At 69.3% G+C, this 46,940-nt stretch carries 43 protein-coding genes (1 of these 43 only partly in view); 10 read left to right on the plus strand and 33 right to left on the minus strand.

The window, feature by feature from the left end; genetic code table 11:
- Together ABT009_RS36240 and ABT009_RS36245 are read right to left on the minus strand one after the other, a co-directional pair.
- Window positions 1-1,666: the 5' portion of a SpoIIE family protein phosphatase gene (locus ABT009_RS36240; RefSeq protein ID WP_351305029.1), read on the minus strand. 1,139 nt of this gene lie to the left of the window's left edge; 1,666 of the gene's 2,805 nt are visible here — the first part of the coding sequence; it begins with the start codon at window positions 1,664-1,666; the stop codon falls past the left edge of the window.
- A gap of 523 nt (window positions 1,667-2,189) precedes the next feature.
- The gene (locus ABT009_RS36245; protein ID WP_351305031.1) at window positions 2,190-2,774 is read right to left on the minus strand and encodes a helix-turn-helix domain-containing protein; all 585 of its coding nucleotides are present in this window, start codon (window positions 2,772-2,774) and stop codon (window positions 2,190-2,192) included.
- A 118-nt stretch (window positions 2,775-2,892) separates the two neighbouring features.
- Here ABT009_RS36245 and ABT009_RS36250 point away from each other — a divergent pair, with 118 nt between their 5' ends.
- Genes ABT009_RS36250 through ABT009_RS36260 form a run of 3 tightly spaced genes read left to right on the plus strand, consistent with a single transcriptional unit; the run spans window position 2,893 to window position 5,173 of the window.
- Window positions 2,893-3,729, plus strand: a complete 837-nt coding sequence (locus ABT009_RS36250; protein WP_351305033.1) for an EamA family transporter — start codon at window positions 2,893-2,895, stop codon at window positions 3,727-3,729.
- Window positions 3,730-3,776: 47 nt separating this feature from the next.
- Window positions 3,777-4,424 (plus strand): FMN-binding negative transcriptional regulator, encoded by a 648-nt coding sequence (locus ABT009_RS36255; RefSeq protein ID WP_351305035.1) that lies wholly within the window; start codon window positions 3,777-3,779, stop codon window positions 4,422-4,424.
- Between the two features lie 41 nt (window positions 4,425-4,465).
- Window positions 4,466-5,173, plus strand: a complete 708-nt coding sequence (locus tag ABT009_RS36260; RefSeq protein WP_351305037.1) for a B3/B4 domain-containing protein — start codon at window positions 4,466-4,468, stop codon at window positions 5,171-5,173.
- An 81-nt stretch (window positions 5,174-5,254) separates the two neighbouring features.
- Here the strand turns inward: ABT009_RS36260 and ABT009_RS36265 are convergent, their stop codons facing one another.
- The 22 genes from ABT009_RS36265 to ABT009_RS36370 form a co-directional block, all read right to left on the minus strand.
- Window positions 5,255-5,887: an MBL fold metallo-hydrolase gene (locus ABT009_RS36265; RefSeq protein WP_351305039.1), complete on the minus strand. Its 633-nt coding sequence runs from the start codon at window positions 5,885-5,887 to the stop codon at window positions 5,255-5,257.
- A complete protein-coding gene (locus ABT009_RS36270; RefSeq protein ID WP_351305117.1) occupies window positions 5,884-6,969 on the minus strand; it encodes an S-(hydroxymethyl)mycothiol dehydrogenase in 1,086 nt (361 codons plus the stop codon). Before ABT009_RS36270 ends, ABT009_RS36265 begins: the two co-directional genes overlap by 4 nt.
- An 81-nt stretch (window positions 6,970-7,050) precedes the next feature.
- Window positions 7,051-8,265, minus strand: a complete 1,215-nt coding sequence (locus tag ABT009_RS36275) for a cytochrome P450 (protein WP_351305041.1) — start codon at window positions 8,263-8,265, stop codon at window positions 7,051-7,053.
- Window positions 8,266-8,366: 101 nt separating this feature from the next.
- Window positions 8,367-9,374 (minus strand): PDR/VanB family oxidoreductase, encoded by a 1,008-nt coding sequence (locus ABT009_RS36280; RefSeq protein WP_351305043.1) that lies wholly within the window; start codon window positions 9,372-9,374, stop codon window positions 8,367-8,369.
- Window positions 9,375-9,474: 100 nt separating this feature from the next.
- Window positions 9,475-10,281, minus strand: a complete 807-nt coding sequence (locus ABT009_RS36285; protein ID WP_351305045.1) for an IclR family transcriptional regulator — start codon at window positions 10,279-10,281, stop codon at window positions 9,475-9,477.
- 130 nt (window positions 10,282-10,411) lie between these two features.
- Complete coding sequence (locus tag ABT009_RS36290) at window positions 10,412-11,080, minus strand: hypothetical protein (protein WP_351305047.1); 669 nt, start codon at window positions 11,078-11,080, stop codon at window positions 10,412-10,414.
- Between the two features lie 159 nt (window positions 11,081-11,239).
- Complete coding sequence (locus ABT009_RS36295; RefSeq protein WP_351305049.1) at window positions 11,240-12,259, minus strand: AraC family transcriptional regulator; 1,020 nt, start codon at window positions 12,257-12,259, stop codon at window positions 11,240-11,242.
- Window positions 12,260-12,608: 349 nt separating this feature from the next.
- Window positions 12,609-13,541, minus strand: a complete 933-nt coding sequence (locus ABT009_RS36300; protein ID WP_351305051.1) for an NADP-dependent oxidoreductase — start codon at window positions 13,539-13,541, stop codon at window positions 12,609-12,611.
- Between the two features lie 365 nt (window positions 13,542-13,906).
- Window positions 13,907-17,605 carry a family 78 glycoside hydrolase catalytic domain gene (locus ABT009_RS36305; protein WP_351305053.1) on the minus strand — a complete coding sequence of 1,233 codons (3,699 nt, stop codon included), beginning with the start codon at window positions 17,603-17,605 and terminating at the stop codon, window positions 13,907-13,909.
- Between the two features lie 154 nt (window positions 17,606-17,759).
- Window positions 17,760-18,527, minus strand: coding sequence for a carboxymuconolactone decarboxylase family protein (locus ABT009_RS36310; protein WP_351305055.1), 768 nt, complete (start codon window positions 18,525-18,527; stop codon window positions 17,760-17,762).
- Between the two features lie 33 nt (window positions 18,528-18,560).
- Window positions 18,561-20,042 (minus strand): aldehyde dehydrogenase family protein, encoded by a 1,482-nt coding sequence (locus ABT009_RS36315; RefSeq protein ID WP_351305057.1) that lies wholly within the window; start codon window positions 20,040-20,042, stop codon window positions 18,561-18,563.
- A 198-nt stretch (window positions 20,043-20,240) separates the two neighbouring features.
- Entirely contained in the window at window positions 20,241-20,666 is a 426-nt protein-coding gene (locus tag ABT009_RS36320) for an NAD-binding protein (RefSeq protein WP_351305059.1), read from the minus strand.
- Window positions 20,666-21,112, minus strand: a complete 447-nt coding sequence (locus ABT009_RS36325; RefSeq protein WP_351305061.1) for an NAD(P)-dependent oxidoreductase — start codon at window positions 21,110-21,112, stop codon at window positions 20,666-20,668. Before ABT009_RS36325 ends, ABT009_RS36320 begins: the two co-directional genes overlap by 1 nt.
- A gap of 76 nt (window positions 21,113-21,188) precedes the next feature.
- Window positions 21,189-21,965 (minus strand): SDR family oxidoreductase, encoded by a 777-nt coding sequence (locus tag ABT009_RS36330; RefSeq protein ID WP_351305063.1) that lies wholly within the window; start codon window positions 21,963-21,965, stop codon window positions 21,189-21,191.
- On the minus strand, window positions 21,962-22,759 hold the full coding sequence (locus tag ABT009_RS36335; protein ID WP_351305065.1) for an SDR family oxidoreductase: 798 nt from the start codon (window positions 22,757-22,759) through the stop codon (window positions 21,962-21,964). Before ABT009_RS36335 ends, ABT009_RS36330 begins: the two co-directional genes overlap by 4 nt.
- 118 nt (window positions 22,760-22,877) lie before the next feature.
- Window positions 22,878-23,111 (minus strand): ferredoxin, encoded by a 234-nt coding sequence (locus ABT009_RS36340; protein ID WP_351305067.1) that lies wholly within the window; start codon window positions 23,109-23,111, stop codon window positions 22,878-22,880.
- Window positions 23,112-23,113: 2 nt separating this feature from the next.
- Complete coding sequence (locus ABT009_RS36345; RefSeq protein WP_351305069.1) at window positions 23,114-24,304, minus strand: cytochrome P450; 1,191 nt, start codon at window positions 24,302-24,304, stop codon at window positions 23,114-23,116.
- Between the two features lie 25 nt (window positions 24,305-24,329).
- Window positions 24,330-25,166, minus strand: a complete 837-nt coding sequence (locus tag ABT009_RS36350) for a mycofactocin-coupled SDR family oxidoreductase (protein ID WP_351305071.1) — start codon at window positions 25,164-25,166, stop codon at window positions 24,330-24,332.
- Between the two features lie 52 nt (window positions 25,167-25,218).
- Window positions 25,219-25,926: an SRPBCC family protein gene (locus tag ABT009_RS36355; protein WP_351305073.1), complete on the minus strand. Its 708-nt coding sequence runs from the start codon at window positions 25,924-25,926 to the stop codon at window positions 25,219-25,221.
- Between the two features lie 30 nt (window positions 25,927-25,956).
- On the minus strand, window positions 25,957-26,451 hold the full coding sequence (locus ABT009_RS36360; protein ID WP_351305075.1) for a (2Fe-2S)-binding protein: 495 nt from the start codon (window positions 26,449-26,451) through the stop codon (window positions 25,957-25,959).
- Window positions 26,444-27,319: an FAD binding domain-containing protein gene (locus ABT009_RS36365; protein WP_351305077.1), complete on the minus strand. Its 876-nt coding sequence runs from the start codon at window positions 27,317-27,319 to the stop codon at window positions 26,444-26,446. The genes ABT009_RS36360 and ABT009_RS36365 overlap by 8 nt, the downstream gene beginning before the upstream one ends.
- The gene (locus ABT009_RS36370) at window positions 27,316-29,757 is read right to left on the minus strand and encodes a xanthine dehydrogenase family protein molybdopterin-binding subunit (protein WP_351305079.1); all 2,442 of its coding nucleotides are present in this window, start codon (window positions 29,755-29,757) and stop codon (window positions 27,316-27,318) included. Before ABT009_RS36370 ends, ABT009_RS36365 begins: the two co-directional genes overlap by 4 nt.
- A gap of 171 nt (window positions 29,758-29,928) precedes the next feature.
- On the opposite strand from ABT009_RS36370, the gene ABT009_RS36375 reads away from it, so the two are divergent.
- Complete coding sequence (locus ABT009_RS36375) at window positions 29,929-30,540, plus strand: TetR/AcrR family transcriptional regulator (RefSeq protein ID WP_351305081.1); 612 nt, start codon at window positions 29,929-29,931, stop codon at window positions 30,538-30,540.
- Window positions 30,541-30,574: 34 nt separating this feature from the next.
- Here ABT009_RS36375 and uidA read toward each other — a convergent pair whose 3' ends face one another.
- From uidA to ABT009_RS36405, 6 genes are read right to left on the minus strand one after another with little or no spacing between them, the layout of a single operon-like run.
- Window positions 30,575-32,368: a beta-glucuronidase gene (gene uidA / locus ABT009_RS36380; protein WP_351305083.1), complete on the minus strand. Its 1,794-nt coding sequence runs from the start codon at window positions 32,366-32,368 to the stop codon at window positions 30,575-30,577.
- Window positions 32,369-32,397: 29 nt separating this feature from the next.
- A complete protein-coding gene (locus ABT009_RS36385; protein ID WP_351305085.1) occupies window positions 32,398-33,603 on the minus strand; it encodes a glycoside hydrolase family 1 protein in 1,206 nt (401 codons plus the stop codon).
- Between the two features lie 2 nt (window positions 33,604-33,605).
- Window positions 33,606-34,481, minus strand: coding sequence for an ATP-binding cassette domain-containing protein (locus tag ABT009_RS36390; protein ID WP_351305087.1), 876 nt, complete (start codon window positions 34,479-34,481; stop codon window positions 33,606-33,608).
- Window positions 34,478-36,325: an ATP-binding cassette domain-containing protein gene (locus ABT009_RS36395; protein ID WP_351305089.1), complete on the minus strand. Its 1,848-nt coding sequence runs from the start codon at window positions 36,323-36,325 to the stop codon at window positions 34,478-34,480. The genes ABT009_RS36390 and ABT009_RS36395 overlap by 4 nt, the downstream gene beginning before the upstream one ends.
- Window positions 36,322-37,266, minus strand: coding sequence for an ABC transporter permease (locus ABT009_RS36400; protein WP_351305091.1), 945 nt, complete (start codon window positions 37,264-37,266; stop codon window positions 36,322-36,324). Before ABT009_RS36400 ends, ABT009_RS36395 begins: the two co-directional genes overlap by 4 nt.
- Window positions 37,267-37,287: 21 nt before the next feature.
- A complete protein-coding gene (locus ABT009_RS36405) occupies window positions 37,288-38,838 on the minus strand; it encodes an ABC transporter substrate-binding protein (protein ID WP_351305093.1) in 1,551 nt (516 codons plus the stop codon).
- 400 nt (window positions 38,839-39,238) lie between these two features.
- Here ABT009_RS36405 and ABT009_RS36410 point away from each other — a divergent pair, with 400 nt between their 5' ends.
- Window positions 39,239-39,847 carry a TetR/AcrR family transcriptional regulator gene (locus tag ABT009_RS36410; protein ID WP_351305095.1) on the plus strand — a complete coding sequence of 203 codons (609 nt, stop codon included), beginning with the start codon at window positions 39,239-39,241 and terminating at the stop codon, window positions 39,845-39,847.
- 247 nt (window positions 39,848-40,094) lie between these two features.
- The gene (locus tag ABT009_RS36415) at window positions 40,095-40,646 is read left to right on the plus strand and encodes a hypothetical protein (protein ID WP_351305097.1); all 552 of its coding nucleotides are present in this window, start codon (window positions 40,095-40,097) and stop codon (window positions 40,644-40,646) included.
- On the opposite strand, the gene ABT009_RS36420 is transcribed toward ABT009_RS36415, so the two are convergent.
- The 3 genes from ABT009_RS36420 to ABT009_RS36430 form a co-directional block, all read right to left on the minus strand.
- A complete protein-coding gene (locus ABT009_RS36420; RefSeq protein WP_351305099.1) occupies window positions 40,594-41,442 on the minus strand; it encodes an IS5 family transposase in 849 nt (282 codons plus the stop codon). The genes ABT009_RS36415 and ABT009_RS36420 overlap by 53 nt on opposite strands.
- Before the next feature lie 405 nt (window positions 41,443-41,847).
- The gene (locus tag ABT009_RS36425) at window positions 41,848-42,222 is read right to left on the minus strand and encodes an FCD domain-containing protein (protein ID WP_351305101.1); all 375 of its coding nucleotides are present in this window, start codon (window positions 42,220-42,222) and stop codon (window positions 41,848-41,850) included.
- 11 nt (window positions 42,223-42,233) lie between these two features.
- Window positions 42,234-42,857 carry a dihydrofolate reductase family protein gene (locus tag ABT009_RS36430; protein ID WP_351305103.1) on the minus strand — a complete coding sequence of 208 codons (624 nt, stop codon included), beginning with the start codon at window positions 42,855-42,857 and terminating at the stop codon, window positions 42,234-42,236.
- Window positions 42,858-43,191: 334 nt separating this feature from the next.
- Here ABT009_RS36430 and ABT009_RS36435 point away from each other — a divergent pair, with 334 nt between their 5' ends.
- From ABT009_RS36435 to ABT009_RS36455, 4 genes are all read left to right on the plus strand, one after another.
- The gene (locus ABT009_RS36435) at window positions 43,192-43,482 is read left to right on the plus strand and encodes a zinc-ribbon domain-containing protein (RefSeq protein ID WP_351305105.1); all 291 of its coding nucleotides are present in this window, start codon (window positions 43,192-43,194) and stop codon (window positions 43,480-43,482) included.
- Between the two features lie 1,283 nt (window positions 43,483-44,765).
- On the plus strand, window positions 44,766-45,248 hold the full coding sequence (locus tag ABT009_RS47540) for an ATP-binding protein (RefSeq protein WP_502990031.1): 483 nt from the start codon (window positions 44,766-44,768) through the stop codon (window positions 45,246-45,248).
- Window positions 45,249-45,646: 398 nt separating this feature from the next.
- Window positions 45,647-46,141, plus strand: a complete 495-nt coding sequence (locus tag ABT009_RS36450) for a P-loop nucleotide/nucleoside kinase family protein (protein WP_351305107.1) — start codon at window positions 45,647-45,649, stop codon at window positions 46,139-46,141.
- Between the two features lie 300 nt (window positions 46,142-46,441).
- Window positions 46,442-46,813 (plus strand): VOC family protein, encoded by a 372-nt coding sequence (locus tag ABT009_RS36455; protein WP_351305109.1) that lies wholly within the window; start codon window positions 46,442-46,444, stop codon window positions 46,811-46,813.
- Window positions 46,814-46,940 lie beyond the last annotated feature (127 nt).

Raw genomic sequence — 46,940 nt, forward strand, 5'->3', positions numbered from 1 at the left:
CCGCGTCGTACAGCCGGGCCCGCTCCAGCGCCTGTGCGATCAGCCCGCTCAGCGCTATTAGCAGAGTGCGCTCCTGCTCGCTGAACGAGCGCGGCCGAGAGAAGGAGACGATGCAGCAACCGATCGCGTGCCCGGAGGCGATGAGAGGAAGGAACGCCCATGCGTTCTTGGCCGAGGCGGCCACAAAGCTCTCAAACCGCGGATAGAGCCGGAGGTACTCGGCGGTGGATTCGAGGAATCTGGGAGTGCGAGTGCGGAGCGTGTCGGTGACCGCCATGTGGGTCGTGCGCGAGACCCCGTCGATCTGGCGCAGGAACTCCTCTGTGTATCCGACGGATCCGACCACACGCAGCCAGCCACCCTCAAGCGCGTGGACCAACAGCCCGTCGGCGCCGAAGGGCGGCAGGACATGCTGTGCGACGGCCTTGGCCACGTCGCTCGATGTGACGGCTTCGGCCAGCGCCGCGGTCAGTTCGCTCATCCGGGCGGTCCGCTCGGCCGCGATCCGATCGACGGCCAATCGCTCGGCTGCCCCTGGCCGCTCGTCGGTGACGTCGGCGAAGTAGATCGTCAGCCCGCCGCCCGGCAAGGGGACCAGCCGGACATGGTGGACGCGCTGATCGGTCGGCCGGTGTACGTCGAAACTGATCGGCTTCCTCTCGGCGGACGCGCGTCGGCACTGGGCTTCGAGACCGGGGGCGCCTCCTGCGGGAACGTCCCAGAGAGTGCTGCCCAGCAGCGTCCGGCCGGAGCCCAGGAGACGCTCGGCCTCCTTGTTGACGAAGGTGATCCGCCAGTCGTCGGCGACCGTCAGGAATCCATCGCCCATATCACGGAGGGTGGCGACGACCGGACCGCTCGCGACTTGTGTGTGCGTCGGGCCCCACAGCGTACCGACCATACGTGCGGAGGTGCCGTCCTCACCTGGCACGATGTGGCCGAGCGCCCGCACCCACCCGAATGTGCCGTCACTGTGGTGCACTCGGTATTCGGTGTCGTACGCCGTCCCACTGTCGAACGCCTCGCGGATGTCGGCCGTGAATGCCGGCAGATCCTCGATGCCCGAGAGATACCAGCTGAGGTCCGCGCTCTCATCGAACACTTGAGGCGTCTCACCGGACATGTCGATGAGCGGTTGGGTGAGCGTTACGGAACCGGCCACGGCGTCGTATTCCCAATGCCTGATCACAAGCACGCGGGGCACCTGCCCGCCGGGCACATCGCTCGTGGGTGGCTCGCTGGGCGGCGACCCGACGTCCGACGGCGTGCTGGGACATCGTTCCAGGTGCCCGACCGCCCACGCCGCCACCGAGCCGAAAGAGGACCGCTGGGCGGGATCGGGCTCGTCGGGGCCTGCCGTGAGCACGGACAGCACACCGATTCGCCCGCGGGTACCGAGCAGGGGCACCGCCGCGGTGCCGGCGGCCCCGATCCCCATGCTGTCCTCGGCCACCCAGACGAAGGCACCGGTGCGCATGGCGCGTGCCGGGGCCACGTCCTCGTCCTCGTGGAGATTCGCCCATGCTTCGGCGATCTCCGGGGCGAGCCCGCTGGCTGCTACCAGACGCAACCGTCCAGAATCGGGGTCATGCCAGTGCACGAAGCCCCCGAGGCCGCCAAGGTCATCGGTCGCCTGCTGAAGTGCCACGTTCAGTGTCTCGGCCATCGACAGCCCCTGGTTGGCTGCAAACAATCGGGGCCGCGTCTCCTCCAGCCGCCCGATGCGGCTCCCGGGCCTCGCGTTCCCAGCCGCCACCTCGTCTCCTGAAAGGTCGCGTTCAAGCCCCGGTCGTGCAATGACCCATCATCGGATACCCGCACGGCACTGCCGTCGTACGCATGGGAGATTCTCGTTTCGGCAGTACTGACACTGTATCCCTGACATGCCCGGGCGCGATCAGAAGGGACGAGCGGACGATTCACGGAGTCTGCGTCGGACTGACGACCGGCCTGTCCCGGAGCGATGCGGGAGGCACGGCACCCGGCTTTGGCGCGCCCGGTGTGAGCATCGCCGTGATCAGTCGGCTGTTCGTCGCTCCGTCGGCCCGTTGCCATGGGCGTGCGCACGGCAGAGGGCGCCGCCAAGCGCTACCTCAGCCGCAGCAGGCCGACTTGGTCCGGGGTACCGACTCGCTGGCCGACCTGTTCATTCAGCTCGTACTGAAGATCAACATAGGCGGAGGCACAGGTCAGGTTGTGGAGCCGGGGCCTGGCGGCAGGTGGACTGTCATGATCAGGTGGCAGGTTTCCGTGCCGGAGCCGCGGTAGGTGTGGGGCGCGTCGCCGTCGAAGGTGGCGGTCTGTCCTGCTTCGACGGCGTGCTCGGTGCCGTCGACAAGCAGGGTCATCCGGCCGGAGGTGACGCTGACGGTTTCGACGACTCCCGCCTGGTGGGGGTGGCTGGGATATTCCTCGCCCGGTTCCAGTTTCCAGCGCCAGACCTCGACCGGGGCCGGGCCCGAGGTCGTCAGCATGAGGCGGGCCTCGCTGCCCTGCGTTCCGGTCCACAGTGGCGCGAGGGTGTCGGCGGTCACGACGCGGACGCGACCTTCGGCCGGGCCCTCCATCAGGGCGGACACCGAGATGCCCAGGGTGTCGGCCAGCCGGACCAGGGTGGCGAAATTCGGGTTGCCCTGGGCCTTCTCCAGTCCCACCAAGGCGCCCTTGCTGACCTGGGCGCGCCGGCTGAGTTCATCGAGGGACAGGCCCGCGCGGTTGCGGGCCGTCCTGACGTTGTGCGCGAGCGTCCGCAGGGCTGCCTCTGTCTCGGCCATCCGATCACCGTCCTCGCGAGTGGACCACTGGAATGCACCGTCCGGTCGTTTGATTGACATAGGACGGTCGATCCGTTGTACGGTTTAGTCGTTCCATTGCAATACTAAGGGATGTGCCGTGATCGCTCTGCTGCTGGCCCTGGGCAGCTCACTCGCCTACGGGTGCGCCGATTTCCTCGGAGGGCTTGGCGCCCGTAAGGCTCATGTGCTGCGTACCGTGATGATCGCGGCGCCGGCCAGTCTCGCGGTCGAGCTGCTGCTGTGGCCGGTGCTCGGCGCCTCGTTCAGTGCCGGCGCTCTCGGCTGGGGGGCCGCATCCGGGCTGGCCTCGGCCGCAGCGTTCGCCCTGCTCTACCGCACCCTGGCGATCGGCCCGATGAACGTGCTGTCGCCCGTCACCGCGCTGGTGTCCGCCGCGCTACCCGTCGGCGTGGGCCTGCTGCAGGGCGAGCACCTGTCCGCCGCCGGACTGGTGGGCTTGCCGCTCGCGCTGGTGGCGGTGGTGCTGGTCAGCGCCGGACACGACGCCGGGACGGCACGCCCCTCACGCACAGCGCTGCTGCTGGCCTTCGGTGCGGGCGCCGCCATCGCCCTTCAGCTGATCTTCTTGCACCAGGCGCCGTCCGACAGCGGCGTGGCCCCGCTGATCGTGGGCCGGGCGGTCTCCTCGGCCGTCACCCTGGCCGCCGCGGGGGTGATGTACCGCAGGCTGGGCTCCGAGCGGCCCGCATACGCGATGTCGGCAGCCGCGGGTGTGCTGGACTCCGTGGCCAACTTGCTGTTCCTGCTCGCCGCCCGCAGCGGGGACCTCGCCGTCGTCGCCGTGATCACCGCCCTCTACCCGGCCGGCACCGTCCTGCTCGCCCGCAGCGTGCTCGCCGAACGCATCCACCGCGGCCAGCTCGTCGGCCTGGGCACCGCCGCCGTCGCCGTCAGCCTCCTCGCCCTGACCTGAGCAAGCCCCGGCACCCACCACACCACCGCCTACGCAAGGAGACCAGCATGTTCATCCAGCCCTGGGACGCCAGCCTGGACGAAGCGGAATGGCAGACCTGGATCGCCGAAGGCCACGACTTCGGACAGCTCAGCGTCAACGGCCTGCCCGGCCACCCGCCCGTCGCCGTTCCCACACACTTCACCAGCGACGGCAACCACCTCCTGGTCCACCTCGCCCGGCCCAACCCGGTCTGGAAGGCGATCGAGAACGACCCGAACGTCCTCTTCACCGTCTTCGGCGACTACGCCTTCATCCCCGGCCCCTGGCGCGCCAAGGCCGGCACCCTGCCCACCGACGGCGTCCCGACCAGCTACTACACGGCCGTCCAGTTCACCTGCCGCGCCCACATCGTCGACGATCCCGAGGCCAAGGCCGAGCTGCTGCGCCGTCAGCTCGCCCACTTCCAGCCCGACGGCGACCACGCCCCCGTCGCCGTCGACCAGCCGCCCTACGGCCGGATGCTGCCCGGCATCCGCGGCCTGCGCCTGGAGGTCACCGAGGTACGGGCCAAGTTCAAGTACGACGACCACAAGTCCTTCGAGCACCGCACCGCTGTCGCCGACCACCTCACCACACGCGGCCAGGGCCTCGACGTCCCCACCGCACTCCAGCAGCGCCGCCGCCTGGACCGCGTCGGCCCCTGGAAGCCCTGACCACCACCCCAGCCCCGACGCAGGAAACGGAAACACCTCCCATGCCCGCCTTCCGCCTCACCCCCGCCATCACGGACGCCTTCCCCGACACCCTCATCGCCCTGGTCACCGCCACCGGCCTGCGCGGCCGTGAATCCTGGCCCCACACCGCCGTCGCCGTGGAGGAACTGGAGCAACAACTCGCCGACGGCACCTGGCACCCCGCCGACGAGACCGACCCCCGCATCGAGGCGTGGCACACCGCCTACCGCTCCTTCGGCACCAACCCCCGCCGCATCCGCCCCAGCGTCGACGCACTCGGCCGCCGCCTCGCCAAGAAGGGAGCCCTGCCGCGCATCAACCCGGCCGTCGACTCCTACAACGCCGTCTCCGTCCGTCACGGCCTGCCCGCCGGCGCCTTCGATCTGGACAACGTCACCGGCGACGTCGTCATCCGCCACGCGGACGGCACCGAGTCCTTCACTCCGCTCGGCGAACCCGACACCATCGAGAACCCCAAGCCCGGCGAGATCATCTACGCGGACACCACCGGCGTCCTGACCCGCCACTGGAACCACCGCGACGCCCACCGCACCCGCGTCACCGAGGACTCCACACACGTCGCCTTCGTCCTCGAAACCCTCCACGCCACCCGCGACGGCCACCTCCTCAAGACCGCCGCGAACGAGCTGCAGGACCTGCTCAGTTTGCACACCGAGCAGACCACCGTGCACTACCTCAGCCCGGCACAGCCCCAGGCCACCGCCTGAAACTTCGCGGCGGCAACCTGATCGAGCTGACTGTGGTTCGGCGCTGCGGCGTACCCGTCGCAGCGCACTTTCGCAAGCGGCCTAAGAGCCCCGGTCGATCCACTCCTGGAGATGCGGGGCCTCGGTGCCGATGGTGGTCGATTCGCCGTGGCCGGTGCGGACCGCCGTTTCCGGCGGCAGTACCAGCAGGCGGTCGCGGATGGACCGGACGATCGTCGGGAAGTCCGAGTACGACCGGCCCGTGGCCCCCGGTCCGCCGGCGAACAGGGTGTCGCCGGTGAACACCGTGCCCAGTTCCGGGGCGTGCAGCGAGATCGCTCCCGGTGTGTGGCCAGGGGTGTGAAGCACCGTCAGTTCGGTGTCGGCCACGGTGATCCGGTGCATGTCGGAGAGGTAGCCGTCCGGGTTCCGGTCCGGGTGGGTGTGCTTCCACAGCAACCGGTCGTCGAGATGGATCAGGATCGGCGCACCGGTCGTGTCGGCGAGGGCAGGCGCGGCGTCTATGTGGTCGTCGTGGCCGTGGGTGCACACGATGGCCTTGAGCTGCCGGTCGCCGACGGCGGCCGCGATGGCGTCGGCGTCGTGGGCGGCGTCGATGACGATCACCTCTTCGTCGTCGCCCACGATCCAGACGTTGTTGTCGACGTCCCAGGTGCCGCCGTCCAGGCTGAAGGTGCCGGACGTGACCAGCTGCTCGATGCGGGCGGCCGTCACAGCACGACCACGGAGCGCAGAACGTCGCCCTTGTGCATCCGGGCGAAGGCGTCCTCGACCCCGTCCAGAGTGATCGTCTCGCTGACGAACGCGTCGAGGTCCAGGCGGCCCTGGAGGTACAGGTCGATCAGCAGGGGGAAGTCGCGGGAGGGCAGGCAGTCGCCGTACCAACTCGACTTCAGCGCCCCGCCTCGGCCGAAGACGTCCAGCAGCGGCAGCTCCAGCTTCATCTGCGGGGTCGGCACGCCGACGAGGACGACCGTGCCGGCCAGGTCGCGGGCGTAGAAGGCCTGTTGGTACGTCTCCGGGCGGCCTACGGCTTCGATGACCACGTCCGCACCGAACCCGCCGGTCAGCTCGCGGATCGCCGCCACCGGATCCGTTTCCCGCGAGTTGACCGTGTGCGTGGCGCCCAGGCCGCGGGCGGTCTCCAGCTTGCGGTCGTCGATGTCCACGGCGATGATCTTCGCCGCTCCGGCCAGGTGGGAGCCGACCACCGCCGCGTCGCCGACGCCGCCGCAGCCGATGACGGCCACGGAGTCACCGCGGGTGACCGCACCGGTGTTGATCGCCGCGCCGATGCCCGCCATCACGCCACAGCCCAGCAGACCGGCAGCGGCCGGTGACGCAGCCGGGTCGACCTTGGTGCACTGACCCGCGGCGACCAGGGTCTTCTCGGCGAAGGCTCCGATGCCCAGGGCCGGGGACAGCTCGGTGCCGTCGAGCAGGGTCATCTTCTGCTTCGCGTTGTGGGTGTTGAAGCAGTACCAGGGCCGGCCGCGCAGACAGGCGCGGCACTGGCCGCACACGGCACGCCAGTTGAGGATCACGAAATCGCCGGGCGAGACATCGGTCACGCCCTCACCGACCGACTCCACGACACCGGCCGCCTCGTGGCCGAGCAGGAAGGGGAAGTCGTCGTTGATGCCGCCCTCGCGGTAGTGGAGGTCGGTGTGGCACACCCCGCACGTCTGGATCCGCACCACCGCCTCCCCCGGTCCCGGGTCGGGGATCACGATCGTCTCGATGCCGACCGGCTCGCCCTTCGCCCGCGCGACGACGCCTCGTACCTGCTGGGACATTGCTGGTTCACTCACTTTCCGCGGAGATGAATAGACAGTGATGAGTCGACAGTGAGTCGACCGTGATGAATCGACGGCTGATCAAGCCACCGGCTGGACGCTCAGGGGCAGGGACGCCCACGAGCGCAGCGTGTTGTTGGGGTGGCGGTGCGGTGTTCCGGCGAGTTCGATCCGCTCGACGCGGCGGGCCAGGGCGGTCAGCAGCGCTTCGGCCTCCAGGCGGGCCACGTGCTGGCCGACGCACTGGTGCAGGCCCATGCCGAAGCCAACGTGGCCGGAGGGGTCGCGAGTGAGGTCGAAGCGATCGGGGTCGTGCCAGCGGGCCGGGTCTCGGTTGGCCGCGCCGAGGAACATGAGGATCTTCGTGTCCGCGGGAACGAGCGTGCCTGCGATGGTGACGTCGGTGGTCGCGGTGCGGAAGAAGGTCTGCACCGGTGACTGCCAGCGGACCGCCTCGTCGAACGCGGCCCGGGCCAACTCGGGTCGCTCCCGAAGCCGTTGCCATTCGTCGGGGTGGGTGGCGAAGGCGTACAGGCAGGCCGCCAGGCCGTGCACGGTGGTGTCGACTCCGGCGGTGAGCAGGGAACGCACCACCAACGGCGCCTGTTCGTATGTCAGATCGCCGCGGTCGGCGGCGGCCCAGATCTGCGCGCCGAAGCCGTCCTCGCTCAGCGCCTCGCGGGTGCACTGGGCGTTCACCCATGCCGACAGCTCGGCCACCCGGTGGGCGTCGGCCGCGACGAGGTCGTTGCGCGGGCCGAAGGCGTTGAAGGCCATGTTGCCGTACGGCAGGAGGTTCTCCCGGCCGTCCGGGCCGAGGCCCACGGCGTCCGGGAAGGCCCGCAGCGGAAATGCCTCCGCCAGCGCCACGAAGGCGTCGAACTCGGTTCCTTCGGCTAGGACTTGGTCGACGAGTTCCTCGGCCACCGCGGCCCACGATGCGCGCAGGCGGCGCAGGGCGGGCGGGGCCAGGATCTCGCGCAGGATCCGGCGCGGGGCGTCGTGCCGGGGCGGGTCGGCCTCCAGCAACAGGCTCGGCGGACGCCACGGCTTCTCGTGCCGGAAGTTGGCCAGACCCACGCCCGCCCCCGACTCGAAGTGCTGCCAGTCCACCAGAGCCGCGTGCACGTGCTCGTAGCGGGCCAGCGCGTGGACGTCGTAGCGCGAGAGGTACACGACCGGACCGGCCTCGCGCAGGGCCTGGTGCAGCGGTTCAGGGTTCAGCAGGACCTCGTGGGCGAACGGGTCGGCGTCACTGACGGGCGGCACGACGGCACGCTCGAGTGCCTCGGTCATCAAGGCTCCTTGGGGAAGTGAAGGATCTCAGAGGTCGGCCTCAGAGAGCGGTCAGAGAGCGGTCTCAGAGAGCGAAGGAAGTCTCAGAGAGCGGAGGGATCTCAGAGATCGAGAACGAGACGGTCGCCGCAGGAACGCGACACGCACAGGAACATGCAGTCGTTCGCCGCCCGTTCGTGGTCGGCCAGCACCGAGTCCCGGTGGTCGGGCTGCCCCTCCAGCACCGGTGTCAGGCATGTTCCGCAGGTGCCCTGCTCGCAGGAGGACAGCACGTCCGCGCCGACGCGGCGCACCGCCTCCAGCACCGAGACCTCCGGGGTGATGGTGACGGTGCGTCCGGTGCGGCGCAGCTCGACCTCGAAGGGCGCCTCCCGCACCGGCACGGTCTGCGCGGCTGCCGTGAAGCGCTCGACCCGAAGGGCGTACGGCGGCCAGGCGGCGCAGGCCGCTTCGACGGCGGCGAGCAGCGGGGCGGGGCCGCAGCAGTAGACCTTGGTGTCGGGGCGCGGGGTGCCCAGCCAGGCCGCGAGGTCCAGCAGCCCGAGCTCGTCCTGCGGGACGACGTGCACCCGCTCGCCGTAGGCCTCCGTCAGTTTCTCACGGAAAGCCATCGACGCCCGGGTCCGGCCGCCGTACAGCAACTGCCAGTCAGCGCCGAGCAGTTCGGCCTGGCGCACCATGGGCAGCAGCGGGGTGATGCCGATGCCGCCCGCGATGAAGAGGTACTTCTCCGACGGCACGAGGGGGAAGTGGTTGCGCGGGCCGCCGACCCCGACGCGGTCGCCCGGCCGCAGCCGGTCGTGCACATACGCGGATCCTCCCCGGCCCGCGGGCTCCCTCAGTACGGCGATCCGGTAGGTGCGCGGGTCCCATCGGTCGCCGCACAGGGAGTACTGCCGGGTCGTCCCGTCCGGCAACACCAGATCGATATGGGAACCCGGCGTCCAGTCCGGCAACCGGGCACCGTCCGGGTGCACGAGGGCGAGTGACACGACCCCCTCGGCGACGTCCTCCTTCACGGAGACCGTCAGGGTCGCCGCGTTCCTCGACGCCGACTGTCCTGCGCCGACGCCGGACTCGGCGTCCGCAACCACGCTGCTTCCGACCACGTTGTCGCCTCCCGTCGTTGGGTTGCAGGCAGGATGCGCGGCGGCGACGGACGGTCGCGACGGCATTCTCAACCATTGAGAGACGAACTTCCGTCGGCTGTCATACGGCCGTTGCACTGCCGTCACGTGGGTCGCCGGACTCCCGACGCCGCCCCGGGGCGTCCGGGGCACCCAACGCACGGGAGACACCACGTGCAGCGGTCCGCACCACCGGCACGACGGACGTGGCCCCCGCCTCGTTTGGGACGATCACCGCCAACGCGGCTACCACCTCACCGCGCGCGTCACGCACCGGCGCCGCGATGCCCAGGGCGTCCGGGTGCACGTACCCCGGGCAGTACGCGTATCCCTGCCGGCGAACCTCGGCCAGCACGGCCCGCAGCCCCGCGGCAGTGGCGGGAGTGTTCGGGGCGTAGCGGTGCAGAGGCTCGTCGAGCACCCGACGGCGCAGGTCCGCGGGGCCGTGGGCGAGGAGGACCAGGCCACTGGAGGAGGCGTGCAGCGGAAGGCGGCCCGCGATGCGGGTGTAGTTGATGACGGCGCCCGGTGCCGTCAGCCGCTCCAGGAACAGCACCTCGTCGCCGTCCAGCACGCCGAGCTGGACGTGGTGGCCGACGACGTCGTGGACGCCCTCCATGAAGGGCATGGCCGCGTTGCGCAGCGACAGGGTGGGCGAGGCGCGTGTGGCCAGCTCCCACATGCGCATGCCGATCCGGACCCGGCGGTCGGCGTCCCGGGTCAGGAACCCGTACGAGACCAGCTCGGCCACCAGCCGCGACGCCGTCGCCACGTGCAGCCCCGTACGGCGGGAGATCTCAGAGACGGTCAAGGCCGACTCCTCCGGCGTGAACGCCTCGAAGATCCGTACGACCCGCGCCAATACCGACTCGCCGTTCTGTGTCCTCACCTCGCCATCATCGGATTCCTTTCCAGCACGTCAAGCCCACGCAAGCGCCGTACGGCCGGCGCCGGAGCACGCCTTGGCTGCACCGGCGTCTGCCGGCGCAGCCGAGGGTCACTCCGTTCCGAGCGCCGCCCTAGACCGCGGCGAACCGGAGCTGTTCGACGACCTTGCCGCCCTCGCGCCGGGTGAAGGTGGCCGACCGCTTGCCCACCTGGCTGCCGCGGATGACGCAGCTCCAGCCGGGACGAACGTCGGCGGCGACCTGAAGCAGGTGGCTGTCGGGGCTGGTGATGGTGACGAAGGGTTCCTCGTGGGCGTACGGGTCGGGCTCCCCTTCGGCCAGCTCACGCCCGAAGATGTACTCCTCCACCATTTGCCCCCTGTGGTGGCGGGCGACGGTGCAGAGGCGGAAACCGCCGGGAACGTAGTGGCCGACGGTCGCCGTCCACTCCCCCTGCACGACCTGCGGGTAGTGCTGAAGGATCCGGGCGTCGGGGTTGTCCTTGAGGATGTCCTTCATGGCGGCGATGTGATCCTCCACCGTGGTGGTCGCCTTCCCGTACATCTCCACATAGACATCGGACGCGTGGTAGTACGCCTGCATGTCCCACTTGCGGTTGTTCCAGGCGACGAAGTCCGCGATGTGGAAGTGGATGCAGTTGTCCTTCTCCAGCTGGTATCTGCCGCCGTACTGCGGCGGGCGAGGCGACGCCGACGCGGGCACTGCCAGTGCGGGGGCCACAGCCAGCGGCACACCGACCGCCGCGGCGCCGAGCAGAGTCCGCCGGTTCAACGATTCCATTGCCTTCTCCGGTTTCGAAAAGCCAGGTCGAGGCGGGAAGACGTCGCCCGGGACTTCGTCCGGAGCGGCAGATCTCCCGCACAACCAGCCTCGCCAGCCGGAGTGGATCAGGCCATGAAGGAATCCGCTGGATCCATGCACCTTTCGGGATGCCGCCGTTCAGGGCGAGGAGTGGGCACCCGACGACGCGGCGCCGTCGCGTACACGCGTGCGGTAGGCCTGCGGTGACTCCTCGTACCGCTGCTTGAAGGCGCGCGAGAAGTAGAACTGGTTGCGCAGGCCGACCCGGGATGCGATCTCACCGATCTGCAGGTCGGTGAACCGCAGCAGTCGGGATGCTTCGAGCATGACCCGGTCCGTGATCAGCGCCTTCGTCGCGCGGCCGGTGCTCTTGGACAACGCGCGGGCCAGCAGCGGCGCCGGCACTCCCAAGGCGTCGGCATAGTGGTCCACGTCGTGGTGGTGGGTGAAGTCCCGCTCCAGCAGTGCCACGAACCGGCGGTGCAGCCGTGCGTCGACGTCGTCGCTCATCGACCCGCCGGCGCGGGCGTCGTCGTAGTAGCGCTGGGCCCACAACAGCAGCGTGAGCAGCAGGTGCCGGTGCACCTCGACGTTCAGCGCGTCGTGCGGACGCCGCGCCTCGGCCGCCAGGATGTCGACCAGCCGGTCCATCCGTGCCGCGTCTTCGGCCGGCACGCTCACCGACTGCGTCCCGTAACGTCCGACGAGCCACACCGGGTTGACCTGCGTGACGGACCCCTCGTACAGGAGGTCGTCGCCGAAGCTGATGACCGCGCCGTCGACGTCGCTCATGTGCTCGTACCGGTACACCTGGCCACGGCCGACAAGCGTCAGGCTGGGAGAGGCCACCTCCAGCGGCTCGCCGTCGATCACTTGCCGACCGGTGCCGGAGCGGACCCAGAACAGCGTGTGGAAGTCCTGGCGCTGCTCCAGCCGGCAACCCGTCTCGTCGTCGGGCACACCCGACCGGATCCTCACCACGTCGAGGGACGGCCCGCCCTCCGGCAGGCTGCGCACCGGCAGGTCGCGCGGGCTCCCCGGCCGCAGACGGAACCGGGGCGGCTTCCACCTCGTCGACTGCCGCACCTCACCGCCCCCGGAACCCGGCGACGCGGGGACGCTCATAGGCCCGACCGGGTCCAGCTCCTGCGAATCCATGGGCCCATCTTCCACCGCCCGGGACCCTTCCGACGTGACGCTGCTCACAAGCCGTTTGCCGCGCCCCTCGCCCTCGCCGTGTACCTGGTCAGGCGGCACGGCGGCCAGGACGCACGGGCCCAGTCACTCGACGCAGCACGGTAAGCACCGCAACAGGCCGACGCGGAGGTCCCCCTCGCCGACGCATCCGCCGCCATCGCCCAGGCCCGCGCGGTCACGCCACCGGAATGACGGTCGTCATCCCCTGAAAGGTACCGACGGCACTCGGCCCCACCGCCCATGTACGCGGTGGAGCCGAGTGCCGTTGTCCAGCACGATGTCTGAGGCTCACGCCCGGACTCGGACTCGATCACGGGATCAGGGCGATCTTCCCCCGGGTGTGCCGCCGCTCCAGTTCCGCGAAGGCGTCGGCGACGCGGTCGAGCGGGTACGTGGCGGCCACCGGAAGCTCGACGGAGCCGGATGCGACCAGATCGACGAGCTCCACCAGGATCTCCCGTGCGGTCGCATTGTGGCGGCCGTCGGTCTTGGCGCCGATCTCCGCCGCACGTTCCATGGCGACGGTCGTCTGAATGCGGTCCGGCGGTAGGCCGAGAGCGACGGCGAGGTCGAGGTACTCCGGCCCGTAGAGGTCGATGAACACGTCGACTCCGCTCGCTCCCGCGGCCTGCTCGAGCCGCTCACGAAGGCCTTCCCCGTACGGCACCGGGACGACGCCGTGCTTCTCCAGCCACTCGGCGTTGGCCGGCGAGGTGATGCCGAGGACGCGCACACCCTGGCCGAGGAGCAACTGCACAAGGAAGGTGCCGACCCCGCCCGCGGCCGCGGACACCGCGACTGTTTCTCCGGGCCGAGGAGCGACGGCGCGGGCGGCGGCGTAGGCCGTGGCGCCGACCATGTGCAGGGAGCCCGCCGCCTCCCAGCTCAGCTGAGGCGGCTTGGCCACCAGTTGGGCCGTCGGCACGGCCACGTGCGTCGCCTGCGCCGACGGACCCGGCGTCCAGCCCAGCACCTCGTCGCCGACGGCAAGCTCGTCGACCCCCGCGCCGAGCGCCACGACGACTCCGGCGAGGTCGCTGCCCTGGCCGGAAGGGAAGTCCACCGGGAACAGATCCCGGATCACCCCGGAGCGGATCATCGTGTCGAAAGGGTTGATGCCGGCGGCACGGACCTCCACGACGACTTCCCCCGGCCCTGGCTGGGGCATCGGGACTTCGGTGAGATACAGCACGTCACGATCGCCGTACCGATCGAAACGCACCGCCCGGGCCTGTGGGTTCATGTCTTCTCCTGATCCAGGGAATCACCCGACGGAGATCCCCAAGTGCCGGCGGTTCTCGGAACTGCACGAGGAACCGGCACGACTCGCCTGATGTCGAAAGACCTCGTTCCGACCCGGTCCCGGACCGCGGAGAGCAGGAGCTGTTCGACGGCCTGGCCGCGGATTGCGACTCCCGTTTTCGCTCCACGTCCGTCCCGGCCGCGAGATCACATACGCAGCCTCGTCGGCCGGAGCGGCTCGGTCCATGACGGAATCCGCTGGATCCATGCACTTTTCAGGAGGCGTGAACACGCAGCCGCCCGCCATGCACACCGCGTGTGCCGAGGGCGACAGCTCGGCACGGCGCGGTGGTTCACGCGGTTGGGTCAGCGGGCGTTGAAGCGGTACGACCCAGCCCGGACCCGGTAGACCTTGTAGGCGGCGCCGCCGGAGGTGTCGTCGCGGAGGAAGGCGACCCCCGGGGGCGCGGTGACGGGCTTGCCCTGGGTGGGGACCCAGATCTCGGCCTCGGTGTTGTACGGAATGGTCACCGCGAGGTCGATCCTGCCGTCCGGGCGGCGCTGCCACTCCGAGGACACCTTCCCGCGCACGGTGTCGATCGAGGCGCTGACGTGGTCGAGGGTCGCGGGCGACAGGTCGGTGTCCTGTGTGTCCTTCGGGACGCGGCTGTTGACCGCGGCGGCGGGGATGTACGGGCGGATGCGCAGCGACTCGTAGGCAGTTGAGGTGGGCTTGATGCCGGCCAGGCTCTGGTAGAGCCAGGTGGCCACGTTGGAGCGGTAGTGGTGGTTGACCGAGAGCCGGTCGGTCCACTGTTCCCACAGCGAAGTCGCACCCTTGGCGATCTGGTACACGTAGCCGGGCACGCCGGTCTGGGTGACGGCCTTGAGAGCGATGTCCGTGTAGCCGTACTCGCTGAGGATGTTGAACTCGTAGCGCGAGCCGTACATGTCGTTCTGGATGTGCTGGTCGGCGGCCACGATGCGGTCGGCGAGCAGCTTGGCGAGGGCCTTCTTGTTCTCGGCGAGCGTCTTCGTGCCCGCCAGGTAGCGGGGGTCGTCGGGGCTCAGGTCCGAGCCGGGCACCAGGTCGAAGGCGATGGCCATGGCGTTTTCGCTGGAGATGCCGCCCTGGGTGAAGTGGCCCTTTGCGGCGTCCCAGTAGTTGGCGATGAACGCCTTGCGCAGGGTGCGCGCCAGCTTCGCGTAGTGGGCGGCGCGTTCGGTGCGTCCGAGCCCCCGTCCCACCTCATCCATGTAGTCGCAGAAGTGGATGTAGAAGGCGAGGCTGATGACGGCGTTGCTGCCGGGGCTCTCGGCGCCGGAGTACGCGCCGAGGGATGCGTCGAATTTGTAGTCGTTCTCGGCGGTGAACAGCGTCTCGTAGTACTTCAGGAGCGTGTCCTGGTGGTCGTAGAGCTCGGCGAACAGGCTGCTGTTGCCGTAGTACGTGTACAGCTCCCTCGGGATGACGAAGTACGCCGAGTCCCAGGCCGGCACCGCCTTCCACGCGGCGTTCCAGCCGGGGGTGTGGTCGTAGCCGTATCCGCCCTTGGCGATGGGGACGAACATGGGCAGCTGACCGGTGGAGATCTGGGTGTCGGGGAAGTGGCGCAGGTAGTTGGTGAGGAGAGCGTTGACGTCCCAGGTGAGGGACTCCGACTCGGAGCTGGCCATGGCGTCGCCGGTCCAGCCGTTCTTCTCCCGTGACGGGGTGTCGGTGGGCTTCTGGACGAGGTTGTTCTGCTCGGCCCACTCGAGATTGCGCTGGAGGCGGTTGATCAGGGCGTTGTCCGTGGTGAAGGTGCCGGTGCGGGCGAACCCGGAGCGTGCGACGTCGACGGTCAGCAGGTCGGCGTCCCGTTTCAGGTCGGGGGCCCGGCCGAGGACGGCCTCGAGGTTCATGATTTCCAGGTAGCGGAAGCCGAAGTGGCTGAACTGCTGTTCCCAGGTCTGCGTCGATCGTCTGCCGAGGGTGTAGTAGTGCGTCTGGAGATTGGCGTCGTGCTGGAAGTTCTCCTCCTCGACGGAGAGCGGGGAGGCGGCAGTACCGCCGCCGGCGGCGATCCGGTTGCCGCCGCAGATTCGCAGGGTGAGGCCCTCCTTGTCGGAGCTCACGTCGGTGAGCGCCAGGCGGACGAAGCCCGTCAGGATCTGGCCGTAGTCCAGGACCCAGGTCCCCGAGCCGGGAGCGGTCTCGGTGAGGGAGACCGGGCGTAGCGTGTGGTTGACCAGTACCGGCTCCGCCTCGTGGGCCCGTACGACGGCCGGCTTGAAGCCCTCGGGAACCGTCGTGGCAGGCAGCGCGCCGTGGTACTTGGGCGAGGGGCCGGAGCAACTGCCCGGAGGGATCAGCACGGTGGCCGGGCGCCACTCGCGGCCGGTGCGGTAGCCGGCCGAGCGCCACTCCCCCAACTCCTCCGCGCGCCGGGCGTTGTACTTCTCTCCCGAGTAGACGGAGTCGAACGTCGTGGGCCCGTCCGTGCTGAACCAGCCCTTGTCCGTCACGAGTGTGGTGGCGGAGCCGTCGGTGTGGGTCACGACGAGCTTCGCGCGCATGCGGGGCTGGCCGGCGTAGGGGGCGAGCTGCCAGTACCACTCCTGGGGCGTGGTCACGCCGTACCAGCCGCGGCCGAGTTCGGCGGCGACGACGTTCTCCCTGTCTGCTTGGAGCAGCGCGGTGACGTCGAAGGTGTCGTAGAGCACGGTCCGGTCGTAGGTGCTCTGGTCGGTGAGCAGCCGGGGCACGTTGGTCCGGTTTCGGGCCGCTCGCTTGCCGTCGACGGTGATCGGGTCGCCGTTGACGGTGAAGGTGACGTTGCCGGCTGCGCTCAGGTGCAGACGGGCCTTGGCGATGCCACGCCCGCGGGGCAGTGTGAACGCGCGGCGCAGCACCGGTGCCGGGTTGGCGATGGGCAGCACGGTGTTCTTGGCGGGAATGTAGGGGTTCTTGGGCGGGAAGGTCAGGCCGGCGAGGGTGCTGATCCCGTTCTCGAACGGGTTGGCGCCCGTGGTGAGGTCGACGGAGAAGTCGGGGGCGCCGGTGCCGGTCACCTTGACGCTGCGGACGGCGGCGGAGGTGCCGCCGCCGAACCCGAAGCTGCCGTGGCGGCGGATCTGGTCTCCGGCGAGCGTGCGGCTGTCGACCTCGACGCCGTTGACGGTGGTGGTCACGGTGAGCCCGATGGCCGCGACCTCCACGGTGTGGTCGCGGGTCGCCCAGGTGTCCTTGGTCAGGCCGGTCGAGGCGGGGAGGGTGACCGCGCCGACCGGGATGCTGCGGGTGCCCGCGGTGGTGGGGTTGGTCTCGCTCTGCGGGTCGTAGTAGTCGACGCCCCAGTTCGGCTCCGAGGTGCCGTCGTCCACCCAGGTGTTGCCGGCGTAGTGGCTGGTCTTCATGACCAGCTGCATGTCGTCGCCGCTCTGCCGGACGGTCCAGTTGAGCGCCTCGCCCCAGGTCTTGCCGATGGGTTCGGCGCGCAGCAGCAGCGACAGCCCGCTGACGGCGTCGGAACCACCGCGGAAGACGACGGTCGCGGACAGGTCCTTCCAGTCGTGGTCCTGCGCCTCACGGCCGCCGATCCACTGCACACCCGACCAGTCCTTGTCGCCCTTCAGCAGGCCGGTCTCCCAGGTCGTGGGCTCGCTCCAAGGACCGGGTTTCCCGTTCTCGTCCCAGGTCCGCACCCGCCAGAAGTACGTCTGCTCGGACCGCAGCGCGCCGCCCCCGTAGGTCACCTCGGTGCTGTTGGAGCCCGCCACCTTGCCGCTGCGCCAGACGTCCGCCTTGCCGGGACCGGTGCCGACCTGGATCTCGTACGCGGTCTGCTCGGCCACGGGAGGCACCCAGCTGAATGCCGGGGCGGTCTCCGTGCCCAAGGGCTCGACCCGGGAGTTGACCTGCAGATTCACGGGTGCGGAATCGCGTCCGCCGGACGTGGCCGAGCTCGCTGCCACGGCGTTCGGCGCGGCGACGGCGAGCGGGAGGGAGGCCCCGGCTGCCGCCGCCGTCATGATGCCGAGCATGTGTCGGCGGCTCAGCGCACTTCTGTTCTCCTCGGCCACGGCTCAGATTCCTTTCGTAAGCGGCACAACGGGCCCCGGCGCGCACGGCGGCAGCCCGCACTCGGAAGAGGGTTGAAACGTTTCAAAACCTTCCAAGTGGTAAGCTTACGAAGAGCCTGTGTCAGAGCACAATGCTTTGGTCGAAGGACGGCGGTCAGTCGGGCTTGGACGCCCACGCAGTCTCGACCGCGTCGGCGAGTGCCTCCCCCTTCGCGAAGCCGTAGTACGCGGCGAACTGCAGCACGATCTCGTCCATCTCCTCCTTGGTGAGGTCGCCGGAGTGGAGCGCGGCGGTGACATGCGTCTGCAGCGGGACGGGCGAGTCGTCGAGGGCCACGCTGGCGACGGTGACGATCCGGCGTTCCCGGCGGGTCAACCCTGGACGCTGCCAGACGTGCCCGAAGACGAAGTTGAGGATGCCGGCATGCCGGTAGGGCGAGTTCGTGGGCGGGGCGGGCGTGAGGTTGACGTCGATGAACTCCTCCACGCCCCGCTTGAGCCGCTCGTCCCACGCGCCGGGGCCGAGGGTGTCGTTCGTCAACTGCGGCCAGGGCGGGGTCTCCTCGCCGCGCTCGCGGTGGATGCGGTCCCACTGCCGGGCGATGGCCCCCTCCAGGTGGGACGCTTTGGGCCACCCGCAGTACACCGCGAAGTGCAGGACGAACTCCAGCAGGGCCTCGAGCCCGATGTCGCCGCTTGCGAGCGCCGCGTGGACGTGCTCCTCGATGGGCCGGGGGGAGTCGGCGGCGGCCACGCACGTCAGCGTGACCCATCGCCGGTCCCGGCGGCTCAGTCCGGGACGCGACCACACCTCGCCGAACAGGAAGTCACGCGAGGCCCGGCCGAACGGGGTGGTCGCGGCGGGTGCTTCGGCGGTGGCAATGACCTCGGTCACGGTCCGTTCCACGTGGGTGCCGTCCATAAGTGCCTCCTTGGGCCGAGGGTCGGGACGTCCTCATGCGCGGATGAAGACGTTCTTGGTCTGGAGGAACTCGTAGAGGCCCTCCTTGCCGCCTTCGCGGCCGTAGCCGCTGTGCTTGTAGCCTCCGAACGGGGCACCCGGTGGCTGGCCCGAGGTGCCGTTGACGAGCACGGTGCCCGACTGGAGCAGGGGCACGATGCGCTGAACCCGCGACACGTCGCGGGTCTGTACGGCGGTGCCGAGGCCGTAGGGGGTGGAGTTGGCGAGCTCGACCGCCTCGTCCTCGCTGTCGAAGGGGATGATCGACAGCACCGGGCCGAACACCTCCTGCTGGCCCACCTCGCTGTGCGGGTCAACGTCGGCGAGGACCGTCGGGTCGATGAAGTAGCCGTCGCGCAGGTGCGGCGCCAGCCGCGACGGGTCGGTGGCGCGGCCCCCTACGACCACCCGGCTGTCCTTGGCCGCCCGTTCGATCACGCCGAGGATGCGTTCGTGGGCCGCCTTGCCGATGACAGGGCCGAGCGCCGTCCCCTGATCGAAGGGGTCCCCGACGCGCAGCGCGGCCGCCGCGTCGGCGGTGGAGCGGACCACCCGGTCGTAGACGTCGCGGTGGACCAGCATGCGCGTGGTGAGGTTGCAGCCCTGGCCGGAGAGGGTGAAGCAGGACCGGACCGTCTCGGCGACGGCCGCGTCGAGGTCGGCGTCGGGGAAGACGATGTTCGCCGTCTTTCCGCCGAGTTCGAGCAGGACCGGCTTGAGCGTGTGACGAGCCGTGTCGAGGATCTTCTTCGCGGTCGGGATCCCTCCGGTGAAGGAGATCTTCGCAACGTCGGGGTGCCGGACCAGCCGGTCGCCGGCCTCCGGGCCGCCGGGCACGATGTGCAGCACTCCCGGGGGGAGCCCGGCCTCCAGGGCGATCTCGGCGAACCGGGCCACGGTGAAGGGAGCCAGTTCGGGGGCCTTGACCACGACGCAGTTCCCGGCGGCGAGCGCGGGGGCGACCTTCATGCCGACCGACATGATCGGACCGTTCCAGGTCAGGATGATGCCGATGACCCCGTACGGTTCCGGGACGGTGTAGTCGAGGCCTGGAACCATCCGCGGGCTCGGCGGAATCGTCGCTCCCTCGATCTTGTCGGCCCAGCCCGCGTAATAGCCGAACCATCCCGCGCACAGGTGGGCCAGCGCCGCGGATGTCACGAAGGGGACGCCGAGTTCGAGGGTGTTGAAACGTCCGAGCTCGGGGACGCGCTCGCTCATCAGTTCCTCCACGCGCTGGAGGATGCGTCGGCGTTCGTCCGGGGACATCGCCCGCCATGCGGGGAAGGCCTTTTTCGCTGCGGCGACAGCGGCGTCGACCTCCTGCGGTCCGCTCAGCAGGACGGTGCCGTTCGCGCGGGCGGTCGCGGGATTGATGTGGTCCATCTGGCCGGCGGATGTCCGGTCTAGCCAGGTTCCGTCGACGAGGGGGCCGGTGGTGCCAAGGTCGTGGGACACGGTCGTGGAAGAGGTCATGTAGGTTCCGCCTTGTCGTGGTCCGGGTGGGGCGGTGCGCGGGGCCGTCGCTGGTCGGTCGCGGGCCCGGTGCAAGGGGTGCGGTGCTCAGGACGCCGGAGGTTTGTCTAAGCGGCCTTGGCGAAGTCCGGTGCGGTGCCGCGCCCCGTGAAGGGCGCGGGGAACTGCGCGACCAGCCCCCACCGGCCCGCGGGTTCATCACCGTGCTTCCAGCGGAGCGCTTAGCGTCGACAGGGTGTGCGCGGCCAGGTCCGCCAGTGTCTGAGGTCGGGGGCTCTCGGCCGTGTCGGCGACGTCGAGCAGGAGGCCGACGTCCTTGCGCAGCAGCGGCAGGGCCTGGCGCAGTCCGGCGGTGTCGAGGTCGGACGCGGCCAGAATGGCCGCCGCTCGGGTGCCGCCGCTGCCGTGCGCCAGCACCCGCGCGACCGCGGCGCGGTCCATGCCCAGCCCCTCGGCGAAGGAGAAGGTATCCAGCGCCAGGCCGACCTGGGCGGTGAAGACGAAGTTGTTCAGCAGCTTGTCGAGTTGGCCACTGCCCAGCGGGCCGAGGTGGATCACCGGGTCGGCGAAGGTGTCGAACACCGGCCGGCAACGCGCGACGTCCGCCTCCTGTCCGCCGGCCATCACCAGGAGCCTGCGACGTCCGCCTCCTGTCCGCCGGCCATCACCAGGAGCCTGCGCTGCGCGGCGGCCCCGCCCCCGCCGCTGACCGGGGCGTCGACAACGGAGACCTCGCGTTTGGCGGCCTCGTCGGCGAGGCGCAGGCAGGTGTCCGGGTGGATCGTGGAGTGGATGGCGACGACTCCCCCGGGAGACATGCCCGCGAGGACGCCGTCGGGTCGCAGGAGTATGTCCTCGACGTCGGTGTCCGCGACGACGCACAGGCCCACGATGTCGCTCGCCGCCCCCAGATCGGCCGGCGTCGAGGCCACCACGGCGGCGGTGTCGGCGAACGCGTCCGTGGTCACGCGACGGCGTGCCCACACCGTCAGGGGAAACGACTCCTCGGTGATGCGGCGGGCCATCGACGCACCTTGGCTGCCCAGCCCGATGAAGCCGACGCGTGTCATGGATGCCCTACCTTCTGTTCGGGGCTGAACTGGTCATTCCGAAGCCCCTTCCTCAGCGCGCCGTCTCGCACGGGGGTCACAGTCGCGTGACCCAGCCGCCGTCGACGCTGATGGCCTGGCCGTTGATCCATTCGCCGGCCGGGGAGGCCAGCAGGAGCAGCGTGCCGAGCAGGTCCTCCGCGGGCGCGGACTTCTTGCCCGGGATGGAGGCCGCGAGGGCAGCGCGTGCGGGATGGTCGGCCGGCAGGCTGCGCAGGCCCGGTTCGTTCTCGACCAGGCCGGGCGCGATGGCGTTGACGTTGATGCCCAGTGGGCCGAGCGAGCGGGCGAGGCCGGCGGTGACGCTGACCAGGGCCAGCTTGCTGACGCCGTAGATGCCTCCGCCCATGAAGGCGCCGGCGGACACCTGGTTGATGATGCGCCCGCCGCCGCGCTCGACCATCGACGCCTTGACCGCCCCCGCGCAGATGACGGCGCCGAGCACATTTACACGCATGACCCGGTCGAACCAGTCGGTGGGCAGGTCCAGTATGTCGACCTGGGGGATCTCGGCCATCAACGCGGCGTTGTTCACCAGGATGTCGATGCCGCCAAAGGTGGCAGCCGCCTTCTCCGCCATGTCGGCGGCGGAGGCGCGGTCGGTGATGTCGACCTGCACGCCGAGCGCGCGCAGACCGTCGGAGGCCAGGGTGGCGGCGGCGTTCTCCGCGCCTTCGCCGTTGAGGTCGGCAAGGACGACGGCCGCCCCGGCCTCGGCCAGCGCACGGCCGTAGACCTGGCCGATGGCGCCGGCGCCGCCGGTGACGATGGCTGTCTTGCCGTCCAGCCGAAGCCGGTCGAGTGTGCTGTTCATGGGGCGTCCTTGGTCAGACGGGACAGGTAGGCGTCGACATCGGCGCCGTGTTCGCGCAGCTCGTCGGCGACCTCCTGTGCGGTGAGGATGAGGAAGCGGTTGCGGGTGACGCCGTCGGCGACGAGTTCGCCGACGGATGGGGCGTCGAGGACGGGGAGGTCGGGCCCGCGCGGCGGTGCCGGCTCCCCGTAGAAGGCGATCTGTTCGACGATGTTGGTGGCCACGCCAGCCGGGCACAGGCACGAGACGCCGATGCCGCGCGGGCGCAGGTACAGCGCGAGCGCCTCGGACAGTCCGACGACCGCGTGCTTGGTCGCGGTGTACGGCAGTCGGTCGAATCCGTAGGGCAGCAGTCCCGCCGTGGAGGCCGTGTTGACCACGTGGCCCGACCCCTGCTCCAGCAGGACGGGGAGGAACACGATGTTGCTACGCACTATGCCCAGCAGGTTGACGTCGACGACGCGCTGCCACGCCTGAAGGGGGATGTCCTCGACCGGACCGACGGCCAGGATCCCGACGTTGTTCATCACCAGGTCGACGCGACCGAAGCGGTCGAGGGCGAGGTCCCGGACCGCCTGGAGGTCGTCGAGGCTGGTGACGTCGCACTGCGCGGCGACGGCCTCCGGCCCAAGTTCGCTTGCGACGGTGTGTGCCCGCTCGCCGACGACGTCGGTGACCACGACGCGCGCGCCGCGCCGGGCGAAGGCGTGGGCGGTGGCGCGGCCGATCCCGCTGCCTGCGCCGGTGATCACCGTCACGGCGTTGTGCAGATCGATGCTCACTCGTCGGCGCACGGCCGACTCCTTGCGGGGCATACGTTCCTTTCCCAGGGGACTACCGACGGGCCGTCACCGGACGGCGTCGGGCCGGGCGGCGCGGAGCGAGATGTTCCACGGGCCGGCCCGGCCGCGCTCATGACTGCGGTGGAAAGACCCCCTCCCCGGTGTCCGCGTCGACGATCGAGATCGCCTCGATCGGGCACGACTCGGCGACTTCGAGAATCTCTTCCGACGCCGGCAGGGGCTCGGCGGTCGCGCGGCCCTGCCCCCGCTCGTCGAGCTGGAACTCTCTCGGCGCGGAGGCCGCGCACAGGCCCGTACGGACGCAGACCCTCGGGTCGACCGTGACTTTCCAGCGATCCGGCATCGTCAGGCTCCTTGGATGACGAGCGGCAGCGTCTTCCAGCCCCGTACGGTCGAGGTCTGCGCGAGCTCCGCGTGGTCCCAGTCCACGTCCCAGGCCGGGAACCGCTTCAGGATCTCCTCCGCCGCCACCCGGCCCTCCAGCCTGGCCAGGGCCGCGCCCAGGCAGTAGTGGGCGCCGACGCCGAAGCTCAGGTGCTGGCTGACCCGGTGGATGTCGAACCGGTCCGGGTCGGGGAAGCGCCGGGGGTCGCGGTTGGCGGCGGCCTGGATGAAGAGGATGGCGCTTCCGGCCGGCACCGTCCGGTCGTACAGCTCGACGTCCTTGGTCACGTAGCGTGCGGTGAACGGGCCGGTCGGCTCGAACCGCAGGATTTCCTCGATGGCGTTGGGGATGAGGGACGGGTCGGCCGCGAGTTCCCGGCGCGCTTCGGGGTAGCGGGCCATCAGGGCGCCGAACCAGCCGATGAGGCGTCCTGTCGTCTCGTTCCCGGCACCGGCGACCACCGTGCAGTAGGTGAGGACCTCGTCCTCGGTGAGCGTGCGCGTGACCCCCTTCTCGTCCTCGAACTCGGCGGTCATCAGCTCGGTCATGAGGTCGTCCGAGGGGTGCTTCTTGCGCCACTCGATGTAGTCCCGGAACGCCTCTGTGCTGAGGATGTCCGCCTCGTTGATCTTTCCGCCGTCCTCGGTGCCCAGCGTCTCGTCCGTGCGGTCGCGGATGGCCGGCTGGTCGGACTCCGGGATGCCCAAGAGCATCCCGATGACGCGCATCGGCATCTGGGCGCCGACAGCTTCGATGAGGTCGAACCGCTCGGCACCGGTCACCGGCTCGAGCGCGCGCCGGCAGAAGGCGCGTACGCGTGGCTCCAGCGTGGCGATCCGGCGGGGTGTGAAGACACGGGCGAGCAGACGGCGGTGTAGGTCGTGGACGGGTGGGTCCTCGAAGATGAGGGTGCCGGGCGGCAGTTCGATGTCCGCCTGGATGATCTCCAGGATGTCTCCGCGCGCGGAGGAGTAGGTCTGCCAGTCCGCGAGACCGCGCTGGCAGTCGGCGAAGCGGCTGACGGCGTAGAAGTCGTGCTGGTCGTTGTAGTAGAGCGGTGCTTCCTCGCGCAGCCGCTCGTACAGGGGGTAGGGGTCGCGTGCGAGTGCGGGGTCGTAGGGGTCCCAGTAGATCGTGTCGGCAGTGGTCACGGACACACCTCCTATGGGGTGCGGCTCACTTGAGCAGGGCGCCGGCGTCGATCGGCAGCGTCACGCCGGTGACGAAACGGGCCTCGTCGGAGGCGAGGAAGACGACGGCGTTGCTGATGTCCAGGGGCTCCACCCACGGGGTGGGCAGCACGTGCATGCCCTGCGAGACGGCCGCGAAGTCGTCGACGGTGGGGTTCTCCAGGTCGGGGCGGAACATGCGGTAGGTGGCGTCGTGCATCACCATCGGCGTGTTCACCTGGGTGGGGTGCACGGTGTTGACGCGGATGTTGTGTTGGCCTAGCTCCCCGGCCAGTGTGCGCATCAGCCCCACTACGCCGTGCTTGGCGGCGATGTAGTGGCCGATGTTCGCGTAGCCCTTGAGCCCTCCCACGGAGCTCGTCAGGATGACCGAGCCGCCTCGGTCGCCCGCGACGATGTGGGGCGTCGACACCTTGGTGGACAGCCACACGCCGGTCAGGTTGACGTCGATCATGTCGCGCCAGGTCTTCTCGTCCATGGCGTCGAGCGTGGCGCCGTCGCTGCCGAGGCCCGCGTTGGCCACGACGATGTCCAGGCGCCCGAGTTCGGCCACGCCGTCGTCCACCGCCGCCTTGAGCGCGTCATGGTCCCGTACGTCCGCCTGCACTGCGACGATGCGGCGGCCCAGTTTCTGTACCTGGGTGACCGTCTCTTGCAGGTCCTCGGGCGTGGACATGGGGAACGTCACGCCGTCGAGCTGCTTGCACACGTCGACGGCGATGATGTCGGCGCCCTCCTCGGCCAGTCGTACGGCATGGCTGCGGCCCTGGCCGCGTGCGGCGCCGGTGATGAAGGCGACCTTGCCTTCGACTCGTCCGGGCATGACTACCTCGTTTCCTGGGTTGGGGTGGTGTGACGGCGGCGGGGAGGCCTGGTCACCGGTCGGTGCGTCGGCGGCCGCGCAGGACGAGCGCGAGGAGCAGCAGCGCGGCGAGTGCGGTGGCGGGCGGTGCGAGGCGCTTGAGGACGCCGGCGCCGGCCGCGTCGATGAGGTCGATGGGTTCGGCGGTGCGCGGCGGTTCGGCGACGGGGAGCTCGCTGCGGCCGGACGGGGCCGCCGGCCCGGTGTCGTCCGCTTCGGTTGGGGCGCCGGTTTCGGTTAGGGCGCCGGCCGGCGGATCGGCGGAAACCGGCGGGGCTGTGGCCAGCTCGGCGGCCAGGTTCTCGGCGAACTGGCCGATGAGGGTGCCGGCGACCTCGGCGAGGGTGCCACGGCCGAACTGGGCGGGCTTGCCCGTGATGGCGAGGTCGGTTTCCACGAACACGTCGGTGGAGTTCTCGCCTGAGCCGACCAGGCGGCAGGTCACCAGGGCCTTCGCCGTCCCGTTGCCGCGGGTCTCCCGGCCGCCGGCCTCCAGCACCACGGTCCTGTCCGTCTCGTTCCGCGACAGGAACTTGACGGTGCCGTTGTAGGTGAGGCTGACGGGACCGAGTCTGACCTTGATCCTGCCCTGGTAACTGTCACCGTCCTGGGAAGTGAGGGTCGCGCCGGGCACGCAGGGGGTGATGCGTTCGATGTCGAGCAGGACCCGCCAGGCCTCTTCCGCCGCCGCGGGAATGCTGAGCGTGTTCTGCAGTTTCATACGGGTTCCTTGTTCATGCGGAGTCCTCGTTCATGCGGAGTCCTCGTTCGTGGGGTCCTTGCTGTCGGCGGCGGCCCGGACGGCCTTGACGATCCCCTGGTAGCCGGTGCAGCGGCACAGGTTCCCGGACAGGGCGTCGCGGATCTCCTCGTCTGTGGGCTTGGAGTTTTCGGCGAGGAACGCGGTGACCGAGACCACGAAACCCGGGGTGCAGAACCCGCACTGCAGTCCGTGGTGCTCGCGGAACGCCGCCTGTACGAAGGAGAGTTCACCGCCGGGTGAGGCGAGCCCCTCGACGGTGGTGACCTCGCAGCCGTCGGCCTGTACGGCGAACACCAGGCAGGCGCGGACGGCCTCGCCGTCGAGCAGAACCGTGCAGGCGCCGCAGACCCCGTGTTCGCAGCCGAGGTGCGTCCCGGTCAGGCCGCAGTTGACGCGCAGGAAGTCGGCGAGGGTGAGCCGGGGCTGCACGGTGTCGCGGCGAGCAACGCCGTTGACCCGTATCCGGATTTCGACGTCAGCCATGGACCGCCTCCCGTACGGCACGGCGCCAGGCGCGGGCCACCATGGCCGCACCCACGCGTTTGCGATAGTCGGCCGATCCATGTAGATCGGACGGAACCGCGTCGAGGCCCTCCAGAGCGAGGTCTCCGATGTCGTCTGCCTGGTCCTCGGCGGGTTCGGAGCCGATCAGCTCCGTCTCCGCCGCGTGGGCCCGGCGGGGGGTCGGGCCGAGTCCGAACAGGCCGATGGCGCACCGGTCGATGCGCCCGTCGGCGTCGAGTCCGACGGCGACGGTGGCGCCGGCGAGGGCGAAGTCGCCGCTCCTGCGGGCGAATTCCTCGACGGCGAATCCGCAGGGCCGCTGCCAGACGGGGAAGACGACGCCCGTCAGCAGTTCGTCCTCGGCCAGAGCGGTGGTCCACGTGCCGGTGAAGAAACGTGCGGCCGGGATGGTACGGCGCCCGCGCACCGACAGCGCTTCGAGTTCGGCGTCCAGGGTCAGTGCCACCGCGGGGTACTCGGCCGCGGCGTCGGCGTGGGCGAGCGAGCCGCCGATGGTGCCGCGGTTGCGGATCTGGAAGTGGCCGATGAGCGGTGTGGCACGGGCGAGGAGAGGTAGCGCGCTGCGTACGGTCTCCGAGCGTTGGACGGTGGCCTGGGTCGTCGTGGCGCCGATCCGCACCGTCGCGTCGCGGTGCTCGATGCCCGGCAGTTCGTCCAGATGGCACAGGTCGACGAGGTGACCGAAGGACGCGAGGCGCAGGGCCAGCATCGGCACCAGGCTCTGTCCGCCGGCGATGACTTTCGCCTCGTCTCCCAGCTCGGCGAGGAGGGCGACCGTCTCCTCGGCGACGGCGGGCGCGTGGTAGTCGAACGGTGCGGGCTTCATGCGGCCACCGCCCCGCTCCGCCGGGCCCGGGCCTCGTCGAGGAGCCCGACGATCGACGCCGGGGTCAGCGGCAGCCGGGTGATCTCCACCCCGAGCGGTGCGAGGGCGTCGGCGACAGCGTTCACCACGGCCGGGGCGGAGCCGATCGCGCCGCCCTCCCCCACTCCCTTGTGACCGCCGGGGCCCGGGCTCGGTGTCTCGATGTGGCCGAGTTCGATGGTGGGCACCTCGGTGGTGGTGGGGAGGAGGTAGTCCATGAACGTGGTGGCGAGCGGGTTGCCGGCGTCGTCGTAGGCGAGGTGTTCGTAGAGGGCGCCGCCGATGCCCTGGACGGTGCCGCCGAAGATCTGGCCCTCGACCACACTGGGGTTGATCATCGGGCCGCAGTCCTCGCTGACGATGTACCTCTGCAGCTTCACCGCGCCGGTCACCACGTCCACCTCGCAGGTGCACAGGTGTGTGGCGTTGGCCCAGATCGCGAGGTGGGGTGTGCGGTAGCGGCCGCTGGCCTCCAGGCCGGCCGGTACGCCCGGTGGGAGGGCGTGGACCTGGAAGTAGGCGATGTCGGCGATCTCGGCGAGGGTGACTCCTTGCTCGGGGCTGCCCTTCACCGACGCCCGGCCGCGCACGAACTCCACATCGTCGACTGCGACTTCGAGCCGGTGCGCGGCGATCGCCAGGATGCGTGTCCGTAATCCGGCGGCGGTCTCGGCGATCGCGCCGGCGGTCATGGAGCCCGACCGGCTGCCGCCGGTGCCGCTGCCGAACGGGGTGACCGCGGTGTCGCCCTGGATGGTGCTGACGTCCTCGATGGCCACGCCGAGCGCGTCGGCCGTGAGCTGGACGACGGTCGTCTCCAGGCTGTTTCCGCACGATCCGCCGGCCATGTAGACGTTGACCTTGCCGGAGGGCTCGATGCGGATGGTCGCGCCTTCGGTGCCGTGGAACGGTGTTGCGCCCGCGGTCGGTTCGACGTAGGCGCAGGTGCCGACGCCGAGGTAGCGGCCCTGGGCGCGGGCTTGTTCCTGCTCGCGCCGGAAGGCCGGGTAGTCGAGCATGTCCAGCGCCTGTTCGAAGGTCTCGTACGGCGTGATGTCGTCGTAGGGCATGCCGTTGCAGTTCACGGTCGGCAGGTCCTCGCGGCGCAGCATGTTCCTGCGCCGCAGGTCGACCGGGTCCATGCCCAGGCGGCGCGCGGCGGTGTCGAGGAGGACCTCGCGGGCCATCGACTCGAACTGCCAGGGCCCGCGGTAGGCCACCCGGCCGCTGGTGTTGGAGAACACGAACCGGGACCGGAAGGTGCCCTGGGGGACGCGGTAGGGGCCGGGGAAGAGCATGCCGACGGCGATACCGCTCTGCACGGGCGACGGTGTCGGGTAGGCGCCAGCGTCCTGGACGTGGTCGAGGGTGGCGGCCAGGATCCGGCCGTCGCCATCGAAGGCCATCCGTGCCTCGCCGTGCTCGTGGCGCGCCTGGCCTGCAGCCAGCAGGTGCTCCTGCCGGTCCTCGATCCACTTCAGCGCTGCGGGCAGTTTGACGGCCGCCAGCATCACGCACATGTCCTCGCGCTGGGGCAGCACCTTCTGCCCGAACCCGCCCCCGGTGTCGCGCATCACGACCCTCACCCGGTGCTCGTCGACGCCGAGCAGCCGTGCGCAGAAGGAGCGGACCTCGTGCGGGGACTGCGTCGCCGCCCAGATCGTCATCTCCCCGGCGGGCGCCGACCATTCGGCCACGATCCCGCGTGTCTCCATCGGCACCGGGCCGTAGGACTGCTGGTGGACGGTCACGCCCACCACGTGCGGCGCGTCGTCGAAGACGGGCGCGAGCTCCTCCATCGGGCGTCCGGCGAGCTGCCCCACCAGGTTGCCCGGATGGGTCGCGTGGACCGACTCGGGGGACTCCAGCGCGGTGGCGTAGTCGACGACCGGCGGCAGTTCGTCGTAGTCGACCACAACCAATTCGGCCGCGTCCTCGGCCGTGTAGCGGTCCACGGCGACCACCATCGCCACCGGATCCCCGACGAACCGCACCTCGCCCTCGGCGAGCGGCGGGCGGGGCGTGTCCGGGTCGTCGCGCCCGTTCAACGTGTACCACTGCTCGCGCACGCCGGGGTTGAGGTCCCGCGCGACGAACACGGCGTGCACGCCCTCCAGGGCGAGCGCCTCCGACACGTCGATCCCGGCGATGCGGGCCCGGGCGACCGGGCTGCGCACGAAGCAGGCGTGCAGCATCCCGGGCCGTACGACGTCGTCGACGTAGGTGCCGGTGCCGGTCAGGAGTCGCGGATCCTCGACGCGCAGGGCGCGGGTGCCCGTGTATGGGGTCTCCCCTGCTCGTGGGGGTCCCCCCTGCTCGAGCGCAGCCGAGAGCTTGGGGGAGGAGCCGAGACCTTGGGGATGGTGGTCCGGCGCCGCCTCGTGTGTGGTCCGTGCCATCGGCCTGGCCCTCCGTTCACCTCGATGTGACCGTCACCAACTGACCGTCACGGATGGGTGGATCGGCCCGAGAGATCCGGGCGCTGAACGAGTGTTCAACATGAGCGCTGAACAACTGTTTAACACCGCCCCTTGGAGCCGTCAAGGACGCCGTCAAGGACAATGAGGGGCATGACTGCGCCTCGCCGTATGGGTACCGAGAACTCCAAGACGCGCCGGCTGCTGCTTGACGTCACCGAGCGGCTGATGCTCAAGGAGGGATACGCCTCCGTGGGCATCCGCCGGGTGGCACGCGAGGCCGACGTCGCCCCGGCGCTGGTGCTGTACTACTTCCGCACCCTCGACGACCTCCTCCTCGCCGTGCTGCGACGGCGGGCGGCTGAGGAGTTGGAGACCTCGGCCCGCGTGCTCGACTCCCCTCGCCCTCTGCGTGCCCTGTGGGAACTCAGCAGCCAGCCCGGTGCCGCCCTGATCTCGGAGTTCATGGCCCTGGCCAATCACCGCAAGGCCATCCGCGCCGAACTGGCCGACCATGCGGAGCGCTACCGCCGGGCGCAGGTGGAGATCCTCACCAAGAAGGCCGCGGAAGAAAACCTCCCGCTGCCCGACGTGCCTCCCGTCGCGCTTCTGGTCCTCACCACGGCGCTCGCCCGGGTCATGGTGATCGAGAAGGGCCTGGGGATGACCGGCGGGCACGCGGAGACCCTCGCCCTCGTGGAGAAGTTGCTCCAGCGGTTCGAGGGCCCTGCGACACCCGGCGGCGACCGGGCGACAGGTGTGTGACGTGCCCGGCTGCCGGAGCGACAGGTAGGTGGGCTCATCTCCCATCCGATGGCTTACGGCCGTCGAGCCCGCGCCACCGCGCCTGCAGCGCGCGAGCGGCTGCCTTGGGCCGTCGGTCCCGGGTGAAGACGCCCTTCCTGTTCCCGTCGACCCGGTGGATGCCGTTGGAGGTCTGGAAGTCGGCGAAGTTCCAGACGTGTTCGCCGACGACCTGTTCGATCCGGTCGAAGGTGCGGTGGTTGGCAGCCAGGTAGGCGGCCTGGTACTCCTCCGTCCACGGCTGGTCCCACACGGAGTGCAGGCCCTGCAGGGTGTCCGCCCCGTACTCGCTCATGATGATCGGCTTGCCGAACCTCGCGGCCCAGCCCCGCAGGTCGCCCTCCAGGTATGTCTCGGCGGTGGCCAGGTCGCCCGTCGCGATGTACCAGCCGTAGTAGCGGTTGATGCACAGGACGTCGAACAGGTCGGCGATGCGGTCGTTGTCGGCCGTCGCGAACATCACGGCGGCGTAGCAGACCGGCCGGGTGGGGTCGAGCTTGCGGGTGAGTTCGAGGAGCGGCTCGAAGTACTCGCGCGCGCCCTCCTCGTTGGAGGACGGCTCGTTGGCGATGCACCACATCACGACGCTCGGATGGTTCTTGTCGCGGGCGATGAGCTCCCTGATCCCTTGGGCGTGGGCAGCGCGTGTGTCGTCGTTGACGGTGTCGGGCGAGAAGGTGGGACGCGGCGGAGTTCCGGTCAGCCCGCCCTCGACGGCCAGGTTGAGGCCGACGGCCGCCGTCTCGTCGATGACGACGATCCCGTGCCGGTCGGCGAAGTCCAGCACCTCCTCGGCGTACGGGTAGTGCGAGGTGCGGAAGGAGTTGGCGCCGACCCACTCCATGAGCTGGAAGTCGTGGACGAGGTGGGCGTCGTCGTGGCCCTTGCCGCGCACCGGGGTGTCCTCGTGCCTGCCGAAGCCGGTGAAGTAGAACGGTTCGCCGTTGATGAGGAACCGACTGCCCCGCACCTCGACGGTCCGCACACCGAACGGCTGGGCGTAGGTGTCCACCACCTCGTCGCCGTCGACGACCTCGGCGACGAGGTCGTACAGGTAGGCCGCGCCCGGCCGCCACAGTGTCACGTCCTCGATGCGCAGGGTGCCGCTCGCCCCGTCGGACGCCGCTACCTCGCCCCCCGACGCGTCCAGCACGCGGACGCGGACCGTCGCGGGCGCAGTGGTGGCGACCTCGTACTCGACCGTTCCGGTGGTGCCGTCGAGGCCGGTCACGATCGTGATGTCGGCGATGTGCACGGTGGGCACGCCGTACAGCCACACCGAGCGGGCGAGGCCGGCGTAGTTAAAGAAGTCGTGCAGGTACGTCTGCTTGCGGCGGCCGTCCTGGTCGACCGTGATCGTGCCGGGCGGGATGGTGGTATTGGTGAGCTCGTTGTTGACCCCGATCGTGAGCCGGAACTCCTGACCGGGGCGTACATGGTCGGTGACGTCGGCCTCGAAGGGCGTGTAGCCGCCGACGTGTTCGGCGACCAGGACGTCGTCGACGTAGACCCTCCCCTCGTGTGTGGCGGCGTCGACGCGCAGGATGACGCGCTCGTCGGCCCAGCCGCGCGGCACACGTACCCGGCGCTGGTACCAGACCCATCCGACGTGGTCGCGGATCGCGCTGTCGGTGAAGAGGTCGTTGTAGCTGGCCGGCACCGCGGCTTCGAGCGCGGTGCCGAGCGGGCCGGTCCATGGTCGCTCGTCCACGGCCGTGCCGACGGCGAACTTCCAGATTCCGTCGAGGCTCACCAGTTCGCGGGTGGCGGTGGATCGGGGTTTCAGCATCGGGTTCCTCTCCTGTGTGGGGACGCTCGTCACGGGCGTCCGCGGCGCGCGACCTCGCCCAGCCAGGCCAGGCTCGGCTTGGGGTGACGCTCGAACGTCTCCCGGTCGACGGCGATCAGACCGAACGTCGGCCCCCAGTGCCCCCACTCGTAGTTGTCCAGGGCACTCCAGTGGATGTAGCCGAGGACGTCGACGCCGTCATCGATGGCGGAGAAGAGGTGGCCGAGCGCCTCCGAGGTGTAGCGGATCCGCTGCTTGTCGTCGGCCGTGGCGATGCCGTTCTCGGTGATCAGGATGGGCACTCCCCCGGTCCGCTCCCACACATGTCGGACCGAGATGCCGATCCCGTCCGGCCGGTACGCGGTGCCCGTCTGTGTGGTGTCCGGGCCCAGCGGGTGCGGGACGACGCCGTTCTCGTCGACGGCCTGGCTGGAGTACACCTGCACCCCGATGAAGTCGTCGCCGCGGGCCGCGTCGAGGTACAGGTCCTCGCGTATGTACCGCACTTCCTTCAGTTTCTCCTCGTTTCCAGGAGTAGCGGTGAGCGCCGGGCAGGCCACGGTCCAGCCGACCGCGGCGTCCGTGTTCTTCTTGACGATGTCGCGGACGGCGTGGTGAGCCTGGCCGAGTCGGCGGCCCACTTCCGGGTCGGGGTCCGGAATGACCGGGCGCGCGGCGCCGTCGACCGTGGGGCTCATCCACTTCTTCGCATCGCCCTCTTCCGGGGAGAGCATCTGCCGGCTCAGCGTCACCATGACGGCGAGCATGTTCGGCTCGTTCATGGTGCAGACCCACTTCACCCCGTCGAGGATGTCGGTGGCCGCCTGGACGTACGCCTGGAAGCGCTCGATCGCCCGGTCGCTCGTCCAACCCCCCTCCTCGGCGAACCAGTTGGGGCTGGTGAAGTGGTGCAGCGTGACGACTGGTTCGAGCCCGAGCCCCTGCGCGTTCTCGATCATCCGGCGGTAGTGGGCGAGCTCGGCCCGCGATATCTCGCCGGGGATGGGCTCGATGCGCGCCCATTCGATGCCGAAACGGTACGAGGTCAGGCCCGCGTCGGCCAGCAGACGCATGTCCTCGCCGTAGCGGTGGTAGCTATCGCAGGCGTCGCCGCTGCGATCCATGCCGGGCGCAAGCTGCTCACGGACCCAGAAGTCGCTGTTGAGGTTGTTGCCCTCCACCTGGTGCGGCGCCGTGGCCGCACCCCAGAGGAACCCGGGCGCAAGTTGAGTCATCGTCAACTTCCCTGTTCTATAGGCGGGTTGAAATGGCTTTTTGTAATCGGAGGGGCGGCTGCCAGGCGCTGCCGCTCCGCACGCCGTTTCCGCTGCTCGACCGGGTCCGCGACCGGCGCGGCGAGCAACAGCCGCTGCGTGTAGGAGTGTTCGGGGGTGGAAGTGACAAGGCCGGACGATCCGGTCTCGACGATGTCGCCGCGGTAGACCACGCTCACCCGGTGACTCACGTGACGGATGACCGCCAGGTCGTGCGAAATCAAGAGATAGGCGACACCGGTGCGCCGCTGGATGTCGACGAAGAGGTCGAGCACGCGGGCCTGCGTCGACAGGTCGAGCGCGGAGACCGGCTCGTCGCAGACGATCAGCTTCGGCCCCGGGGCCAGGGCACGGGCGATCGCGACACGCTGGCGCTGACCGCCGCTGAACTCGCGCGGCAGCCGTTCGGAGGCGTCCGCCGGCAGCCCCACCTGATCCAGGAGTTCGCGCACGCGGGCTCGGGCGTTGCGTGGGCTGGCGCCCTGCACCACGAGGGGCTCGCTGAGGATGTCACCGATGGTGAGGGACGGGTTGAGTGAGGTGTAGGGGTCCTGGAAGACGACCTGGATGTAGCGCGCGAGTGCGCGGCGCTCCTTCGCCGTGCAGTGGGTGATGTCCTGGCCGAGGAAGCCGATTCGTCCGCCGCTGGGCTGCACCAGACCGAGCACCGCCCGGCCGATGGTCGTCTTGCCGGACCCGGACTCGCCCACGATGCCGAGCGTCTCGCCCTCGGCCACCGCCAGGGACACCCCGTGCAGCACCTCCTTCGGGCGGGCACGGAACCCGCGTCCCGGGTAGGCCACGCGCAGATCGCTCACGTCGAGCAGGGCCGTCGTCATCGCGCCTCCGTCTCGAGCGCGTTCTTCTGCAGCGCGTCCGTCTTGAGCACGTCCGCGGTCGGCCGATCGGTGCGGAGGGTGTGCTCGTCGAGGATGGAATCCAGCAGCATCCGGGTGCAGGCGTGCTGGGGCGTGCTGAAGACGTCCAGCGCGTCGCCGGTCTCGACGATCCGGCCCTCCTGCATGACCGCGACGCGGTTGCAGATGTCTGCGACGACGCCGAAGTTGTGGGTCACCAGCAGTACGGCCATGTTCATGTCCTTCTGCAGGTCTCGCAGCAGGTCGAGGATCTCCGCCTGCACGGTCACGTCGAGCGCGGTCGTGGGTTCGTCGGCGATGAGCAGCAGCGGGCGGCTCGCGACCGCGCCCGCGATGAGCACGCGCTGGGCCATGCCGCCGGAGATCTGGTGCGGGTAGGAGGAGAAGGTGCCCTCCGGGTCCGGGATGCCGACCCGGTCCAGCAGGGCGAGGACGCGCTCATGCGCTGCGCGTCGCGGCATCGGCGAGGCCGCGCGCAGGCCCTCGACGAGCTGTGCTCCCACCGTGAAGTTGGGGTCGAGGTTGGACATGGGCTCCTGCGGCACGTACGCGACGGACCTCCCGCGCAGGCCGCGCAGTTCGCCCTCGCTCAGGCCGAGGAGTTCGCGTCCGTCCAGGCGGATCGTGCCGCGGGTGACGACCGCCTCGGCGGGCAGCACACCGAGGACGGCGAACGCGGTCTGGGTCTTGCCGGAGCCCGACTCGCCGACGAGACCGAGCGTCTGGCCCGCTTCCAGGCTCAGGGTGACGCCGCTGACGACCTCCTTCAGATCGCCCGCCGGTGTCGGGTAGGCGATGGCGAGGTCCTCCACGGTGAGCAGCCCCGGAGCGGCCACCGAGGCCTCCGCGGATGGCGAGCCTGCCCCCCTGCCGGCCGACGGCGTGGTCGGCCGGCGCTCTGGTGCGGCGATACGGGACAGCTTGGGCCGTCCGCCCTCCAACGCGTCCCTCAACGAGTTGCCGAGCAGCACCAGCGACGCGGTGGTGACGCCGAGCATCAGGCTCGGCCAGAGGAACTGCAGTGGTTCCTCGTAGAGGTTGGTGAAGCCTTCCGAGATCATCGCGCCGAAGCTGGCGACCGAGCTGGATCCCACGCCGAGGAAGGCGAGGCCCGACTGGACGGCGATCGAGGAGCCGGCGAGGAAGGCGGTGGCGATGACCACCGGTCCCCGAACCACGGAGAGCACGTGCCGTCGCAGGATCCGCCGGTCGGGCAAGCCCGAGACGCGGGCGGCGTCCACGTACAACTCGTTCTTCACGCCGAGGACGAGATTGCGTACGAGGCGGTAGATCCCGGGCGAGAGAAGTACGCCGAAGACCAGCATCGTGGCTCGGTAGTCGCCGTCCGTCACCGGCAGCAGCACGATGAGCAGGAGCAGGCCCGGGAAAGTCATGACGAGGCTGAAGACCCATTCGGTGACGCCACGGACGCGGCGGCCGAAGTAGCCGCCGATGAGCCCGAAGGTGACACCGATGGCCAGGGCGATGCTCGTGCCGATGAGGGCGGAGACCACGCTGGTATTGATGGAGGCCAGCAGCCGCGCGAAGATGTCGCGTCCGCTCTTGTCACCTCCCAGCAGGTAGCCGTGGGTTCCGATGTCGGCGTTGACCGCGTCGAGCGAGGCGTCGCCCGGGCCGTGGTCGGTGAACAGCGGCGAGAGCAGGCCGAGGAGGACCACGGCCAGGAGGAGGCTCGCGCTGATGACGGCCTGTGGGTCCGTCAGGAGCTTGCGCAGCGGCGACCTGCGGCCGGGCATGGCGGTGCGGTGCTGTTCCTGGTCGGTGGCGTCGCGTTCGGTGGTCAACTCAGGGTCCTCGCCTTCGGGTTGAGCCAGCCGTTGACGAGATCGACGACGAGATTGACGCACACCACGAGCAGCACACCGAACAGGCTGATGCCCATGATGATCGGGATGTCGCCCTGCAAGGAGGCGTTGAAGGCGTACTGGCCGAAGCCCGGCAGCGCGAATACCTGCTCGATGATGAGGGCGCCGCCGAGCATCTGGATGAACTCCAGCGACAGGACAGTGAGAGCCGGGCCGGCCGCACCCCGCAGGGCGTGGCGCAGCACGATCGAACGGGTCGGTATTCCCCGCGTGCGCAGAGTGCGTACGTAGTCCTTGCGCAGCTCTCCGATCATGGCGCCACGGATCTGGGAGGTGAGGCCCGCGACACCGCTCATCATCAGGGCGACGACGGGGATGGCGATCGTGGAGACCCAGCGGGCCGGGTTCTCCGACAGCGGTGTGTAGCCGGTGGCCGGGAACCAGTGCAGCTCGATGGCCAGGACGTACACGAGCGCGATCGCGATCAGCAGGTTCGGCACCAGGTAGCCGACCATCGACACGCCCTGGGCGACCCGGTCGACGGCGCCGCCCCGGGTGGCGGCGGGAACGCCGAGCATCACGCTGATCACCGCGGTGACGAGCAGGGCGGCGAGAACGATGGACAACGTGACGCCAAGGCGGGCCGCGATGGCCGACCGGACGGGCTCGCTGGTGAAGTAGGAAAGACCGAGGTCGCCGCGGATCGCGTGGGACAGCCAGTCCAGGTACTGGGTGAACAGCGGACGGTCGAGCCCCATCTGGGACTTCTGGGCGTGGACGCGGGCGGGTGTCGCGCCGCTTCCGACGATGCTGCTGGCGACGTCGTTGAACGAAGTGCTCAGCAGGAGGAACGTGATCATGGTGACCAGGACCGCGAGCACCAGGCCCGCTCCGAGGCGACGCAACACGTAGACGATCACGATGCGGCTCTTTCCCGGGGGCTAGTCGGCGGCACCGAACTGCCGGATGGTGGCGAGCGTCGAGGAGCCGTCACCGAGGTAGGTGATGCCCTTCTTGGTCGCCCAGTCACTGCCGATGTAGAACACGGGGCCGTACCAGGCGTTCTCGACTCCGAACTTGTTGATCTCCCTGTAGATGTCCGCAGCCTTCGCGGGGTCCAGCTCCCGGTTCGCCCGGTCCAGCAGCTTGGTGAGCTCGGGGTCCATCGAGTTGAAGACGTTGCGGTAGCCGGTGGGGCTGTAGAAGTTGCGCGCCTCGACCGGGGTGGTGTTCAGCCCGTCGACGATCAGGAACATCGGGTACTTCTTGGAGGCGAGGGCGGAGACGCTCTGCTGCGGCGGCACCGGCTGCCACTTCACCTTGATTCCGATGTCCGCGAGCGCCTGCGTGAACGTCGGCTCGAACGGCTTGGTGAAGACAAGGCTCGGCATGGTCACGGAGAACCCGTTCGGGTAACCGGCCTCGGCCAGCAACTTCTTGGCAGCCGCCGGGTCGTAGGAATACGTCTGGTCGAGCGCGGGATCGTGCCCCAGCCCCTTGGGGTTGAAGATCTGCTCGGTCGGCCCGCCCGAGCCCCGGAGCAGCTGCTTGACCATCTTGGTGCGGTCGAAGGCCATGTTGATCGCCTTGCGGACCCGCACGTCACCGAGCGGCTTGAGAACGGAACCCGCGCGGTCCCCAAGGACCAGGGTGGCCACCGCGGTCGCCTGGACGTGCTTGGTCTCGAAGCCCGCCGACCTGAAGGTGCCGACCTGCGCGAAGTCGATGGTGCCGGCGTTGGTCTCGCCGGCCTTCAGGGAGTTGGCCATCGCGGTCTGGTCGGAGATCACCCGGATCTTGACGGTCCGGAAGGGGTAGGCCTTCTTGTTCCAGTAGTCGTCACGCCGCTTGAGCACGTACACCGACCCGTTCACCGTCGCGCCCTTGTCGAGGGTGTAAGGGCCGGAGCCGACCGGGTTCAGTGCGGCGCTCTTGGAGGTCATCGTCTTCGGATCGCCGATGACGCCGACGGCCGTCGAGAGCGAGGTCAGCAGCGAACCGTCCGGCTGCTTCAGCTTGATCACGACGGTGTCGGCATCGGGTGCCTCGACCGAGGCTACGGAAGCGAGCACTCCCTGGTTCGGCCCGGGCGTCGCCCTGATCCGCTCCAGCGTCGCCTTCACGGCGGCCGCGTCGACAAGGGTGCCGGAGCTGAACTTCATGCCGGTGCGCAGCTTCAGCGTCAGGGTGCGCGCCTCGTCGGAGTACTGCCAACTCTCCGCCGCGCCGGGCTGCAGCTTGCCCTTGTTGTCCTGGATCAGCAGCGTGTCGTAGACCGAGTCCCAGATGTAGGTCTGCTGCCCTTCGAGGAGTTGGGTGGGATCGAACGAGTTGGGCGTGCCGAAGATCGAGAGTGCGAGCGTCGTCCCCGAGGACGAGGACGCTCCTGTCGACTCGCTGTCGCACGCCGACGCTGCGAGCAGCACCGCGGCAACGCCCAGAGCACCCAGGGCTCGAGCCTGCGATCGCGGGTGCGGGTGTCGAATGCGCATGGGGTGGATTCCTTCGTCCGGGAACCAACGTGTGACGAGACCTTCGCCATGGCCCGACGGCCATGGGTGGAGCTGAGGTTGTGAGCGCCATGCAGGTGAAGGAGGGCGTGCGTCTGCGGGTCTGACGGTGTGCCGGCGTCATCCAGGGGCGCGTCCGCCCCCTGACGGCTCTGAGGGTGAGCGATCGCGTAAACTCTTACCAGTTGGTTGGTTTTCGCTGGGACGTTAAGCCCGTACGGGAAGCGCCGGAAGAGTGCGATCGACGTTCGTAACCAGAGCGTTATCTTTAACTCGCCCCTCAGGCACGCCGAATCAAATACCAACCATGTGGTAACTTTTGATGCCCAGATAATGCGCAGGACCGTCCCGGACCGGCTTCGCCGAGGAGAGTGAGCGCACCGTGGGTCAGGCAAAAGGGCGTGGGCCGTACGCCAAGACACCGGCCCGCAGAGCGGAGATCGTACGGGCGGCACGCGACAGTTTCGCCGAGAACGGCTACGCCAAGGCCAGCCTGCGGGACATCGCGGACCGGGCCGGCATCACCCACGCCGGACTCCTCCACCACTTCCGCAACAAGGACGAACTCCTTGCCGCGGTGCTCGCCGAACGCGATTCCGTGGAGTGGCAGCAGGGTGTGGCACAGGTCGACAGCCCGGACCAGCTCGCGCCCTACCTCGGCGAGCTCATCCGCCACCACCAGAAGGCCCCCGAGCTGATGCGCCTGTGGATCGAGCTCGCCGCCGCGGCCTCACGCTCGGATCATCCCGCCCATACCTACTTCGTCGAGCGCTACGAACGCGGGCGCGCACAGTTCGCCGAGGGACTCCACGACGAGGCGGACCGCAGCAGGCTGCGCGAGGGCGTCAGCCCCGAGAGCGCCGCGGTCCTCTTCCATGCCGTGCTCAACGGGCTCCAACTGCAGTGGGTGCTCGACCAGGACCTCGACATCATCGGGCCGATCACCGACTTCGTACGACTGCTCTTCGACCGCGATCACGCCGACGAGTGAGCGGATCGCCGCCCAACTCGGCGCCGGGCGGCGCCGATCGGATCCCGGTCGCGGTCAGGGCTGGTTGCCGAGCAGCGGGCGCCGCACGTGCTGGAGGTGCTCGGGCATGGCATCGCGGGCAGCGTCTCTGATTGGCTTAGCGAGCCTAAGAAGCCGTATCTCAACCGAACGTGATCCCTTGATTTCGGCTGGTCAGGCATGGTCTCGCTCGGGGTGAGGGAGGCATGCGGCGTCTTGTGTCCGCTTCATGACCGGGGGGTGCGCGGTGGCGTCGGTGCTGGGAATGCTGGAGGAGCGGGAGACGGCTGCCCGTGTGCGGGTGGAGGGTCTGTGGGAGGAGGCCGCGCGGCTGGCTGAGGTGTTGGAGGCTGCGGAAATCGAGCTGGACCGGCGGGTGATCGCGCGGGAGGAGCTGGTCGCGGCGTTGGCCGCCTCCGCGGCCGAGACGACTGCCGTGACCGAGGCCGAGGCGGAGCAGGAAACGGCGCCCTCACAGGTGCCTGTGCCGGGTTCGACGGTGCCGCCCTGGCGGGACGGGTTGCCGGTGACGGTGCTGGCGCCGGACTACCAGCGGATTCTGGGCGTGCTGGAGGAGCGGCAGTCGGCGGGCCAAGGACCGCTCAAGGCCAAGGAGATCGCGGTGGGGCTGGGCCTTGGGACGACGCCGGCGAAGGTCGAGGGGGTGCGCTCGAAGGCCAGGCGCCTGGCAGAGCGCGGGTGGCTCTGGCAGGAGACGTCGGGGAGGTTCAGTGCCGGCCGGCGGCCCGTGGCCGTGCCAGACGCCGGCCCATCCGTGTGACCATCGACCACCGGATCATCGCTTCGCTGGTAGCGGGCAGTGTTTCGTAATCCCTCGCCAGGCGGCGGGAGTTCATCAGCCACGCGAACGTGCGCTCTGCCACCCAGCGTCTGGGCAGCACCACGAACCCCTGCATGTCGTCGGTGCGTTTGACGATCTGCAGGGTCAGGGCGAGTTTGTTCCGGCACCAGTCGACGATGGAGCCGGTGTAGCCGCCGTCGGCCCAGACGAGGGTGATGTCGCGGTGCAGGCGGCGGAGCCGCCTCAGCAGGCCTGCCGCGGCGTCCCGGTCGCCGATGTTCGCGGCGGTGACCGCGACGACCAGGAGCAGGCCGAGGCAGTCGGTCACGATGTGGCGTTTGCGGCCGGGCACCTTCTTCCCGCCGTCGTAGCCGCGTGAGGCGGCCGGCACCGTCGCGGCGGCCCGCACCGACTGCGCGTCGATGATCCCCGCCGTGGGCTCGGCCTCACGCCCTTCGTGTTCCCTGGCCCGTCCGCGCAGCCGGTCGTGGAACTCGGTGATCAGCCCGTGCTCGCGCCAGCGGCGGAAGAAGGCGTAAACCCGGCCCCAATCGGGGAAGTCCGCGGGCATCGCCCGCCAGGAGATCCCGCCCGCGACCAGGTAGCGGATCGCGTCCAGCATCTGGCGGTGGCAATAGCCTTCGGGCTGGCCGCCCCGCCCCTGAAGCCAGGACGGCACCGGCAACAACGGCCGGATGGCCGCCCACTCCGCGTCCGTCATGTCCGACGGATACCGGCGCACCCGATCGGGATGGTCGGCCGCGTTGCCGTACACGTGAGCGAGGCAATCACACGATGGTGCAGCCGAGTTGAACCGGACGGGCTTGGACGCGTACAACAACGACACCAGGGCCTCCCGGCCTTGCTCGGTCAGATTCGCATCCCCGAGCTACCGAGAGGCCCTGTCTTCATGCGCGCACAACGGGAAGATCACTCCGGCGGGAAACCTGTTCGACCCGCACGTTCCATGATCGGTTGAGATACGGCTTCTAAGCGTTGCTCGCGTTGGGAGCCAATCGCCTTCGTGCCCTGGTACTGAACGACAGGAGCCGTCAGCCCGCGTGACACGTCCCTCCGGACGCTGGTCGGTCAGGCCGCAGACCCAACCGAGGAGGGTGCCCGACGTCGCCTGGGCGCCGAGCGTGCGTGTAGCACGCTGCCACAGGTTCGCTACGTTTCGCTAATCCAACTGGTGAGCCTTGGGATCGCGCTCGCGGACAGCCGAGATGATCCGTTCATGTTCGTCGCAGTAGCAGCGGTGCCGCTCCGGGTTGAACGTGCGCCGCTTCAGTCTGCGCCACACCGGCCGACGGCGAGCCGCGACGAGCAGCGAACTGACGCTGACCAGGACGGCGTTGTGCGTCGCGACAGCGAAGCTGTGGTGCAGCACGGTGTTCCAGCGCTCAGACTCCTCCGATGTGGTGACCTCCGCGCCGCACCGCAGGCAGCGGTCCATCTCCGCGAGATCGGCGCCCGTCGCCGACGCGACGGCCATCAGCAGCCGGTTGGCGCCGGACGCCCCAGGGACCGGCTCGAGCTGAACTCCGAGGCCCACAGAACGCGCGCTCAGGAGTGCGCGCCGGCCTCGTAGGTCCCGTACTGGGGCAGTCCTGTCGCCTCGTAGACCTGGGCCGTGACTCCGCTCGGTGTCGTCTCGCTGCTCAACAGGCGCATCCCGGCTGGAACGCCGTTGTCCGGGAACAGCCGCCGGCCACTGCCCACGACCACCGGCGCGATCATCAGCCGCAACTCGTTGATCAGCCCGGCGGCCAGCAGCGACGCGCCGAGGCGGGCACTGCCGTGGATCTGCAGCTCCCCTCCGGGTTGGCGCTTCAACTCAGCGACCTGGGCTGGCACGTCCCCGGAGAGGATCGTGGTCGGCTCCCAGTCGGCCTTGGCCAGGCTGTGGGAGGCCACGTACTTCGGCAAGCCGTTGAGTTTGGCGGCGATCGGGTCGTCCGGATCGTTCATCTTCGGCCAGTCACGCGCGAAGTTGTCATAGGTACGGCGCCCGAACAGGAACGCGTCCACCTCGCCGAGCCAGCCCGTCACGATCCGCATGAACTCGTCGTCCAAGTGCGGCACGAGCCAGCCTCCCCGCGTGAACCCGTCGCTGGTGTCCTCCTCCGGGGACCCGGGACCCTGCGCCACGCCGTCCAGCGACAGGAACTCCTGCAGAATCAACCTCACGGTGCACTGCCCTTCCTCAGCCCCGAGACGCCTGTCGCCCCGGCCAGTGAAGACCGCGCGACCCACGAAACTCATCGCGCTCTTGGGCGAGAGGCTATGCGGCAAACAGGCCCACTGGCAGCTGGCCCCGCCCTCGTACAAGATCGCGTTGATGATCTCCCTGATGTCGTAGGCGCCCCCGATGCCGCTGACGCACAGGTGCCTTGCCTTCTACGCGCTGGTCACCTGCATGATCAGAACCCACTCCGCGTGCACGAGACTGTGCTCCATAACCGCACTACCGTGCCGCAGTGTCGGCACTGCGCCGGCAGGCACCGACCCGGAAAGGACCAACATGATCATCTTTGGCACCAAGGGATATCTCTACCAGCTCGCGATCCTGACACTGGTGTGCGGCCACTGCGGCAACCCTGCCGCGCACACCCTCAAAAAGCGCGTCACGAAGTTCACGCTGTTCTTCGTGCCGCTGTTCCCGTTCTCGACGAAATACGCGACGCAGTGCACCTTCTGCGGCACGGAGCAGAAAGTAACCAAGGAACAGGCGCAGCAGCTGCAGGCGCAGGGCACAAGCGGCCACAGCGGTCAGACATACGGGCAACCGCAGCAGCAGCCCTACCAGCCCTGAGTATGAGTAGGGCCGGGAAGATGCCGCAGCGCCGGCGGGAGTGGGCATGGTGGTCCACAGGGTGGGCGGCATGGAGCCGGTTCAGCGCTTGGACAACGTGGATTCACTTTCCGGAAACAACGGTGGGCTGTTGGAGGTGTGATCGAAAACGCGAGAAATGCTCCTGACCTGCGCCGATAGGGCTTGTCGAAGGTCCTGTCGGTCGCGGGAAACAAGCACCTCCCAGGTGACGAATCGCATAGGGGCCGTACCCGCATGTCCGCGTCGAGGGCGAGGGCCGGACCGTGGTGTCCCAGGCGGGGCCGTTCTGCTGGTGGAGACGTCCGCCGGACCGGGCCGGATCAGGCTGGACCGGGCGATGCCAGTGGCGTTGTCGCCGCGCTCTAGGGGTGCGCGCTTGTTCAGTTGACTTCGCCAACTCTGCTTCTCCACGCATCACCCTGTCGCGCCGCTCCGGTCCGACCTTGACCTTTTCGTCCAGCGCGCTCAGAGCATCCTCTAGCTCACTGGCGGACCTTGCCGCGCGCTCGGTGTCGTCCTCCATCTCGAGGCCCACCCCAGCCCATGGCCACGGATGGACGGCCCACGTGGCGTGGTTGACGTGCTTTGCCAGGGAACGCAGCCGCGGTGCCAGCTCCTCGCTGCAGGTCGCGTTCCCGCCGAGCATCAGGAACCGGGCAGCTCGGTCCAGGTGCGTGATGGCGTGGTCGAGAGCGCCAAGGACGTCCCCGTCCTTGTACGTCTGGTCCACCGGAGGCGTCGGCTCGTGAGGCGTCGTCATGGCCCCAGGAACCTACCGGCGGCGTGCTCACAACACAGGTCTGAGCTTCTGAGAGAGCCCCAGCCGATCCAGTATCAGAGGGCGTTGGCAGACCGGGACCTCAGTAGCGACCGCCGGGAGCTCGTTCGAATGCGCGATGCGGGTTGCTCGCCGAGCAGCGTTCCCAATTGGCCGCGAGTCGCCGTCCTGGACGTCCGGGGAAGGTGGTCGTCCCGGCGTGTCCGAAGAGCAACCCTTGTTGAACCGTTAACTGAATGCTCATAATTCAACACAGTACGCTGAAGGAACGTTTCTTCATCCTTTGGCCATAGTCCCGCCAATGCGTAGCAACCCCCCACGAACAGGAAGCCCGTTGAACCACACGCGGTCCTCGCTCAACCGAGCCACCACTGCCGACCCCGCCGCTCCCACCACCTCCCAAATCACCGCCCCCGCCCCGGTCTTACGTGAGTACCCGCCCTTGGAGTTGCCCGGCAACGCCAGCGCCGTAAAGCGGGCTCGCGTGAATGCCCGTACCGCGCTGACGGTCCTTGGCTGGCAGGGGGACATCCACGCCGCCACGGAAGTGCTCGCCCGGCTCGTGGACAACGCTGTCCGTCACGGCCTGACTCCTTCGAGCCCCGGGCAGCGGATCACAGTCCGGCTGGCCATCAGGCAGACACACGAGCTCGTCATCGACGTCGAGGATCCCAACCCCGCCTTTCCCGCCTTTACCGAGGCGCTCCGAGGTGAACAGGGCCGCGGGCTGCGGGAAGTCCAGGGCCTCGAGGCCGACGTCACATGGTTCCACCGCCCGGACGTCGGCAAGACGGTCCGGGCCACGATGACCCCACTCGCGGCCGCTCCTGATCACCAGGCCGGATTACGGGGCCGCCCAGTGGCTGCCGCAGGTGTCTCCATCGCAACCGCTTCTGATGCGCTCAATGGCCAGGGCCAGCTGCCCAACGCCGCCCTTCGTAGGGGCAAGCCCGGTCTGATCGCCTGACCATCAGCACGTACAGGGACGAACCCGAGTAAGTCGGTGTAGCCGTTCTCTCCGCCTACGTACATCAGGTGTTCGTCTCACACCTGATTGAGCGGTGCGTTGACGGCCAGTCGTTCGACCAGACCAGGAATGGCCGGGAACTGGGGGCCGAGATCAGGTCGGTACCTGCGGCCAGGAGCTGCTCTCTCTTGTGTCTGCCGCCGTCAGCGGGCAGCGGCGATCCCCACCCCAGCACCGAGTTGGCGATCAGGGAGCCTGGCCAGCCCTTCCGGATGTCCGTGAAGAGAGGCTGTTCCGCGTCGGCGAAGGGTCTATGTCAACGGAAACCATTTCCGTTGACAAGCCGGGTTGCGCCAGCATGCCGGAGTGACGTTGGTGCGGTGTTGTGGAGGCGCCTGGTGGATGCCAGACCCGAGCCGAGGCTGATCTTGCTGTGCGGGCTGCCTGGATCCGGGAAGACGACGCTGGCCAAGAGTCTGGCGAGCGAGAGGCCGGCGGTGCGTCTGTGCCCGGACGAGTGGATGGCGTATCTGGGCATCGACCTGTTCGATGAGCGATCGCGCGACCGGCTTGAGAGGCGTTTTTGGGAGCACGCCCAAGACCTGTTGAAGCTCGGACAGACTGTGATCTTGGAGTTCGGCTTCTGGGCACGCACTGAGCGGGATGAGAAGCGCCTCGGGGCGCGCGCCCTCGGCGTTCCCGTCGAGCTGCACTACCTTGCGGCGCCGATCGATGAACTGTGTCGCCGCATCGAAGCCCGCAACGGGCAGGGGGAGCCGGGGACCGTCCCGATCAGCCGCGAGTTGCTCGAGGAGTACGTGAAGCTCTTCCAGGCCCCCGACGATGACGAGCTCGGTCTCTTCGACGAACCGCCTCCAGGCCACCGCGGATGACTGTCCACGCGGCTGGTCTGCGGGAGCCGGCCAGTCCAAGGCCGAGCCCTGACCGCTACTTTACGGCTGGGGTCAGACGTAGGAGCCCGGGGCCTATGCGGCCAGGGCGGGCAGGCCGAACCCGAGCGGCCGACTCGTGGGCGCTGACTGGGGCCCGCGTCGCGCAGGCCATTCCCGCCACCTTTCCCGCAGACAGGAATGCGGCCTCTGCTCTGTCTATCTTGCCCTCCCTGCCAGGGACACCCCACGATTGATCATGATCGGATAGTCTTCTTCGGGCGACCCAAGAAGGAGGCACCCATGGCGGCGGCCCTGCGGATCGAATTGTTCGTAGAGGACATCGACGCCTTCGCCGACTTCTACCGCCGTGTGCTGGCCTTCACGCTCGTCGACGACCGGCGCAGCGACGACTCGCCGTACGCGGCCGTCGCTCGGGACGGTGTTCGCATCGCTGCGGTACCAGCTTGGAGGACCATCGATCGCGCTGCCCGCGACATACCCACGGGCGTGGAGATCGTGATCGAAGTCGACGATGTCCACGCCGACCACGCCCGAGTTCTGGACACCGGTTGGCCCCTTGCCGATTCGCTGCGGCAACGCCCGTGGGGCCTCACGGACTTCCGCGTGTACGATCCCGATGGCCACTTCATCCGCATCACAGGGCGGGGCTGACTCCGGGCGCGTGGTTACCTCGGTCAACTTGACCCGGCCCTGAAGGACTTTGTTGGCGGATTCGGTGTTCAGGTGGCCAGTTCAAGGCCAAGACGGGCGAAGCGGCTGATGTGGGTGTTACTGATGG

The sequence above is a fragment of the Streptomyces sp. NPDC002896 genome (assembly GCF_040295225.1).
In the GTDB taxonomy this organism is placed as follows: domain Bacteria; phylum Actinomycetota; class Actinomycetes; order Streptomycetales; family Streptomycetaceae; genus Streptomyces.

Excerpts from the sequence above, each read along its gene's own strand:
- ABT009_RS36375 (WP_351305081.1), top strand. The coding sequence starts at position 29,929 with ATGACTGCGCCTCGCCGTATGGGTACCGAGAACTCCAAGACGCGCCGG.
- ABT009_RS36310 (WP_351305055.1), bottom strand. The coding sequence starts at position 18,527 with ATGGACGGCACCCACGTGGAACGGACCGTGACCGAGGTCATTGCCACC.
- ABT009_RS36365 (WP_351305077.1), bottom strand. The coding sequence starts at position 27,319 with ATGAAGCCCGCACCGTTCGACTACCACGCGCCCGCCGTCGCCGAGGAG.
- ABT009_RS36385 (WP_351305085.1), bottom strand. The coding sequence starts at position 33,603 with ATGACTCAACTTGCGCCCGGGTTCCTCTGGGGTGCGGCCACGGCGCCG.
- ABT009_RS36315 (WP_351305057.1), bottom strand. The coding sequence starts at position 20,042 with ATGACCTCTTCCACGACCGTGTCCCACGACCTTGGCACCACCGGCCCC.
- ABT009_RS36300 (WP_351305051.1), bottom strand. The coding sequence starts at position 13,541 with ATGAACCCACAGGCCCGGGCGGTGCGTTTCGATCGGTACGGCGATCGT.
- ABT009_RS36455 (WP_351305109.1), top strand. The coding sequence starts at position 46,442 with ATGGCGGCGGCCCTGCGGATCGAATTGTTCGTAGAGGACATCGACGCC.
- ABT009_RS36290 (WP_351305047.1), bottom strand. The coding sequence starts at position 11,080 with ATGGAATCGTTGAACCGGCGGACTCTGCTCGGCGCCGCGGCGGTCGGT.
- ABT009_RS36350 (WP_351305071.1), bottom strand. The coding sequence starts at position 25,166 with ATGCCCGGACGAGTCGAAGGCAAGGTCGCCTTCATCACCGGCGCCGCA.
- ABT009_RS36255 (WP_351305035.1), top strand. The coding sequence starts at position 3,777 with ATGTTCATCCAGCCCTGGGACGCCAGCCTGGACGAAGCGGAATGGCAG.
- ABT009_RS36390 (WP_351305087.1), bottom strand. The coding sequence starts at position 34,481 with ATGACGACGGCCCTGCTCGACGTGAGCGATCTGCGCGTGGCCTACCCG.
- ABT009_RS36275 (WP_351305041.1), bottom strand. The coding sequence starts at position 8,265 with ATGACCGAGGCACTCGAGCGTGCCGTCGTGCCGCCCGTCAGTGACGCC.
- ABT009_RS36260 (WP_351305037.1), top strand. The coding sequence starts at position 4,466 with ATGCCCGCCTTCCGCCTCACCCCCGCCATCACGGACGCCTTCCCCGAC.
- ABT009_RS36245 (WP_351305031.1), bottom strand. The coding sequence starts at position 2,774 with ATGGCCGAGACAGAGGCAGCCCTGCGGACGCTCGCGCACAACGTCAGG.
- ABT009_RS36330 (WP_351305063.1), bottom strand. The coding sequence starts at position 21,965 with ATGAACAGCACACTCGACCGGCTTCGGCTGGACGGCAAGACAGCCATC.
- ABT009_RS36435 (WP_351305105.1), top strand. The coding sequence starts at position 43,192 with ATGATCATCTTTGGCACCAAGGGATATCTCTACCAGCTCGCGATCCTG.
- ABT009_RS36270 (WP_351305117.1), bottom strand. The coding sequence starts at position 6,969 with ATGTCCCAGCAGGTACGAGGCGTCGTCGCGCGGGCGAAGGGCGAGCCG.
- ABT009_RS36325 (WP_351305061.1), bottom strand. The coding sequence starts at position 21,112 with ATGACACGCGTCGGCTTCATCGGGCTGGGCAGCCAAGGTGCGTCGATG.
- ABT009_RS36370 (WP_351305079.1), bottom strand. The coding sequence starts at position 29,757 with ATGGCACGGACCACACACGAGGCGGCGCCGGACCACCATCCCCAAGGT.
- ABT009_RS36355 (WP_351305073.1), bottom strand. The coding sequence starts at position 25,926 with ATGAAACTGCAGAACACGCTCAGCATTCCCGCGGCGGCGGAAGAGGCC.
- ABT009_RS36360 (WP_351305075.1), bottom strand. The coding sequence starts at position 26,451 with ATGGCTGACGTCGAAATCCGGATACGGGTCAACGGCGTTGCTCGCCGC.
- uidA (WP_351305083.1), bottom strand. The coding sequence starts at position 32,368 with ATGCTGAAACCCCGATCCACCGCCACCCGCGAACTGGTGAGCCTCGAC.
- ABT009_RS36340 (WP_351305067.1), bottom strand. The coding sequence starts at position 23,111 with ATGCCGGATCGCTGGAAAGTCACGGTCGACCCGAGGGTCTGCGTCCGT.
- ABT009_RS36295 (WP_351305049.1), bottom strand. The coding sequence starts at position 12,259 with ATGGATTCGCAGGAGCTGGACCCGGTCGGGCCTATGAGCGTCCCCGCG.
- ABT009_RS36415 (WP_351305097.1), top strand. The coding sequence starts at position 40,095 with ATGACCGGGGGGTGCGCGGTGGCGTCGGTGCTGGGAATGCTGGAGGAG.
- ABT009_RS36320 (WP_351305059.1), bottom strand. The coding sequence starts at position 20,666 with ATGGCCGGCGGACAGGAGGCGGACGTCGCGCGTTGCCGGCCGGTGTTC.
- ABT009_RS36405 (WP_351305093.1), bottom strand. The coding sequence starts at position 38,838 with ATGCGCATTCGACACCCGCACCCGCGATCGCAGGCTCGAGCCCTGGGT.